Origin of the sequence: Caulobacter sp. DWP3-1-3b2 (genome assembly GCF_049896325.1) — a bacterium.
Classification (GTDB): Bacteria; Pseudomonadota; Alphaproteobacteria; order Caulobacterales; family Caulobacteraceae; genus Caulobacter.
The window spans coordinates 1-53,219 of record NZ_JAFCUB010000024.1 but is presented as its reverse complement, the minus strand read 5'-3'; the positions used below and the strand labels follow the sequence as shown (position 1 = coordinate 53,219).

The 53,219-nt window shown below is 66.1% G+C and carries 62 protein-coding genes (1 of these 62 running past the window's edge); 31 read left to right on the top strand and 31 right to left on the bottom strand.

What is annotated here, in order from left to right; translation table 11 throughout:
• The 3 genes from ACP7AG_RS14935 to ACP7AG_RS14925 form a co-directional block, all read left to right on the top strand.
• Positions 1-834 carry the 3' portion of an enoyl-CoA hydratase-related protein gene (locus ACP7AG_RS14935; protein ID WP_426012658.1) on the top strand. The gene continues 6 nt to the left of window position 1, outside the view, so the window shows 834 of its 840 coding nt (coding positions 7-840); its start codon lies off the left edge, out of view; the stop codon is at positions 832-834.
• Between the two features lie 48 nt (positions 835-882).
• Positions 883-2,856, top strand: a complete 1,974-nt coding sequence (locus ACP7AG_RS14930; RefSeq protein ID WP_426031757.1) for a biotin carboxylase N-terminal domain-containing protein — start codon at positions 883-885, stop codon at positions 2,854-2,856.
• A gap of 89 nt (positions 2,857-2,945) precedes the next feature.
• Positions 2,946-3,347, top strand: a complete 402-nt coding sequence (locus tag ACP7AG_RS14925; protein ID WP_426031755.1) for a DUF1489 family protein — start codon at positions 2,946-2,948, stop codon at positions 3,345-3,347.
• Between the two features lie 139 nt (positions 3,348-3,486).
• On the opposite strand, the gene panC is transcribed toward ACP7AG_RS14925, so the two are convergent.
• On the bottom strand, positions 3,487-4,347 hold the full coding sequence (panC, locus tag ACP7AG_RS14920) for a pantoate--beta-alanine ligase (protein ID WP_426031754.1): 861 nt from the start codon (positions 4,345-4,347) through the stop codon (positions 3,487-3,489).
• Positions 4,348-4,528: 181 nt separating this feature from the next.
• Here panC and ACP7AG_RS14915 point away from each other — a divergent pair, with 181 nt between their 5' ends.
• Positions 4,529-5,365 (top strand): division plane positioning ATPase MipZ, encoded by an 837-nt coding sequence (locus ACP7AG_RS14915; RefSeq protein ID WP_426012650.1) that lies wholly within the window; start codon positions 4,529-4,531, stop codon positions 5,363-5,365.
• 28 nt (positions 5,366-5,393) lie between these two features.
• Entirely contained in the window at positions 5,394-5,816 is a 423-nt protein-coding gene (locus ACP7AG_RS14910; protein ID WP_426012649.1) for a molecular chaperone DnaJ, read from the top strand.
• Between the two features lie 110 nt (positions 5,817-5,926).
• Here the strand turns inward: ACP7AG_RS14910 and ACP7AG_RS14905 are convergent, their stop codons facing one another.
• A complete protein-coding gene (locus ACP7AG_RS14905; RefSeq protein WP_426012647.1) occupies positions 5,927-7,240 on the bottom strand; it encodes a serine hydrolase in 1,314 nt (437 codons plus the stop codon).
• 296 nt (positions 7,241-7,536) lie between these two features.
• Here ACP7AG_RS14905 and ACP7AG_RS14900 point away from each other — a divergent pair, with 296 nt between their 5' ends.
• From ACP7AG_RS14900 to ACP7AG_RS14885, 4 genes are all read left to right on the top strand, one after another.
• Positions 7,537-7,971, top strand: coding sequence for a phasin family protein (locus ACP7AG_RS14900; protein WP_426031752.1), 435 nt, complete (start codon positions 7,537-7,539; stop codon positions 7,969-7,971).
• A gap of 125 nt (positions 7,972-8,096) precedes the next feature.
• Positions 8,097-8,555, top strand: a complete 459-nt coding sequence (locus ACP7AG_RS14895) for a RidA family protein (protein ID WP_426012643.1) — start codon at positions 8,097-8,099, stop codon at positions 8,553-8,555.
• Entirely contained in the window at positions 8,555-9,328 is a 774-nt protein-coding gene (locus tag ACP7AG_RS14890) for a glycerophosphodiester phosphodiesterase (RefSeq protein ID WP_426031750.1), read from the top strand. Before ACP7AG_RS14895 ends, ACP7AG_RS14890 begins: the two co-directional genes overlap by 1 nt.
• On the top strand, positions 9,325-10,485 hold the full coding sequence (locus ACP7AG_RS14885; RefSeq protein ID WP_426031748.1) for a GNAT family N-acetyltransferase: 1,161 nt from the start codon (positions 9,325-9,327) through the stop codon (positions 10,483-10,485). The genes ACP7AG_RS14890 and ACP7AG_RS14885 overlap by 4 nt, the downstream gene beginning before the upstream one ends.
• A gap of 99 nt (positions 10,486-10,584) precedes the next feature.
• Here the strand turns inward: ACP7AG_RS14885 and ACP7AG_RS14880 are convergent, their stop codons facing one another.
• Together ACP7AG_RS14880 and ACP7AG_RS14875 are read right to left on the bottom strand one after the other, a co-directional pair.
• On the bottom strand, positions 10,585-11,070 hold the full coding sequence (locus ACP7AG_RS14880) for a pyridoxamine 5'-phosphate oxidase family protein (RefSeq protein WP_426012638.1): 486 nt from the start codon (positions 11,068-11,070) through the stop codon (positions 10,585-10,587).
• Positions 11,071-11,128: 58 nt separating this feature from the next.
• Entirely contained in the window at positions 11,129-11,704 is a 576-nt protein-coding gene (locus tag ACP7AG_RS14875; RefSeq protein WP_426031746.1) for a DUF4287 domain-containing protein, read from the bottom strand.
• 60 nt (positions 11,705-11,764) lie between these two features.
• Here ACP7AG_RS14875 and ACP7AG_RS14870 point away from each other — a divergent pair, with 60 nt between their 5' ends.
• Entirely contained in the window at positions 11,765-12,196 is a 432-nt protein-coding gene (locus ACP7AG_RS14870) for an HIT family protein (protein ID WP_426031744.1), read from the top strand.
• A gap of 81 nt (positions 12,197-12,277) precedes the next feature.
• On the opposite strand, the gene ACP7AG_RS14865 is transcribed toward ACP7AG_RS14870, so the two are convergent.
• From ACP7AG_RS14865 to clpS, 3 genes are all read right to left on the bottom strand, one after another.
• Complete coding sequence (locus tag ACP7AG_RS14865; RefSeq protein WP_426031742.1) at positions 12,278-13,171, bottom strand: hypothetical protein; 894 nt, start codon at positions 13,169-13,171, stop codon at positions 12,278-12,280.
• Positions 13,172-13,292: 121 nt separating this feature from the next.
• Positions 13,293-15,617 carry an ATP-dependent Clp protease ATP-binding subunit ClpA gene (gene clpA, locus ACP7AG_RS14860; RefSeq protein WP_426031740.1) on the bottom strand — a complete coding sequence of 775 codons (2,325 nt, stop codon included), beginning with the start codon at positions 15,615-15,617 and terminating at the stop codon, positions 13,293-13,295.
• A gap of 12 nt (positions 15,618-15,629) precedes the next feature.
• Positions 15,630-15,959, bottom strand: a complete 330-nt coding sequence (clpS, locus tag ACP7AG_RS14855; RefSeq protein WP_426012631.1) for an ATP-dependent Clp protease adapter ClpS — start codon at positions 15,957-15,959, stop codon at positions 15,630-15,632.
• 310 nt (positions 15,960-16,269) lie between these two features.
• On the opposite strand from clpS, the gene ACP7AG_RS14850 reads away from it, so the two are divergent.
• The gene (locus ACP7AG_RS14850; RefSeq protein ID WP_426031738.1) at positions 16,270-16,824 is read left to right on the top strand and encodes a sugar O-acetyltransferase; all 555 of its coding nucleotides are present in this window, start codon (positions 16,270-16,272) and stop codon (positions 16,822-16,824) included.
• Between the two features lie 23 nt (positions 16,825-16,847).
• Positions 16,848-17,138, top strand: coding sequence for a DUF1330 domain-containing protein (locus ACP7AG_RS14845; protein WP_426031736.1), 291 nt, complete (start codon positions 16,848-16,850; stop codon positions 17,136-17,138).
• Positions 17,139-17,179: 41 nt separating this feature from the next.
• On the opposite strand, the gene ACP7AG_RS14840 is transcribed toward ACP7AG_RS14845, so the two are convergent.
• The 4 genes from ACP7AG_RS14840 to ACP7AG_RS14825 all read right to left on the bottom strand — a co-directional run bounded on the left by ACP7AG_RS14840 (position 17,180) and on the right by ACP7AG_RS14825 (position 20,923).
• Entirely contained in the window at positions 17,180-17,725 is a 546-nt protein-coding gene (locus ACP7AG_RS14840) for an MOSC domain-containing protein (protein ID WP_426012628.1), read from the bottom strand.
• Positions 17,726-17,749: 24 nt separating this feature from the next.
• A complete protein-coding gene (locus ACP7AG_RS14835; protein WP_426012627.1) occupies positions 17,750-20,167 on the bottom strand; it encodes an ATP-dependent helicase in 2,418 nt (805 codons plus the stop codon).
• 77 nt (positions 20,168-20,244) lie between these two features.
• Complete coding sequence (locus ACP7AG_RS14830) at positions 20,245-20,565, bottom strand: helix-turn-helix domain-containing protein (RefSeq protein WP_137803657.1); 321 nt, start codon at positions 20,563-20,565, stop codon at positions 20,245-20,247.
• Positions 20,566-20,683: 118 nt separating this feature from the next.
• Positions 20,684-20,923 (bottom strand): type II toxin-antitoxin system RelE/ParE family toxin, encoded by a 240-nt coding sequence (locus tag ACP7AG_RS14825; protein ID WP_426031733.1) that lies wholly within the window; start codon positions 20,921-20,923, stop codon positions 20,684-20,686.
• 135 nt (positions 20,924-21,058) lie between these two features.
• Here ACP7AG_RS14825 and ACP7AG_RS14820 point away from each other — a divergent pair, with 135 nt between their 5' ends.
• Together ACP7AG_RS14820 and ACP7AG_RS14815 are read left to right on the top strand one after the other, a co-directional pair.
• Positions 21,059-21,247, top strand: coding sequence for a hypothetical protein (locus tag ACP7AG_RS14820; protein ID WP_426031731.1), 189 nt, complete (start codon positions 21,059-21,061; stop codon positions 21,245-21,247).
• A gap of 9 nt (positions 21,248-21,256) precedes the next feature.
• The gene (locus ACP7AG_RS14815) at positions 21,257-21,505 is read left to right on the top strand and encodes a hypothetical protein (protein WP_426031729.1); all 249 of its coding nucleotides are present in this window, start codon (positions 21,257-21,259) and stop codon (positions 21,503-21,505) included.
• Between the two features lie 105 nt (positions 21,506-21,610).
• Here ACP7AG_RS14815 and ACP7AG_RS14810 read toward each other — a convergent pair whose 3' ends face one another.
• Entirely contained in the window at positions 21,611-21,823 is a 213-nt protein-coding gene (locus ACP7AG_RS14810) for a ribbon-helix-helix domain-containing protein (protein ID WP_426031727.1), read from the bottom strand.
• 109 nt (positions 21,824-21,932) lie between these two features.
• Here ACP7AG_RS14810 and ACP7AG_RS14805 point away from each other — a divergent pair, with 109 nt between their 5' ends.
• On the top strand, positions 21,933-22,712 hold the full coding sequence (locus ACP7AG_RS14805; RefSeq protein WP_426031725.1) for a Coq4 family protein: 780 nt from the start codon (positions 21,933-21,935) through the stop codon (positions 22,710-22,712).
• Positions 22,713-22,730: 18 nt separating this feature from the next.
• On the opposite strand, the gene ACP7AG_RS14800 is transcribed toward ACP7AG_RS14805, so the two are convergent.
• Positions 22,731-23,657 (bottom strand): LysR substrate-binding domain-containing protein, encoded by a 927-nt coding sequence (locus ACP7AG_RS14800; RefSeq protein WP_426031723.1) that lies wholly within the window; start codon positions 23,655-23,657, stop codon positions 22,731-22,733.
• A gap of 92 nt (positions 23,658-23,749) precedes the next feature.
• Here ACP7AG_RS14800 and ACP7AG_RS14795 point away from each other — a divergent pair, with 92 nt between their 5' ends.
• Positions 23,750-23,929: a hypothetical protein gene (locus tag ACP7AG_RS14795; protein ID WP_426031721.1), complete on the top strand. Its 180-nt coding sequence runs from the start codon at positions 23,750-23,752 to the stop codon at positions 23,927-23,929.
• A 48-nt stretch (positions 23,930-23,977) separates the two neighbouring features.
• Here the strand turns inward: ACP7AG_RS14795 and ACP7AG_RS14790 are convergent, their stop codons facing one another.
• Positions 23,978-24,166 carry a DUF4169 family protein gene (locus tag ACP7AG_RS14790; RefSeq protein WP_426031719.1) on the bottom strand — a complete coding sequence of 63 codons (189 nt, stop codon included), beginning with the start codon at positions 24,164-24,166 and terminating at the stop codon, positions 23,978-23,980.
• 3 nt (positions 24,167-24,169) lie between these two features.
• Positions 24,170-25,129 carry a DUF6807 family protein gene (locus ACP7AG_RS14785; RefSeq protein ID WP_426031717.1) on the bottom strand — a complete coding sequence of 320 codons (960 nt, stop codon included), beginning with the start codon at positions 25,127-25,129 and terminating at the stop codon, positions 24,170-24,172.
• A gap of 194 nt (positions 25,130-25,323) precedes the next feature.
• Here ACP7AG_RS14785 and ACP7AG_RS14780 point away from each other — a divergent pair, with 194 nt between their 5' ends.
• Together ACP7AG_RS14780 and ACP7AG_RS14775 are read left to right on the top strand one after the other, a co-directional pair.
• On the top strand, positions 25,324-25,560 hold the full coding sequence (locus ACP7AG_RS14780; RefSeq protein WP_426031715.1) for a DUF2171 domain-containing protein: 237 nt from the start codon (positions 25,324-25,326) through the stop codon (positions 25,558-25,560).
• A gap of 74 nt (positions 25,561-25,634) precedes the next feature.
• On the top strand, positions 25,635-26,288 hold the full coding sequence (locus tag ACP7AG_RS14775) for a glutathione S-transferase family protein (protein WP_426031713.1): 654 nt from the start codon (positions 25,635-25,637) through the stop codon (positions 26,286-26,288).
• 95 nt (positions 26,289-26,383) lie between these two features.
• Here ACP7AG_RS14775 and ACP7AG_RS14770 read toward each other — a convergent pair whose 3' ends face one another.
• From ACP7AG_RS14770 to ACP7AG_RS14760, 3 genes are all read right to left on the bottom strand, one after another.
• A complete protein-coding gene (locus ACP7AG_RS14770; protein WP_426012606.1) occupies positions 26,384-26,644 on the bottom strand; it encodes a hypothetical protein in 261 nt (86 codons plus the stop codon).
• A 27-nt stretch (positions 26,645-26,671) separates the two neighbouring features.
• Complete coding sequence (locus ACP7AG_RS14765; RefSeq protein WP_426012604.1) at positions 26,672-26,818, bottom strand: hypothetical protein; 147 nt, start codon at positions 26,816-26,818, stop codon at positions 26,672-26,674.
• A 175-nt stretch (positions 26,819-26,993) separates the two neighbouring features.
• The gene (locus tag ACP7AG_RS14760) at positions 26,994-28,196 is read right to left on the bottom strand and encodes a pyridoxal phosphate-dependent aminotransferase (protein ID WP_426012602.1); all 1,203 of its coding nucleotides are present in this window, start codon (positions 28,194-28,196) and stop codon (positions 26,994-26,996) included.
• Between the two features lie 257 nt (positions 28,197-28,453).
• On the opposite strand from ACP7AG_RS14760, the gene ACP7AG_RS14755 reads away from it, so the two are divergent.
• Positions 28,454-29,032 carry a hypothetical protein gene (locus tag ACP7AG_RS14755; protein WP_426012600.1) on the top strand — a complete coding sequence of 193 codons (579 nt, stop codon included), beginning with the start codon at positions 28,454-28,456 and terminating at the stop codon, positions 29,030-29,032.
• Between the two features lie 22 nt (positions 29,033-29,054).
• Here ACP7AG_RS14755 and ACP7AG_RS14750 read toward each other — a convergent pair whose 3' ends face one another.
• The 3 genes from ACP7AG_RS14750 to ACP7AG_RS14740 form a co-directional block, all read right to left on the bottom strand.
• Positions 29,055-29,324, bottom strand: coding sequence for an NADPH-dependent FMN reductase (locus tag ACP7AG_RS14750; RefSeq protein WP_426012599.1), 270 nt, complete (start codon positions 29,322-29,324; stop codon positions 29,055-29,057).
• Between the two features lie 160 nt (positions 29,325-29,484).
• A complete protein-coding gene (locus tag ACP7AG_RS14745) occupies positions 29,485-30,156 on the bottom strand; it encodes an AAA family ATPase (protein WP_426031711.1) in 672 nt (223 codons plus the stop codon).
• 171 nt (positions 30,157-30,327) lie between these two features.
• Positions 30,328-30,993: an AAA family ATPase gene (locus tag ACP7AG_RS14740; protein ID WP_426012597.1), complete on the bottom strand. Its 666-nt coding sequence runs from the start codon at positions 30,991-30,993 to the stop codon at positions 30,328-30,330.
• A 232-nt stretch (positions 30,994-31,225) separates the two neighbouring features.
• Here ACP7AG_RS14740 and ACP7AG_RS14735 point away from each other — a divergent pair, with 232 nt between their 5' ends.
• The gene (locus ACP7AG_RS14735; RefSeq protein WP_426012595.1) at positions 31,226-31,933 is read left to right on the top strand and encodes a TVP38/TMEM64 family protein; all 708 of its coding nucleotides are present in this window, start codon (positions 31,226-31,228) and stop codon (positions 31,931-31,933) included.
• 336 nt (positions 31,934-32,269) lie between these two features.
• The gene (locus tag ACP7AG_RS14730; RefSeq protein ID WP_426031709.1) at positions 32,270-33,859 is read left to right on the top strand and encodes a 2-isopropylmalate synthase; all 1,590 of its coding nucleotides are present in this window, start codon (positions 32,270-32,272) and stop codon (positions 33,857-33,859) included.
• Positions 33,860-33,912: 53 nt separating this feature from the next.
• On the opposite strand, the gene ACP7AG_RS14725 is transcribed toward ACP7AG_RS14730, so the two are convergent.
• Entirely contained in the window at positions 33,913-34,386 is a 474-nt protein-coding gene (locus ACP7AG_RS14725; RefSeq protein WP_426031707.1) for a hypothetical protein, read from the bottom strand.
• A 126-nt stretch (positions 34,387-34,512) separates the two neighbouring features.
• On the opposite strand from ACP7AG_RS14725, the gene ACP7AG_RS14720 reads away from it, so the two are divergent.
• The 7 genes from ACP7AG_RS14720 (at position 34,513) to rodA (ending at position 42,278) form a co-directional block, all read left to right on the top strand.
• Positions 34,513-35,094, top strand: a complete 582-nt coding sequence (locus ACP7AG_RS14720; protein WP_426012540.1) for an O-methyltransferase — start codon at positions 34,513-34,515, stop codon at positions 35,092-35,094.
• Positions 35,091-35,969: an EamA/RhaT family transporter gene (locus ACP7AG_RS14715; RefSeq protein WP_426031705.1), complete on the top strand. Its 879-nt coding sequence runs from the start codon at positions 35,091-35,093 to the stop codon at positions 35,967-35,969. Before ACP7AG_RS14720 ends, ACP7AG_RS14715 begins: the two co-directional genes overlap by 4 nt.
• A 379-nt stretch (positions 35,970-36,348) precedes the next feature.
• Positions 36,349-37,392 carry a rod shape-determining protein gene (locus tag ACP7AG_RS14710; RefSeq protein ID WP_004623009.1) on the top strand — a complete coding sequence of 348 codons (1,044 nt, stop codon included), beginning with the start codon at positions 36,349-36,351 and terminating at the stop codon, positions 37,390-37,392.
• A 48-nt stretch (positions 37,393-37,440) separates the two neighbouring features.
• Positions 37,441-38,583, top strand: a complete 1,143-nt coding sequence (gene mreC / locus ACP7AG_RS14705; protein ID WP_426031703.1) for a rod shape-determining protein MreC — start codon at positions 37,441-37,443, stop codon at positions 38,581-38,583.
• Complete coding sequence (locus ACP7AG_RS14700; protein ID WP_426012534.1) at positions 38,580-39,095, top strand: hypothetical protein; 516 nt, start codon at positions 38,580-38,582, stop codon at positions 39,093-39,095. The genes mreC and ACP7AG_RS14700 overlap by 4 nt, the downstream gene beginning before the upstream one ends.
• 4 nt (positions 39,096-39,099) lie before the next feature.
• Complete coding sequence (gene mrdA, locus ACP7AG_RS14695; RefSeq protein ID WP_426012532.1) at positions 39,100-41,124, top strand: penicillin-binding protein 2; 2,025 nt, start codon at positions 39,100-39,102, stop codon at positions 41,122-41,124.
• The gene (gene rodA, locus ACP7AG_RS14690) at positions 41,121-42,278 is read left to right on the top strand and encodes a rod shape-determining protein RodA (protein WP_426012530.1); all 1,158 of its coding nucleotides are present in this window, start codon (positions 41,121-41,123) and stop codon (positions 42,276-42,278) included. Before mrdA ends, rodA begins: the two co-directional genes overlap by 4 nt.
• A gap of 154 nt (positions 42,279-42,432) precedes the next feature.
• On the opposite strand, the gene ACP7AG_RS14685 is transcribed toward rodA, so the two are convergent.
• Both ACP7AG_RS14685 and ACP7AG_RS14680 read right to left on the bottom strand, forming a co-directional pair.
• Complete coding sequence (locus tag ACP7AG_RS14685; RefSeq protein ID WP_426012528.1) at positions 42,433-43,689, bottom strand: DNA polymerase IV; 1,257 nt, start codon at positions 43,687-43,689, stop codon at positions 42,433-42,435.
• A complete protein-coding gene (locus ACP7AG_RS14680; RefSeq protein WP_426012527.1) occupies positions 43,686-44,333 on the bottom strand; it encodes a hypothetical protein in 648 nt (215 codons plus the stop codon). The genes ACP7AG_RS14685 and ACP7AG_RS14680 overlap by 4 nt, the downstream gene beginning before the upstream one ends.
• 122 nt (positions 44,334-44,455) lie before the next feature.
• On the opposite strand from ACP7AG_RS14680, the gene ACP7AG_RS14675 reads away from it, so the two are divergent.
• Positions 44,456-44,824, top strand: a complete 369-nt coding sequence (locus ACP7AG_RS14675; protein ID WP_426012525.1) for a response regulator — start codon at positions 44,456-44,458, stop codon at positions 44,822-44,824.
• Between the two features lie 4 nt (positions 44,825-44,828).
• Entirely contained in the window at positions 44,829-46,196 is a 1,368-nt protein-coding gene (locus tag ACP7AG_RS14670) for a PleD family two-component system response regulator (RefSeq protein ID WP_426012524.1), read from the top strand.
• A 40-nt stretch (positions 46,197-46,236) separates the two neighbouring features.
• Here the strand turns inward: ACP7AG_RS14670 and ACP7AG_RS14665 are convergent, their stop codons facing one another.
• The 3 genes from ACP7AG_RS14665 to ACP7AG_RS14655 form a co-directional block, all read right to left on the bottom strand.
• Positions 46,237-47,010, bottom strand: coding sequence for a glutaminyl-peptide cyclotransferase (locus ACP7AG_RS14665; protein ID WP_426012522.1), 774 nt, complete (start codon positions 47,008-47,010; stop codon positions 46,237-46,239).
• Between the two features lie 117 nt (positions 47,011-47,127).
• Entirely contained in the window at positions 47,128-47,295 is a 168-nt protein-coding gene (rpmG, locus tag ACP7AG_RS14660; RefSeq protein ID WP_007673017.1) for a 50S ribosomal protein L33, read from the bottom strand.
• A gap of 243 nt (positions 47,296-47,538) precedes the next feature.
• Positions 47,539-48,267 (bottom strand): NUDIX hydrolase, encoded by a 729-nt coding sequence (locus ACP7AG_RS14655; protein ID WP_426012521.1) that lies wholly within the window; start codon positions 48,265-48,267, stop codon positions 47,539-47,541.
• Between the two features lie 166 nt (positions 48,268-48,433).
• On the opposite strand from ACP7AG_RS14655, the gene ACP7AG_RS14650 reads away from it, so the two are divergent.
• Entirely contained in the window at positions 48,434-49,729 is a 1,296-nt protein-coding gene (locus ACP7AG_RS14650) for an amidohydrolase (protein ID WP_426012591.1), read from the top strand.
• Positions 49,730-49,768: 39 nt separating this feature from the next.
• Here the strand turns inward: ACP7AG_RS14650 and rnr are convergent, their stop codons facing one another.
• From rnr to ACP7AG_RS14630, 4 genes are all read right to left on the bottom strand, one after another.
• Positions 49,769-52,096, bottom strand: coding sequence for a ribonuclease R (rnr, locus tag ACP7AG_RS14645; protein ID WP_426031701.1), 2,328 nt, complete (start codon positions 52,094-52,096; stop codon positions 49,769-49,771).
• A 143-nt stretch (positions 52,097-52,239) separates the two neighbouring features.
• Positions 52,240-52,572 carry a ribonuclease E inhibitor RraB gene (locus ACP7AG_RS14640; RefSeq protein WP_426031699.1) on the bottom strand — a complete coding sequence of 111 codons (333 nt, stop codon included), beginning with the start codon at positions 52,570-52,572 and terminating at the stop codon, positions 52,240-52,242.
• Between the two features lie 9 nt (positions 52,573-52,581).
• On the bottom strand, positions 52,582-52,776 hold the full coding sequence (locus ACP7AG_RS14635; RefSeq protein WP_426012515.1) for a hypothetical protein: 195 nt from the start codon (positions 52,774-52,776) through the stop codon (positions 52,582-52,584).
• Between the two features lie 9 nt (positions 52,777-52,785).
• Positions 52,786-53,028, bottom strand: coding sequence for a DUF6980 family protein (locus ACP7AG_RS14630; protein WP_426012589.1), 243 nt, complete (start codon positions 53,026-53,028; stop codon positions 52,786-52,788).
• Positions 53,029-53,219 lie beyond the last annotated feature (191 nt).

The window sequence follows — 53,219 nt, the reverse complement described above, 5'->3', positions numbered from 1 at the left end:
AATCCTATCGCCGATCCGATCGTCGAGGTTCTCGACACCGACACCATGAGCCCGCTGGTCCATCTGGACTCGACGGCGGGCGGGGCGGTGACCGTCTGGATCAATCGGCCGGCCAAGAAGAACGCCTTTGACGCGGCGACGATCGCCGCCCTGCGCGAGGCCTTCGAGACCCTTCACGGCGCCGAGGGGGTGCGGATCGTCTTCCTGCGCGGCGTGGGGGGAGCGTTCAGCGCCGGGGCCGACCTGGAATGGATGCGCGCCGCCGCGGAGTGGAGCGAGGACGACAACCGGGCCGACGCGCTGGAACTGGCGCACATGCTCAAGGCCCTGCACGACATCCCGGCCCTGACCGTGGCCCTGGTCGAGGGGCCTGCGTTCGGCGGCGGCGCGGGCTTGGTCGCCGCTTGCGATCACGCCCTGGCCACGGCCGACGCCCGCTTCGCCTTTTCCGAGGTCAAGTTGGGCCTGACCCCGGCCACCATCAGTCCCTATGTGATCGCCGCCCTGGGTCCGCGCACCGCCAAGCTGCTGTTCGCCACCGGCCGGGTATTCGACGCCGACGCCGCGTGGAGCTACGGTCTGGTCGACGAAGTGTTCGATGACGCCGCCGGATTGGAAGCCGCCCAGGAGGCCCTGATCGAAGAGGTCGCCGCCTGCGCGCCCGGCGCGATCGCCGACGCCAAGGCGCTGGTCAACGACCTTGTCGGCCAAAAGATCGACCGGGGCCTGATCGACGAGACGGCAAAACGCATCGCGCGGAGGCGTGTGTCCGACGAAGGTCAAGAAGGCGTGCGCGCGTTTCTGGAACGCCGTAAGCCCTCCTGGACCATCTAGTCCGAAACTTGTTCGACCCCTCCCTGGCGCAGATCTAGGATTTCACCGTTGATCTCTTCCGTTCTGATCGCCAACCGCGGCGAGATCGCCCGCCGCATCATCCGCACCGCCCGCGAGCTGGGCGTGCGGACCATCGCGGTCTATTCGGAAGCCGACGCCGAGGCGCCATTCGTAATGGAGGCCGACATGGCGATCCTGATCGGCCCAGCGCCGGCGCGAGAAAGCTATCTGGTCCCCGAAAAGATCCTGGCCGCCGCCCGGCAATCCGACGCCGAGGCCATCCACCCCGGCTATGGCTTCCTCTCCGAGAACGCCGACTTCGCCCAGGCGGTGATCGACGCGGGCCTGATCTGGATCGGCCCGCCGCCTAGCGCCATCCGCGCCATGGGCCTGAAGGACGCCGCCAAGAAGGTGATGATCGCGGCGGGCGTGCCGACCACGCCCGGCTATCTGGGCGAGGACCAGTCCGCCCCGCGTTTGGCGGAAGAGGCGGCCAAGATTGGCTTCCCGGTGCTGATCAAGGCCGTCGCCGGCGGGGGCGGCAAGGGCATGCGCAAGGTCGAACGCGCCGAGGACTTCGTCGCCCTGTTGGCCTCATGCCAACGCGAGGCGTCGGCCAGCTTCGGCGACGACCGTGTGTTACTGGAGAAATACGTCACCCGGCCCCGTCACATCGAGGTGCAGGTGTTCGGCGACAGCCACGGCAATGTCGTCCACCTGTTCGAGCGCGATTGTTCGCTGCAGCGCCGCCACCAGAAGGTCATCGAGGAGGCCCCGGCCCCCGGCATGGACGAGGCCACCCGCGCCGCCGTCTGCAACGCGGCGGTCAAGGCGGCCCAGGCCGTCGGCTATGTGGGAGCCGGCACGGTGGAGTTCATCGCCGACGCCTCGGATGGCCTGCGCGCCGACCGCATCTGGTTCATGGAGATGAACACCCGGCTCCAGGTCGAGCACCCGGTCACCGAGATGGTCACCGGTCAGGACCTGGTGGAATGGCAGCTTCTGGTAGCCTCGGGCGAGCCATTGCCGCTGGAGCAGCACGAGATCGTGCTCGACGGCTGGGCCATGGAGGCCCGCCTCTATGCCGAAAACCCGGCCACGGGCTTCTTACCCTCGACCGGTCCGCTGATCCATTTCCGCTTGCCGGAGGGTGACGTGCGGGTCGACAGCGCTGTGGAGGAGGGCGGCGAGGTAACGCCGTTCTACGACCCGATGATCGCCAAGCTGATCGCCCATGGTGTCGATCGCGAGGACGCCGCGGCGCGCCTGGCCGAGGCCTGCCGGCTGGTCGAGGTCTATCCGGTCAAGACCAACGCCGCCTTCCTGGCCAAGTGCGCCAGCCATCCCGACTTCATCGCGGGCGACGTCGATACCGGCTTCATCGAGGCCCGGCTGGAGGAACTGACGGCGCGAAACTTCTCCGACGCGCCGACCCTGGCGGCGATCGGCCAACGGCTGGAGGCCTTCATGGAGGCCGACACGCCCAAGGCCGACGTCTGGAACGGAGGGCCGTCGCGCCTATCGGGCTTTCGTATGAACGCGCCTCGGGCGGCCATGGACCTGCCGATGTCGGTGGACGGCAAGGTCGTGCCGCTGCGGGTGGCCCTCGCTGGTGGTGCGGGCGACGACTGGTCGTGGGACATCACGGTCGAGGACGGCCGGCCGCTCGACGACGTCGACGTTCTGCCTTCGGCGTTCGGCGATGACCCGCTCTATGTCTTTGAAGGCGGCGACGTTCGTGAGTTCGACTTCACGCCGAAGGTCGGGGCGGCTCACGTTTCGGCCTCGGACGGCGCGATCCTGTCGCCGATGCCGGGCAAGATCGTCTCGGTGGACGTCGAGGCCGGGCAGACGGTCACCAAGGGCCAGACCCTGCTGACCCTCGAGGCCATGAAGATGGAGCACGCCCTGGCCGCCCCGTTCGACGGGGTGGTGGCCGAACTGTCAGCCATCGCCGGCGGCCAGGTCAGCGAGGGCGTGGTGCTGGCGCGACTGGAGCCCGCGCTGGCCGTAGCGTCCTAGGAACAGACGAGGACATGCCCATGGGCATGTCCTCCATCGCATCCACGTCGGCTCTTTCCTCGGCGCGGCGCGCGCCCTAAGTACCCGCCATGCCTCTGCACATTATCAAGCTGGTCGTCGGTTGCGACACCATCGACGACCTCGTCGCCTGGCACGCCGACGCCGCCAGGCCCTGGATCATGCAAACCCGCATGACGCCCAAGCGGGTCGACGAGGTGCTGGAGGGCGGTTCGCTGTACCGGGTGATCAAGGGCCAGATCCTGTGCCGCCAGACGATCCTGGCCATCGACACGATCGGCGAAGGCCCGGCCTCGCGCTGCGAGGTCACCGTCGATCGCAACCTCGTGCGCGTCGCCCCGACCCCGCGACGGCCGTTCCAGGGCTGGCGCTACCTGCAGCACGCCGACATCCCGCCGGACCTGACTGAGGGCGAGGCAGCCGAGATGCCAGCCGACCTGGCGCGACAACTGCGCGAACTGGGCGCCTGGTAATTTTCAACCGCTCATCCCGGCGAATGCCGGGACCCAGATGGAATGGCTGAGAAGCGGGTTCTAAAAGCACTGCGCTCTTCCCGTCAACCCGAGCGCCTTGAGATCTGGGTCCCGGCATTCGCCGGGATGAGCGGATATTTTATATGCCCATGTTGTCAATCAGCCGGGTCTTGCCTAACCAGGCGGCGACCAGGATGCGGCCCTGGGCGTCGCCGATCGGGCCGGGACCCAGGCGCGACAGACCGCTGGCCTCACGGACGTCAAAATAGTCGATCTGGCGGAAGCCGGCGTTGATCAGCGCGGTCTTGCCAACGGCCTCGGCGTCGTCGATCCGGCCGCCGGCGGCGACAGCCTCGGCGGCGGCCTTGAGGGCGGTGGGAAGGGTGACGGCGGCGGCGCGTTCCTCGGGGCTGAGATAGGCGTTGCGCGAGGAGAGGGCCAGGCCGTCCGCAGCCCGCGCGGTCGGGGCGCCGATGATTTCGACGGGCAGGTCCAGGTCGCGCACCACCCGCTTGATGACCTGGAGTTGTTGGTAGTCCTTTTCGCCGAACAGGGCGATGTCGGCTTGGCTCTGGATCAGCAGCTTGGCGACGACCGTAGCCACGCCGCCGAAGAACTGAGGCCTCGCAGCGCCTTCAAGGGGTTCGGAGACGCCCGTCAGGTTGATCGTTGTCGAGAAGCCTGGGGCGTACATCTCGTCGACGCCGGGCGCAAACAGCAGGTCGCAGCCAGCGGCGGCCAGCAGTTCGGCGTCGCGAGCCTCGCCGCGCGGGTACGAGTCGAAGTCTTCGTGCGGCGCGAATTGCTTGGGATTGACGAAGACGCTGGCCACGGTCCGCTGGGCGTGTTGCTGGCCCAGCCTGATCAGCGACAAGTGGCCGTCATGAAGCGCACCCATGGTCGGGATCAGCGCCACGCGATCTCCGGCCGTCTTCCAGCCCCGCACCTCGGCACGAAGGTCGGCGACGGTGCGGACGATTTTCGGGGCCGGATCAGACACGGCGAACTCCTGGACGAACAGGCGTTGGCTTATGAAGGACAGGGCCTCAAGCGTCCACCTGCGACAATGGGTCCACAGGGAAGCGGGCCGTGGATTGACGTCCAACCCTCTCAGGGCGTCTCTTGCATGTTAATCTTTCGCTAAGAGTCGCCGAGTCGGGCGGAAAGAAGGACAGACAGCCATGGCCGAGCCGCGCGTCATCGTCGTCGGCAACGAGAAGGGCGGGGCGGGCAAGTCCACGATCGCCGTGCATCTGGCCACTGCCTTGCTGTATGGCGGCGCCAAGGTGGCGTTGATGGACCTGGACCTGCGCCAGTGCTCGACGATGCGGTTTTTCGAAAATCGCCAGGCCTGGGTCGCCGCCAATGGCGTGACCCTGCCCATGCCCATCCAGCAACGCCTGAGCGAGGATGACATCGCCCTGGCGGCCGGCCCGGAAACCGATCAGGTCGAGAAGTTCGAGGCCGCCTTCGTCGCCGCGCGCGACGCCGCCGACTTCGTGCTGATCGACACCCCAGGCGGCGACACCGCCATATCGCGCATGGCCCACGGCCTGGCCGACCTGATCGTCACCCCGATGAACGACAGTTTCGTCGATTTCGACATGCTGGGTCACATCGATCCGGTGACCATGGAACTGCAAAAGCCCAGCCTCTATTCGCTGACGGTGTGGGAAGCTCGCAAGGCTCGCGCCCTGTCGGGTCAGCGCCAGGCGCTGGACTGGGTGGTGCTGCGCAACCGCCTGGCCACCACCGAGGCTCGCAACCGCAAGCGCGTCGAGGATCGCCTGACCGCGCTCTCAAAGCGCGTCGGCTTCCGCATGGGTCCGGGTCTGCGCGACCGGGTGATCTATCGCGAACTGTTTCCGTTCGGCCTGACCATCGCCGACCTGTCGCCCCAGGTGCGTCCGGTGCCGGTGTCGTTGCAGCATCTGGCCGCGCGCCAGGAATTGCGGGCCCTGATGCATTCCCTTGGCCTGTCGGCCTTTTCCGGGGAAACTCTGCTCGCCGCCCAGTAAGTCGGGGCGGCGTCGGGACAGACGCTGAATGTTCTATCTGCTGCTAGGCGGCCTGCTGTTGCTGTTCATCCTGTCGGGTCGCGCCTCGCGCCTCTTGAAGGGGGATGGTTGGCGCGTGGGGGCAGGGGCCTTGGCCATCGTCTCATTCGCCGGCGCGGGTTATGCCGGCGTCCGCCAGGCCTGGGAAGTCTGCATCGTCCTTCTGGTGATCGGCATCTGGACGGCGACCACAGCCAGGCAGCGACCGATCATCCGCAAGGTCGTCGCGAAATCGGATGTCAGCCTGAGCGAGGCGCGCTCGATCCTCGGCGTAGGACCCCAGGCGTCCAAGGCGGAGGTCCAGGCGGCATATGCCCGCCTGATGCGCTTGGCCCATCCGGACAAGGGCGGCACGGCGGGTCTCGCCGCCCAGCTCAACGCCGCGCGAGATCGGTTGCTTGGCGGAAAATAGTCCGCCCTAGAGCATTTCCCGACCTGACTGCGTCAGGCCGTGAGCTCTAATCTTCTGTTTTGACGCATTTTTCTTCACGCGAACCGGAACCAGTTCGCTCGAAAAATGCTCTAGCGCGGCGACAGGACCATGCACGGCTGACGCTTGGCGGTGATCGCCTGACAGGCGCCGCGGGCGGCGTCCGCGCTCAGGCCCTGGAATTGAGCGCGGAACGCCCCGCCCGCCGCGCCCTCGACCGCGCCTTCGGCATCGGCGACGAACCTGGCGAAGCGCGAGCGAACCAGCGAGATCTGCTCGCGGGCCAAGGCCTTGGATTGGAAGGCTCCAACCTGCACGCCCCACCCGCCCTTGGTCTTGCTGGGGGCGGGTTTGGCGCTGGCCTGGGCCTGACGCAGGGTCGGCGAGACCTTCATCGGCGGCGCGGCGCGCGGATTGTCGGTGAGCACGATCTTCAGGCCGGCCTGGTCGCCGTCGCCCTCTTCGGAGGAGGGACGCATGATCGGGCCGGTCGGCTCGTCTTCGTACAGGTTGGCGGCGATGGTCGTGCGTTCGCCGCGCGAACGACGCTTCATCACGTCGAAGCCCGTGGTCAACAGGTCTTCCATGTTGTTGTCGCGCCAGGCGGTCGAGGATCCGCCCAGGACCACGGCGATCAGTCGCCGTCCATCCTTCACGGCCGACCCGGCGAGGTTGTAACCAGAAGCGTTCGTGTAGCCGGTCTTCAGGCCGTCGAAGCCAGGCATGCTGGTCAGCAGACGGTTGTGGCCGCGGATGTAGTTCCCCCGGAAATTGAAGCCGGTGATGCTGAAGTAGGAATAGTACTGCGGGAAGTCGCGCATCGTGGCCCGGGCCAGGATCGCCAAGTCACGGGCGGTGCTGATCTGGCGGCTGTCGGGAAGGCCCGAGGCGTTGACGAACCGGCTGTTGCGCATTCCCAATTCCTGACCACGCAAGGTCATCAGAGCGGCGAAGCGGCCTTCGCTGCCGCCGATTCGTTCGGACATGGCGACGGCGACGTCGTTGGCCGACTTCACGGCCATGGCGCGAATCGCTTCGTCCACGCTGACACTGTCGCCGACGGGCAGACCCAGTTTGGTCGGCGCCTGAGCGGCGGCGTGCGAGGAGATTGGCACTCGGTCGGTGAGCTTCAGGCGGCCTTCGCTAAGCGCCTCGAAGGTGAGGTAAAGCGTCATCACCTTGGTGACCGACGCGGGGTAGCGGGGGCTGTCAGCCCTTTTATCATAAAGCATTTCGCCGGAATTGGCGTCGATCACGATCGCCGCGTATTTTGGCTCGGCGGTGTTGAGTTGCAGATACGGGATCTGGGCCGCAGCCGTGTTCGGGGCGACCAGACCGCACAGCAGCGCACTGGCAAGGCCAGCGGCGGCGAGAACAGAACGGGCGGACTTAAGCTTGGCGAACATGATCAATGCGTCCGTCTGAACTGAGCGGTTCCGCACCGCCACACGCGTACCCTAACATGCGCGTTGCCGCCTTACGCCAAAGTAAACAACTGGTGAGCGATTTCGCCGCGGACATGGATCTTTTCAAGGCGTTGCAGCGAAGCTTCAGCCCGCTGGCGATTGTTTCCGTTACGTAATGGTGCGCTGCACAAAAATCTTGACTGCTGCACTGCAACATGAGACACCGGCGTTGTCCCAAATGCATGGGCGGGATCGTCGGTCCTGATCGTGCCCCGCCCTTTGCCAGGAGCTCCCCCATGGCCGCCGCCGAAACCTTGAAGAACACCGCTGAGCAATTCAGCACCGCCTCGAACCAAGCGTTCAAGGATGGCGTGGAAAAGTCCCTGGCCGCCCTGGCCGACGCCAACACCCAGTCGAAGAAAAACCTGGAAGCTGTCGTCGCCTCGGTAACCGCCGCCACCAAGGGCGCTGAAGCCCTCGGCGCCCAAGCCTTCGCCTATTCGAAGAAGGCCGCCGAAGATCAAGTGGCCGCCGCAAAGTCGCTGGCCGGCGCCAAGAGCGTCCAAGAAGCCGTCGAGCTGCAAACCGCTTGGGCCAAGTCGGCCCTGGAAGCCTACATCGCCCAGATGAGCAAGGCTTCGGAGATCGTCTCGGCCTCGATCAAGGACTCGGTCAAGCCGCTGAATGAACGCGTCACCGCCACAGTCGAAAAGCTGCAAGCCGCGCGCTAAACCTTCTGGCCTTCGGGTCATTAAAAACGCAGTTCAAGAGGCCCGGACCGGGAACGGTTCGGGCCTTTTTTCTTGTCCTGTCAGCGTGCGGCGCTAAGCATGGGCTCCAGTCTTTGGAGCGTATGATGTCGAAGGTCGAAGAGCGTCTGACGGAGCTGGGAATCGTGCTGCCGCAACCGGTCGCTCCGGTGGCCAACTATGTTCCGTTCGTCCAGACCGGGAACCTGATCCACATCTCCGGCCAGATCTCGCTCGACGCCAATGGCGGCCTCAAGGGCACGGTGGGGACCGACGTCGATCTCGAAACGGCCCAGCAAGGCGCGCGGCTTTGCGGTATCAATCTGCTGGCCCAGATGAAGCTCGCCACCGGTGATCTGGACCGAGTGAAGCGAGTGGTCAAGCTGGGCGGCTTCGTCCAGGTCAGCCAGGACTTCACCGACATCCCCAAGGTCATCAACGGCTGCTCGGACCTTATGGTCGAGGTGTTTGGCGACGCCGGACGCCACGCTCGCTCGGCGGTGGGGGTCTACAGGTTGCCGCTGGGCTTCTCGGTCGAGGTTGACGCCGTGGTCGAGGTGTTCTGATGCGCGCCCGGCCAAGACCCGAAGCCCAGACGTTCGGCGAGGCCTGGGAGCGGCTGTTCGAACCGGCCATCGCGCATCGGGGCCTGTGGACGCCGGGCGGCTCGCCGGAAAATTCGCTAGCCGCCTTTCAGGCCGCCTGCGCCGGCGGCTACGCCATCGAGCTGGACGTGCAACTGACCGCCGACAATCACGTGGTGGTCTTTCATGACGACCACCTGGAGCGACTGACAGGCGCGGTGGGCAAGCTGCGGGATCATACCGCTGCTGACCTGGAACGACTGACGCTGTCGGGCACGGATGAGACCATTCCCAGCCTGGCGGACGCCCTGACGGTGATAGGCCACCGGGCCATGGTCTATATCGAGCTCAAGACCCCGTTCGGTGAGGTAGGCGAGCTCGAAAAGCGGGTCTCCGACATCCTGCTCGACCACAACGGCCCGACAGCCGTGATCGGCTTCAATCCCTATTCCCATGCCTGGTTCGCCGAGCACCAGCCGCAGATCCTGCGGGGCTTGGACAGCTACGGCTGGGCCGACGAGAGCGCCCGCAGGCTGGCCCCGGAAATGCGCAAGTCGCTCGCGGCGCTGGAGCATGTCGAGATCGCCCGGCCCGACTTCCTGGCCTTAGGCATGGACATGTTGCCCAGTCCACGCGCCGATCTGCTGCGGGCCAAGGGCATGCCGATCATTGCCTGGACCGTGCGCTCGGCTGAGCAGTGGGACAGCGTCAGCGACCATTGCGACAACATGATCTTCGAGGGTTTCGCCGCGTGACAGCCGTCAAGGCGGAGGTGCGCATCCATCGGCGCATCGTCGAGATCGGCCGCGAGGCCTGGGACGCCTGCGCCGGGCCGTGCGGCGATCCGTTTGTCAGCTTCGATTTCCTCCACGCCCTGGAAGAGAGCGGCTGCGCCGTCGATCGCACCGGCTGGGCGCCGCATCATCTCAGCGTGCTGGACGAGGACGGCCGTGTCGCGGCGGTCATGCCGCTCTATCTGAAGTCCCACAGCCAAGGCGAATATGTCTTCGACCACAGCTGGGCCGACGCCTACGAGCGGGCCGGGGGGCGCTACTACCCCAAACTGCAGTGTTCGGCGCCGTTCTCGCCGGTCACCGGGCCGCGGCTGATCGTCCGGCCGGATATCGATATAGACGATGGCCGCTCGGCCCTGCTGGGCGGGGCCCTGACCCTATGCGACCGGCTCGAGGCGTCGTCCCTGCACGTGACGTTTCCGAAGGCCGATGAGTGGGCCTGGATGGGCCAGCGCGGCATGCTGCTGCGGCAGGACCAGCAATATCACTGGTACAACAACGGCTATGCCACCTTCGACGACTTCCTGGCGGCATTGTCGTCCAATCGCCGCAAGACCATTCGCCGCGAACGGCGTGACGCCCAGGCCGGCCTGGAGATTGTCGCTCTGACCGGAGACGCGCTGACCGAGGATCACTGGGACGCATTCTTCGGCTTCTACATGGACACCGGCGGCCGCAAGTGGGGCCGGCCCTATCTGAACCGGGCCTTCTATTCGCTGCTGGGCGAACGAATGGCCGACAAGGTCTTACTGATCATGGCGCGCCGTCCCGGCGGTCCGTGGATCGCCGGCGCCTTAAACCTGATCGGCGGCGATTGCCTCTACGGCCGCCACTGGGGCTGCGCCGAGGACGTGCCGTTCCTGCATTTCGAGCTGTGCTACTACCAGGCCATCGAGCACGGCATTCGCCTGGGCCTGCCGCGCGTCGAGGCCGGCGCCCAGGGGCAGCACAAGATCGCGCGGGGCTATCTGCCCAGCCCGGTCTATTCCGCCCACTGGATCGCCGACCCCGCCCTGCGCGAGCCGGTGGCGCGCTATCTGGAGCGGGAGCGCGAGGCGGTCAGCGCCGAGATCGAGATGCTGACCGAAGAATTCTCGCCGTTCCGCGAAGAACGCTAGAGCATTTCCCGACCTGACTGCGTCAGGCCTTGAGCTCTAATCTTTTGTTTTGACGCATTTTCTTCACGCGAACCGGAACCACTTCGCTCGAAAAATGCGCTAGCCCAGATTGGTCGCGGCGACCTTGTCCTTATAGTCGGCCTTCGGGTCGCGCCCGAGCAGCATCTTGACGCCCGCGAACAGGCTATGCTCGTTCAACCAGATCTGACCTTGACCGGCGTCGAAGCGTAGCAGGCGGATCTTGGGATCGTCCTGGCCCTCGAACCAGGCGGCGACGAAAGGATTCCACAGTCGGTCGATGGTGGCGCGATCGGTGTCGATCTCCAGGTCGCCCTCGACCGAGGCGAACAGGTCGTGGCCCTTGGACACGAAATGCAGATCGGCCCGGCTCTTGGTCGTCAGGGCCGAGACGAGGTCGGTCTCCGACGAGCTGAAGAACCAGATCGGACCGCCCTCGTCACTTTCGGTTTGCGCGGTCATGGGCTGAGCCCGGCCGCCTTCGACCCCCATCAGGCCGACCATGGCCGTCCTGTCGGACTTCAGCGACTTCCAAAACTTGGTGACGATTTCAGCTTCATTGGACATGGACGTTCCTCCGTTCGCTAGCCAACGAAGGGGCGCGGCGACCGTTCCTCGAAAGGCTTCAGGAATTTTCCCAGGCGGCCTTCAGCAGCCCCTTAAGATCCTCATCGACCTCGGACGGCGCGGCGAGGACGAGCTTGGCCTTTAACCGTTCGGACCAGCCTTCGTTCTTGGGTGGGATGAGGCGAGGTGAAACATCCGGCGCTGCGGCCGGGCCCAGCATCACCACGCCGCCCCTGGCCAGCTTGGCCGCGGCGAACTGGAAGCCGCGCGACCAGACGGTGAAGGCCTTGCGCTGGCCCGTGATCAGGCCTGGCAAGTCGGCGACGACCTTTTCCAGGGCTTCGAGGATCGCGGCGGAGGCGGGATCGGTCCATAGAGCCGCGCGCTGCGCGCCGACGTCCTCGCCGATCCTGTTGGCCTCTGGAAAGGCTTCGGACATCACAAAGCTGGCCCGGTTCTGGCCCAGGCCGTGGTGGTGCTTCATCCATGCCAGGCGGGCGCGGGGGCTGGTCTCCGGGCAGATCCTGGCGACCGCCACCCAGTCGGCAAGACTCTTGCCGGTGTCGCGCGCCAGGCCTTCCTTGACCGAGGCGAACCACTTCTTCTGGCGCTCGGCGAGGGTCTCGGTGCTCATGCCCATGCTTGCGCCTCCCCCGGGGTTTGCTACGACCTGCACTTGAGACAGGAGACCGCCATGAGCCTTCACGGAAGCTACGACACAGACAACATTTTCGCCAAGATCGTTCGGGGCGAGATCCCGGCGGTCAAGGTGTTCGAGGACGACCAGGTCCTGGCCTTCATGGACGTCTTTCCGCAGTCGCGCGGCCATGTGCTGGTGATTTCCAAGACCAGCCAGGCCCGCAACATCCTCGAGGCCGAGACCAAGACCCTGGGCCGGTTGATCGGCGCGGTGCAGAAGGTGACCCAGGCCGTGACCACGGCCCTGAAGCCCGACGGTGTGGTGGTCACCCAGTTCAACGGCGCGTCGGCCGGCCAGACCGTCTTCCACCTGCATTTCCACATCATTCCGCGCTACGACGGCGAGGCCCTGGGCCGGCACGGCGAGGGCATGGCCGATGTGGAGGACCTGAAGGCCGTGGCCGAGAGGATTTCGGCGGCGCTTTAGCTTAAACACCGCCGCGGGCGGGTGTAAAGTGATCCGAGGCCGGGACGACAAGGTCGGTAGAGAGACGTGGAGCGACGAAAGCTATTTGTTTCGGGTCATGCCAATGAGGGCGCCGAGCGCGTCGGGCAGGCCGTCGCGCACCTTCTCCTGCCGCACGGTCCAAAGGGCCCGATCGCTGTATTTCGTTGGACTAGCGGGGTCGATCGGGACCGAAACCGTCGTGCCGGGGTAGCCCGGATGAGGCCCCGTGGTCGTGCCTTTTTCACGGTGGGACTCCAAGGCGTCGCCCAGATCGTCGAGGCCGCCACGACAGAGGTCCGGATCGGCGTCGCGCACAGGGGCCAGTTCCTGTTCCTGGCGAACGGCCGCCATCAGGACCGTGACGCGCTCCTCATGGGAAAGCTGGTTGACCGAAAGCCGCAGTTCGTCGGTGAACCCGGCGATCTGATCACGGTGAGCCTGCGGCGCCGTCAGATCGGCGCAGCGTACGCCGTCCACGGCCACCACGGCGTATGTGTAGAGCAGTTGAGTGAGAGCCCCCATGCGTAGGCCGCGCGCTGTCTGGGCGAAGCTGGGGTCCTTGGTGGCGGCCTTATCGTAGGAATTGGCCGCCATGGCCAGCGTGGTGACATACATGTAGGTGACGCCATAGCCGCCGCCACGATAGGTCTGATAGCGTTCCCAGTTGAGCAGGCGCATCATGTTTTCGGCGCTGCCGGGGTCTCGTACGACCGAGGTCAGATAGGCCCAGTCCCGCCGCGCCATGGCGGCGTCGAGGGCTTTGTGATTGTCGGGGAGCACGACACCGGGGGCGTCGAGCACCGATCGGCCCAGCTTGTCGCGCAGCGCGTCGGCTTGGGGATCGGCGGCCGGCATGGCGATGACCTTCACAGGCTTGGCCGGGGCGGCGTCGCAAGCGCCGGCGCAAACTAAGGGGATGGCCACCACGGCCAGCGAACGAAAAAGTTGATGCATGAAGGCCCCCGAAGACGCCTTGAGCGTAAGTGGCTCTCGCGGCGCGATCAACCTTGCGTTTCAAGGGGGGGCGAAAAGCAAAGAGGCCCGGATCGCTCCGGGCCTCTCGCTGTCGTTTTGCCTATTCGGCCAGGGCCGGTTCGGCCTCGTCGGCGACCTTGGAGCCCTTGGCGGGTTTCTCCGGATTGCTCTCGATCTCGAAGTCGATCTTGCTGTCCTTGAGCACCACCTTAACATGGCCCCCTCGGACCAGACGCCCGAACAGGATGTCGTCGGCCAGCGGCTTCTTGATGTGCTCCTGGATGACCCGGCCCAGGGGGCGGGCGCCGTAGAGCTCGTCGAAGCCGTTCTTGGCCAGCCAGTCGGCCGCGTCGTCGCTCAGCGAGATCGTCACGTTCCGGTCGGCCAGTTGGGCCTCCATCTGCATGACGAACTTCTGCACGACCATCCGGATGATCTCGGGCGTCAGCGGCTTGAAGGCCACCACGGCGTCGAGGCGGTTGCGGAATTCCGGGGTGAACAGGCGCTTGAGAGCGGCCTCTTCCTCGCCTTGCACCTTGTCGCGGCCGAAACCGATCGATTGGCGCTGAGCATCCGAAGCGCCGGCATTGGTGGTCATGATCAGGATGACGTTCCTGAAATCGACTTTCTTGCCGTTGCTGTCGGTCAGCACCCCGTGGTCCATGACCTGAAGCAGGATGTTGTAGACGTCCTGGTGCGCCTTCTCGATCTCATCCAGCAGCACCACGGCGTGCGGGTGCTGGTCAACGGCGTCGGTCAGCTGACCGCCCTGATCGTAGCCGACATAGCCGGGGGGAGCCCCGATCAGCCGACTGACGGTGTGGCGTTCCATATATTCCGACATGTCGAAGCGGATCATCTCGATCCCGAGCGTCTGGGCGAGCTGCTTGGCCGCTTCGGTCTTGCCGACGCCGGTCGGGCCACTGAACAGATAGCTGCCGATCGGCTTTTCGGGATCGCGCAGACCCGCTCGAGCCAGTTTCATGGCCGACGACAGCTGCTTGATGGCCTCGTCCTGGCCGAACACGGTGCGCTTCAGGTCGGTTTCCAGCTCGCGCAGCGACTCGGTGTCGGACTTGGACACCGATTTCGGCGGGATGCGGGCGATCTTGGCCACGACGGCCTCGATCTCCTTGACGCCCAGGACCTTCTTGCGACGGCCCTCCGGCAGCAGCATCTGGCCGGCGCCCGCCTCGTCGATCACGTCGATCGCCTTGTCGGGTAGCTTGCGGTCGGTGATATACTTGGCCGACAGCTCCACCGCGACCTTCAGGGCCTCGTTGGTGTATTTCAGCTTGTGGAAGTCCTCGTAGTAGATCTTCAGGCCCTTGAGGATCTTGATGGTGTCTTCCACCGTCGGCTCGTTGACGTCGATCTTCTGGAAGCGGCGAACCAGAGCCCGATCCTTCTCGAAGTGCTGGCGGAACTCCTTGTAGGTGGTCGAGCCCATGCAGCGCAGCGAGCCGGAGGCGAGGGCGGGCTTGAGCAGGTTGGAGGCGTCCATGGCCCCGCCCGAAGTAGCGCCCGCGCCGATCACCGTGTGGATCTCGTCGATGAACAGCACCGCGTTGGGATGGTTCTCCAGTTCCTTGACCACCTGCTTGACGCGTTCCTCGAAGTCGCCGCGATAGCGTGTGCCGGCCAGCAGCGCGCCCATGTCGAGCGAGAAGATGGTGGCGCCCGCCAGGACTTCCGGAACCTGCCCCGTGATGATCTTTCGGGCCAGGCCCTCGGCGATGGCGGTCTTACCGACGCCAGGTTCGCCCACCAGCAGCGGGTTGTTCTTGGTGCGCCGGCAGAGGATCTGGATCGCGCGTTCGACTTCACTGGCGCGGCCGATCAGCGGATCGACCTTGCCTTGGCGGGCCTTTTCGTTGAGGTCGACACAATAGGCTTCGAGGGCCTCGCCGCCGGTCTTGGCGTTGGGCTTCTCGACGTCTTCCTCGACCGTTGCGCCCTTGGCCGTCTTCGGCTCGGACGACCCGGCCTTCTTGGCGATGCCGTGGGCGATGAAGTTCACCGCGTCGTAGCGGGTCATGTCCTGCTCTTGCAGGAAGTAGGCGGCGTGGCTCTCGCGTTCCGAGAAGATCGCCACCAGCACATTGGCGCCGGTGACTTCCTCGCGACCGGAGGACTGGACGTGGATCACCGCGCGTTGGATCACGCGCTGGAAACCCGCGGTGGGCTTTGCATCGTCCTCGTCGTCGACGACCAGAGAGGCCAATTCGACATCGAGATAGTTGACGAGGCTCTTCTTCAGAGCATTGAGGTCGACATCGCAGGCTCGCATGACCCCGGCCGCGTCGTCGTCGTCGGTGAGCGACAGCAGCAGGTGTTCAAGCGTTGCGTACTCGTGCTTGCGCTGGTTGGCGTAAGCGACGGCGCGATGCAGGGATTCTTCGAGTGGGCGCGAAAAAGAGGGCAAGGGGAGGGCTCCTCAGTCCTTTTCCATGGTGCACTGCAGTGGGTGCTGATGCCTGCTTGCCGAGTCGATCACCTGGGCGACCTTGGTCTCGGCAACTTCGTAAGTGAAAACGCCGCAAACGCCGACGCCATGCTGATGAACATGCAGCATGATCCGGGTCGCATCTTCGCGCGACTTATTGAAAAAACGTTCAAGTACGTAAACGACGAACTCCATAGGTGTGTAGTCGTCGTTCAAGATCAATACGCGATACAGCGAAGGCTTCTGCGTCTTCGGCTTCACTTCCGTGATTACCGAAGAACCCGCGCCGTTGTTCTGTCCGCCTTGCTTTCGCTCGGCCATCGACCGCTTTCTCCCGGCGAGCCGAACCACCCGCCTTACATGGATTAGATATGGAAACGCGGCAGCATTGGAAGGGGCTGCCGCGCGGCTGCGCCGCTTTAACACAGGGGCGCCGCGCAAAACGGCTTCTCAGTTGGGATAGTGGCGACCCCGGCCGAAGGTCGCCGGTCGCGAGGAGCCGAAATGGGGGCGGGGTTTGGGGTGCGCAAGGGGCGAGAAGGCCGACTCAGTGAAGCTCGAAGGCCAAACGTGAAGGTTTGCGATCGCCGCATCGTCTGGCATGGAGAATTGAAGTCAGGAGTTCCCTAGCGTGACCGATCTTCGTACTCAGAAGCAGCGGATGCTGGCCGGCGATCTCTACAGTCCGATGGACCCGGAGATCATGGCCGACCACGAAACGGCGGTGGCCTGGATGGGGCGATACAACGCTCTGGACCTGCCGGTCGGTCGACGCCACGCCCTGTTGCGCGAACTGTTCGCCCATGTCGGCGACCACTGCAGCATCCGCCCACCGTTCCACTGCGACTACGGCTGCAACATCAGCATCGGCGAAGGCGCGTTCCTCAATTTCAACTGCGTGATCCTCGACGTGACCACCGTGACGATCGGGGCCAGGACAACGATCGGGCCGAACGTCCAGATCTACACCGCCGAGCACCCCCGCGATCCGGTGGAGCGTCTTACGGGCATCGAGTACTCAAAACCCGTGGTGATCGGCCAAAACGTCTGGATCGGGGGCGGGGCGATCATCCTGCCGGGGGTGACCATCGGCGACGACGCCATCATTGGCGCCGGCAGCGTGGTCACCCGCGACGTTTCGACCGGCGCGACGGTGGTGGGTAACCCGGCGCGGGTTCGCGGGTAGGGCGGCGCGGCGGGAGGGACACGATGAAGGCCTATCTGGTGCTCGACTTTTCCATTCGCGACGTCGCGGCGTTCATGCCCTACGTCGCCGCGATCCCAGCGTTCATTGACAAGCACGGCGGCCGATACGTCGTGCAGGGCGCCGAACCGACGGTCGTCGAAGGTGACTGGAGGCCCGAGCGAATGGTCATCCTCGAATTCCCTTCACGCGAGGCGGCCCAGGCCTTTCTCGACGACCCCGATGCCAAGTCGCTCTTTGCCTTGCGCCACGGCGCCACCGATGGCCGGCTGGTGCTGGTCGATGGGTGTGACTGAGGTCTCGGCTTCCTACACCTCGGCTTCGCCGGATGCGTGGATTACGGGGCGGCGTCGAACAGAGGCAGCGGCGTTTCCACTACCCTCACGGGGTCACCCAGCCGCACCAGGCCGCCGGTGATCACCCGCGCGGTGATTCCACCGTGTCCACGCACCGCGTTGTAGCCTCCGGGGCCGAGGATCTCTTCCATGCGGCTGCAGGGATGGCAGTCGCCGGTGTCTTCCAGCACGACCTCGCCAACCTGGAAACGCCGGTTCTTCAGGGCGCGCAGGTTGATCCCCTCAACCACGATGTTGCGCCGCAGATGCTGGGGGGTGACGTCGCGATCCAGATAGCTGGCGATGGCCGCCAGGTCCTCGGCCTGGATCAGGGTGACTTGGCGCTTACCGCCCTTGCCGTCGGTGTTCGGTCGGCCGTTGTAGTGATCGCCGACCAACCCTGTCTCGCGGGTGATCTCCGCCGCGTCCAACGCGACCAACGGCGCGTGGCGCGCCGGTCGCGCGCCGAGCCACATCACGTGACCGGGCCGGATCGCGCCGGCCATCAGGCGGGCGAGGGGAGAGGCGGGGTTGAGGCCGCCGCTCACGCCCCGGTCCTCACGGCCCGGTCCTCACGCCTTCTCCACGAAGCTGTCGATCACCTTCTTGTCGCCGGCCTTGTCGAACGACACGCTGAGCTTGTTGCCCTCGACCGCAGTCACCTTGCCGTAGCCGAACTTGACGTGGAACACCCGGTCTCCCCGCTTGTGGTCGCTGGCCGCCGAACTGGCCGAGACCGCCACAAGCCGGCCCTCGCCCTCGATGGGCGCCGAGCGGGCGGCCGAGCCGCCGGCCCGCCAGGTCGGCGTGTTCTTCTCGCCGAAGCCCGACGTGCGCTCCTGCGCCCGCTTCCAGCCGGGGCTGTCATAGCTTCCGGCGCTGAAGGTGTTGGAGGGTTCGTCCCAGCGCGAGGCCACGGTCTGCTGCATGCCTGGGCCGCCGCCGTAATAGCCGGTCTCGGACGCGGCATCGACGTGGGCCAGGGGCAGTTCGTCGACAAAGCGCGACGGCAGTTGGCTGGTCCAGCGGCCATAGACCTGGCGGTTGGCCACGAAGCTGATCCGCGCCTCCTCGCGGGCCCGGGTGATGCCCACATAGGCCAGGCGGCGCTCTTCCTCGAGGCCCTTCTCGCCCTTGTCGTCCATGCTGCGTTGGCTGGGGAAAACGCCTTCCTCCCAGCCGGGCAGGAAGACCAGCGGGAACTCCAGCCCCTTGGCCGAGTGCAGAGTCATGATCCAGACCGCGTCGTCGCCAGCGCCCTTGTCCAGGTCCATGACCAGCGACACGTGCTCAAGATAGGCCTCCAGCGTGTCGAAGGCGCTCATCGACTGGACAAGCTCCTTGAGGTTCTCCAGCCGCGTCTGGCTGGTCGGACCCTTGTCCAGCCGCAGGGCGTCGGTATAGCCGCTCTCCTCCAGCACGGCCTCCAGCACCCGCTGGTGCGGCGTGGTGCTGGCCAGGGCGCGCCAACGGTCCAGGTCGCGCAGGAAATTGCTCAGGGCCGTGCGGGTGCGGGCCGGCAGGTCGTCGCTGCCGATGATGACCCGAGCGGCGTCAACCGTCGAAATGCCCTCCCGCCGGGCGATCTGCAGCAGCTTGGTCACCGAGGTGTCGCCGATGCCGCGCTTGGGGGTGTTGACGATTCGCTCGAAGGCCAGGTCGTCGTCGGGAGACTGGATCAGGCGCAGATAGGCGTGGGCGTCGCGAATCTCGGCCCGTTCGAAGAACCGCGGGCCGCCGACCACCTTGTAAGGGATCTGCAGCATCACGAAGCGCTCTTCGAAGGCCCGCATCTGGAACGAGGCGCGCACGAGGATGGCCATCTGGGCGTATTTTCGGCCCGCCTTCTTCGCGGTCTCGATCGCATCGGCGACCATCCGGCTCTCGGCCTCGCCGTCCCAGACGCCGCTGACCTTGACCTTTTCGCCGCCCTGGATCTCGGTCCACAGCGTCTTGCCCAGCCGGCTCTTGTTGGTGTTGATCAGGCCGGCCGCCGCCGCCAGGATGTGTTCGGTGGAGCGGTAGTTGCGCTCCAGCTTGACCACCTTGGCGCCCGGGAAGTCGCGCTCGAAGCGCAGGATGTTGTCGACCTCGGCCCCGCGCCAGCCATAGATCGACTGGTCGTCATCGCCCACGCAGCAGACGTTCTGTCGGCCCTGGGCCAGCAGCCGCAGCCACAGATACTGGGCGACATTGGTGTCCTGGTATTCGTCGACCATCACGTACTGGAAGCGGCGTTGGAAATCGGCCAGCACGTCGGGATGGCTAGTGAAGATGGTGATGTTGTGCAGCAGCAGGTCGCCGAAGTCGCAGGCGTTCAGGATGCGCAGCCGCTCCTGGTATTGCCGGTACAGCGCGATACCCTTGCCGTTGGCGAACTCGCCGGCCTCGCTGGCCGGCACGCGGTCCGGGGTCCAGCCGCGGTTCTTCCACTGGTCGATCAGTCCGGCCAGGATGCGCGGCGTCCAGCGCTTGGCGTCGATATTGTCGGCCTCGATCAGCTGCTTGAGCAGCCGTTCCTGGTCGTCATTGTCGATGATCGTGTAGCTGGACTTCATGCCCACCAGCTCGGCGTGGCGGCGCAGGATCTGGGCGGCCACCGAGTGGAAAGTGCCCAGCCAACGCAGCCCCTCGGCCTCGTCGCCGATGATGTGGGTGATCCGCTCGCGCATCTCCTTCGCCGCCTTGTTGGTGAAGGTGACGACCAGCAGCTCCCAAGGCCGCGCCCGGCCCGTCGCCAGGATGTGAGCCAGGCGGGTGGTCAGAACCCGGGTCTTGCCGGTGCCTGCGCCCGCGAGCACCAGGACGGGACCCTCGGTCGCCTCGACGGCGGCCCGCTGTTCGGGGTTCAGCCCTTCGAAATAGTTCGCGACCGGGCGCTCCGGTCCGCGCGGGCGGGCCAGGTCGGAGATGCGCGGGGCGGGCAGGTCGCCGGGGAAGTCGTCGGCGGACGGGGGGGCGGGTGGGTACGAGTCGAAGACGGAAGACATGGAACATATGTAGCACAAACTTCGCCCGGCTTAAGCCCTCGGGCCGGAGATGTCGCAGGGGTCACCAAGTCTGCCGGTTAGGCCAAAATCTGCAGCCCGTGCTTTTGCACAATCGCCAGCAACTTGAGCGCCGCGCCGCTGGGCTTCTTGGCGCCGGCCTCCCACTTCTCAACCGTGCTTTCGCTGGTATTGAGATAGCGGGCGAAGACCGGCTGGCTGACATGGTTGCTTTCGCGAAGCTGCTTGATCTGCGCGGGCTCGATCATCGGCGGCACGGTGAGGCACGTGGCGTCGAAGTCGCGCATCGTGGCCTTGTCGATTGTGCCGGCCCGATACATCCCGGCGACGTTGTCATGGATCGCCTCGAAGGCGTCGCTCTTAAACTTGCGCTTGGTCATGACAGATCTCCACAATCACCTTGGCCTCTAGCTCCCTGTCGATCTCCACGTCGGTCTTTTCGGCGTAGAGGTCGGCCAGCTTGCGAAAGGCCCTCAATTCGTCGTCGTCGATATTGGCTCAGTCCTTCTTGGCGAACAGATAGGCGTAAACCCAATACCTTCGACCTTTGGTCAGGATGATGCTGCGGCTACGGTTCTTGTCGAGGCGCTTCTTGAACACCCCGCCGCCCAGATCATCGGCTTGGCCCGCCTCGGCCGCTGACACGCAAAGCTCGTCGTCCTTGATCAGCGCCTTTTTGGCCGCCCCGGTGAACCAAGCCGTCTTGAAGACCCGCCTGACTTCATTGGTCTCAGTCATCACGAAAATATAGCACTAAGTGCTACCTGTTGGAAGCGAGACCAAAACGGGAATCCTTCGGTGCGCGCCACGTGTCGGAACCACGACTGGCGCCTGCCGTTTGTTCGGCGGGACGACAATTCACGGAGAGATCAAGTGGCTGAAGGTAATACGAGCGGGGGCGGCAACGCCGGCATGGCGTTCATCATCGGCGCCTTGGTGGTCGTGGTGGCGGTGATCGCCTATTTCGTCTTCACGGGCGGCGTGAGCCACAAGAAGAGCGTCGATATCAACGTTTCCGCGCCGCAGCTGGACGCGCCCAAGGTTCCGGACGCGCCGAAGTAGAAGCAGGCCATGGCGCGTCATCGCAACGGCCAGCCACTCCAGCTGATCGGATGGGCAGGACTGGCCTTGGTGGTCGTCCTGCTTTTCGTCGTCGCCCTGGTGTGGAGCAGCTGGCGCACGGGTTTGCTGGCAATTCGATCGAACGACATCGTGCTGCGAATGCCCGCCGCGCCCGGTTTGCCACGCCTGCCGCGTATACCGATGCCCGATCCGCAGCCTTCCCCGTTGCCGAGGCCTGGGCCCAAGGCGGAGACCTAGAGCACTTCCCGACCTGACTGCGTCAGGCCGTGAGCTCTAATCTTTCGTTTTGACGCATTTTTCTTCACGCGAACCGGAACCACTTGGCTCGAAAAATGCCCTGGCCTAGTGGGCCTGCCCATACTGCAAGGCATAGACCCGGCAGGCCGAAGCCAGGGGCCGCTCGCCGCGTCCGGCGTCGATGCGCTGGATCAGGCCGGCGATACTGACCGCGTTGGCCGCCGCGGCGCTCTGCAGCACGGCCCAGAACTCCGGTTCCAGCGCCAGCGAGGTGGCGTGACCGGCCAGGTTGATCGAACGCTTTTTCAGACTGCCCATCTCGCCCGTCCCATCTCGCCGTTAATATTCGCGTGGCGGGGATCTCCGAACCCCCTTGATTAAAAATGACGCAATGTCATCTTTATGGGGTTCAGCCGGAGCATGCCTCATGATCACCGCCACGCAAGCCCTCGATGATCAAAACACTCGGCAGCCGGTTCGGCGCCAACGCGACACCTTCCAGATGCAGCCTTTGCGGGCGCTCAGGGCCGTACGGCGCCTGATCGCCGACAAGGAAGACACCGCCCAGGTGTTCGAGATCATGCGCGCCCTCTCCGGCACGTCGGTGGTCGAGGGCTATCGGCGCCTTATGCGCACGGCGCAGGGAGGCCGCATCGCCTATGAACGTGAAGAGTTCGCCGAACGCCTGTCGGACAAGAGCTGGCTCGCGCAGTTCGGGCCCGGCACGGTGGGCGCGGGCTATCGCGACTTCATCGCGCCGCGCGGCTTGACCGCCGAGGGCTTGGCCAATGAGAGCCGCAAGGTCGTCGATGGCGACATCGACGCTCCGCACCCCCTGGCCTGGTACGGCCGGCGCATGCGCGACGTGCACGACGTCTGGCATGTGCTGACCGGCTACGGCACCGACTCGCTGGGCGAGGTCTGCGTGGTGGCCTTCTCCTACGCCCAGACCCGCAATCTGGGCTTCGCCCTCATCGCCCTGGCCGGCGCACGCCAGTTCACCAAGCAGAAGACCGGTCAGCCCTATCGCAAGGCCGTGCGCGAGGCCTGGCGTAACGGCCGCGCAGCGGCGTGGCTGCCGGAAGTGGACTATCCGGCTCTTTTCGCCATGCCGCTCGACGAGGCCCGCAAGCTGCTGAAGGTCGGGCCAAACACGGTCTATCAAGGCGTCCCGGCGCACTATCGCGATCGCTTCACGCCGCAATAAGCGACGGGCAGGGCGCGCTCAGGCGCCGCCCAGATGTCGATACCGCGCGATCAATGGGTCCCCAGTCGCCTGGGCCAGGATCCAGTCGCGGAAGGCGGCGATCTTGCGCACCCGGCGGCGTTCGGCGGGATAGGTGATCCAATAGCCGCCGCCATACTGCGCGACGACATCGAAGGGCGCGACGAGGCGGCCCTGGGCGATGTCCTGGGCGTAGAAGATCGGCGAGCCTAGGGCCACGCCTTGCTCGGCCAGAGCCGAGGCCACTTCCAGCGCCTGGGCGTCGGCCATCAGGCGCGGCGCGACGCGCGTGTCGCAGGGGGCCACGCCCGCCGCGTCGAACCAGGTCGCCCACTCGGCCGCCGAGCCGATGCGCGGGGCGTCGACGAGGTCGGCCGGCGTGGCCAGGCCGCCGATCCGCGCCAGGAAGGTGGGTGTGCACAGGGCGGTCTGGATCGATGGCGCCAGGAAGTGGCTCTCCAGGCCAGGCCACTGACCCCATCCGCCGCGAAGGGCCAGATCGACACTCTCGCGCTGCAGATCCACGACGCGGCTGGAGGTCTCCAGCCGTACGGCCAGCTTGGCGTGGGCCACCTGGAAGCCGCCCAGGCGTGGGGCGAGCCATTGGGCGCCCAGGCTCTGGACGGTGGTGATCGACAGCACGCCCTCGCCCGTATCGATCAGGTCCGACAGCGCCATGCGCAGGATCGCCATGGCCTCGGTCGCGGCCCGCGACAGTCGCTCGCCGGCGGGGGTCAGCAAGACCTCGCGGGGTAGGCGGGTGAACAGCAACTGATCCAGGCGCTGCTCCAGCGCCTTGACCTGCCAGCTGACGGCGGCCTGGCTGACGCCCAACTCGTCGGCGGCCTTGGTGAAGCTCTTCAGGCGCGCGGCCGCTTCGAAGATCCGGATCGCGCTGAGCGGCAAGGTGGCGAGGATGTCTGACATAAGTAAGGCTTATGTTTACCCAAGGAGGCCCCGTTTGTCATCCAATGGCAAAAACGCGATTTTCCGGTCATCGCAGCGCAGGGAAGGCGACGATGATGGACGAAGCGATCAAGACCCATAAGGAAACCAGCTTTGGTTGGGTGCTGGCGCTGCAGCATCTAGCGGCGGCATTTCGGCGAGCCAGGACGTCGCGGCGGATGGCCGGCGCCGCAGAAAGCGCCGTTCAAAACCCGACGCCGCCCAAGCCCAAGCGGTATCTGGCTCCTCGCTAAGGAACTGGTCCCTGAGACGGCTCACTTCCCCGTCTCCCCGGCGCCCCCTCAGTCCTCGTCTTGGCCGTCCCGCTTGGCCCCGTCCAAATGACGCCTGAGCTTCTCGGCTAGCGCCGCCTCGGCGACCTTTTCGCCCTTGGTGCGGCCGAACTTGGCGCGGTTCTCGACGGCCTGGGTCTTGGCGTTTGTCTTGGCCCTGACCTTGCGGGCCTGATTAAGGTTGAGGATCTCGGCCAAGGCTCAGCCCTTCTTCTTGGGAGGCGTCGCTGGCCGCAGGATGAGGGTAGATTGCAGGCGCAAGGTCTGGCCCTGCTTGAGGACGAAGGGCGCGCGACCGGGGAAGACGCAGTTCTGCATCGACAGCTCCTTGCGAAGGATCCAGCGGGTGATCGGCGCGCCGTTGGCTTTGCAGGCCAGGCCCACGGTCCAGGCCGGAGCCCCGCCGCCCGGCGTCCAGGCGAAGCCCATGGCCTTGCCGGCCTCGACGGGCCCGACCGCCGGCGCCACGGCCTTGCCGTTCGAGCCGAAGGCCAAGCGGTCGGGCTTGACCAACCGGATCGAGAACCCGCCATAGCCCTTGTCGTCGTCGCTGCCGCCCAAGGCCAGGGTTTTGGACCGCGCGGTGATCACCGTGTCGAAATCGATGCGCCGAGCGCCGCTCTTCAGCGGATACACCCGTACCTTGGTGGTCTCGCGCGCCACATAGGCCACCTCGGGTCCGGAACTGACGATCCAGTCGGCATTGACCAGCAGCGTCCCGCCACCCGCGCTGTCGCCCTTGAAACGCTTTTCGCGGACATTGAAGGTCAGCCCTTTCATGAACCAGCCGTCGGCGACATTCTTGCCGTCGACGATGACCTGATGCCAACTCCAGAAGGCGCCGCGCTGGTGCAAGTGGTCGGCGGGCCGATCCTCCGTCAGCACGGCTCCGTCGGGCGCCCAGATCGGGTGGACATAGTTCAAGCGGCCCGACTCGTGCGGATCGGCGGGCGCGGTGCGGTAGAACAGCACGCTCTTGCCGCCGTCCGTCAGGGTGACGCCGTCGGGGGCGAACACCGCGTCGACTCGGGGCAGGGGCGCGACCGACGCAGCGGCGACGGGGGCAGGAGCGCTCGCGACGGCCTCCGACGCCGTCTGGGCCGAGGCAGTCGCCGCGCCAGTCAGTATCAGCAGCAACGCGGCGGCGAGCGGTCTGATCATCTGTCATTCCTCATCGGACGGGTGACGACTGATAGCCAAGGATGGCGAAGGTCGCAAAGCTTCACGCTGAACAGCCAACCTCACCCTTGAGCAGAACATGTAAAGAACGTTCGCGCCTCGCAAGAGCTTCGTGAAACCCCGTGGCCCGTTGGCCCGTTGGCTCTCCGAACGTTTTCATCCATCGGAGAACCACCATGATCGACATCTCGCAAATCCGCGAACATCTGGAAGTCGTCGCCTCGGACGGCGGGCATGTCGGTCGCGTGGACCATGTGCTCGGCGACGAGATCGAGCTGGCTAAGCTGGATCTTGGCGGCGGGTTCAAGCACCACCTGATCCCGATCAGCTGGATCGACCATATCGACGAAGACGCCGTGCATCTTTCGCTGACCCAGGACGACGCCAAGGCCCAGTGGCGCGAGAAGCACTGACATTCATCGCACGGCGATTGACAGCTCGGCTGCTCTGAACGATCCCTCGCCCGTCTCGGGTGAGGGATTTTCGCATGTATCGGCTCTACTACTGTCCCAGCACGGCCAGCTTGGCGGCGCACTGGATGCTGATCGAGATGGCCGTGTCGTTTGAGCTGACGCTGATCGACACGGCCACGGGCGTGCAGAAAAGCCCCGACTATTTGAAGCTCAATCCCAGCGGCGTGGTGCCGACCCTGATCGTCGATGGCGCGCCGGTCTGCGAGGTGGCGGCGATCCTGATGCTCCTGGCCGAGCGTCATCCCGATCGGGGCCTGGCCCCGGCAGTGGGCGCGCCAGGGCGCGCGGCCTGGCTGCAGTGGATGGTGTATCTGGCCAATATCGCGATGCCGGGCTTCCGGGCCTGGTTCTATCCGCATGAGCCGGCGGGAGAGGCTGCGACGGAAGCGGTGACGGCCAATGCCGCAGCGCGACTGGCGGCGATCTGGGACCGCATCGACGCCCACCTGGCGGCCCAGCCAGGCCCCTACATGTTGGGCGAGCGGCTATCGACCGTCGACTTCCTGGCGACCATGCTGATGCGCTGGTCGCGCAACATGCCCAGGCCCGCGACCATGTGGCCCAACATCGCCCGCTACCTGGCGGGGATGCGCGCCATGCCGTCCCTGCGCGAGGTGCACGCGCGTGAAGGACTGACGGACTGGATCGACGATGAGCCTAGGGAATAACCGTCGGCCTTGGCTTTGCGGACCTGTCGACAAGAAAGGGCGGCCCCGCTGGACCGCCCCTGGCATTCAGGTCCTCCAAGAACAAGCGGCGGTGATCAGCGTCCGCCGCCGGTGATGTCCTTGATCATCGCCTGCACCGGGGCCTTGCCGCCGGCGTTCCAGACGGCCTTGAGGTGCGCCAGGGTATGTTCGGCCGCGCCCTCGAACTTCCACTCGCAGTCCACGATCTTGCAGTTGTCGAACACCGGGGCCTTGCCGCCAGCGAAGGTCAGACGGCAGTCGCGGAATTCGCAGTCGCTGAAGTGCTCGCCGTCGAGGACGACGGTTTCATGGTTGAACGCGGTAGAACTGGGCATAGGCCGTCTTTCACTGGTCGTCGGACATTAGTCGTCAGTCGGGGTCCGAGGGGACTCGTCGGGATTTTGCGCGGCCTTCTCGGCGGCCTTCTGAGCGGCCTTTTCGGCGGCCTTCTTGGCCTTCAGGCGCTCGCGCTCTTGACGTTCGAAAGAATAGTTAGGCGTACGGGCCATGCGGCGACCTCCTTTGTCACAGACGTGCGACGCGGACCGTTAGCGCGGTTCGCGAGCAAAGGGTTGCGATTTTTACGCGATGACGTGGAACAGGCGGGGATGCACGCTCATAACAAGGCGTTTAGCCGACCGCTTGCGCAGCGCGGTGGGTGTGCATCCCCAAATCGCCTGGAGCCTATTTCAGATTGCCGCAGAAGCGCTGGATGCGCGTGCAGGCGTCTTCCAGAACGTCGTTGGCGGTGGCGTAGCTGATGCGGAAAAACGGCGACAGGCCGAACGCCGCGCCGTGGACCACGGCCACGCCTTCGGTCTCCAGCAGTTCGACGGCGAAGTCCTCGTCGCTCTCGATAACCTTGCCGTTGGGCGCGGTCTTGCCGATCAGGCCGGCGCAGGACGGATAGACGTAGAACGCGCCTTCCGGGGTCGGGCAGTGCAAACCGGCCGCCTGGTTCAGCATCGACACCACCAGGTCGCGACGTTCCTGGAACAGCTTGGCGTGCGGCTTGATGAAGTCCTGCGTGCCGTTCAGGGCCTCCAGCGCCGCCCATTGCGATATGGACGAGGGGTTCGAGGTCGTCTGGCTGATCATCTTGGCCATGGCCTTGATCAACGGCTCGGGACCGGCCGCATAGCCGATCCGCCAACCGGTCATGGCATAGGCCTTGGACACACCGTTCATCGTCAGGGTGCGGTCATAGAGCCTGGGCTCAACCTGGGCGATGGTGGTGAATTCGAAGTCGTCGAACACCAGGTGCTCGTACATGTCGTCGGTCAGCACCCAGACCTGCGGATGGCGCAGCAGTACGTCGGCGATGGCCTGCAGCTCGGCGCGAGTATAGGCGCCGCCCGAGGGGTTGGACGGGCTGTTGATGATCAGCCACTTGGAGCGGGGCGTGATCGCCGCTTCCAGGGCGGACGGCGTGATCTTGAAGCCGCTCTCGGCGGTAGTCTCCACGGCCACCGGCGTGCCGCCGGCCAGCAGGGTCATGTCGGGATAAGACACCCAGTAGGGGGCGGGGATGATCACCTCGTCGCCCGGGTCCAGAGTGGCGACCAGGGCGTTGTAGATCACCGGCTTGCCACCCGGCGCGACGTGAACCTGGCTTGGCTTGTAGTCCAGGCCGTTCTCGCGCTTGAACTTGGCGCAGATCGCGGCCTTCAGCTCGGGCATGCCGTCGGGGTCGGTGTACTTGGTTTTGCCGGCGCGGATCGCCGCGATTCCGGCTTCCTTGATGTTATCGGGGGTGTCGAAGTCCGGCTCGCCCGCCGATAGGGCGATGATGTCGCGACCGGCGGCCTTCAGGGCGCGCGCCTTGGCGCTGATGGCGATGGTGGCCGAAGGGGCGATGCGCCGCAGGGCGGCGGACTCGAGCGACATAGTTCAGGACTCCCCTGGGAGGACGTGGACTCGAAAGACCGGTTTCAGGATTGCGGCGGTCTTTACGCCCCCGCTTGCCGCGGCGCAACGCGGCATGACGCCGAAAACCGGGGTTCTTGCGTCGGCAGGACACTAGCGGTACCGCTATCATCATAACGAGGCCGTCGCGCATGGCGGGCGGCCCGGGGGAGCAAACGACCTATCGCCCGACCACGGGCGGCCACGCGGCGCATGACGTCGCAGAAGGGGGAAACACCATGAGCAAGATCGTACTGCTGGCCGCCGTCGCGGCCCTGGGCCTGGCGACCGTCCGGCCGGCCTCGTCGGCCGAAGACATCATGAAATACGCGATCAACAAGCCATCGACGTCCTGGACCCTTTACGGTCCGGGCCAGACGAACAGCTACGTCAAGGACAAGGCCGTGGCGGGCGGCGGCGGCCTGCGGGTGCAGGTGGCCACGGCAGCGCCGGACAAGCCCTGGACCATCGGGGCTAGCCAGGCGGTGCAGGGCAAGATCACCAAGGGTGACGTGCTGATGGTGGCCTTCTACGCCAAGGCCGAACCTGTCGATGGCGGCCCGGCCTCGGGCACGGTCAGCGCGGTGCGGATCCAGCAGGCGGCCGAGCCCTGGGGCGGCATCGTCGAGGGCACGCCGATCGCCATCACCGGCTCCGAATGGAAGATCTACACCTCGCGCGGCCGAGCGACGATCGACGCCGACAAGGGCCAGGCCAGCGTCTCGCTACAGCTGGCCGGCGCCAGACAGACCCTGGTGCTGGGGCCGCTGTTCGTGCTGGACTTCGGGGCCGACTACGACCCGAAGAAGTTTGAGTAAAGCCACCCACATTCCGCACACGCTACACGAACGCCGCCAGGCGCCGGCCGAGATAGGCGGTGGTATTCTCGTCCATAAGTACGGCGGCCTCAATCTTGGTGTGGGCTTGGCCGACCAGCATCTCGCTGAGCGGCCAGCATTGGGCCGAGACCATGCGCAGCGACTGGCGCAGGGCGTCCTGGGCGCGGACTGTGCCGGTGACACCGGGCGAGGCGCCGATGATGCAGGCGAGCTTGCCGTCCAAGGCCGAGGGAGGGCCGCGCGAGGCCCAGTCGATGGCGTCCTTCAGCACTCAACTGAACAGGCGGCGACCGCTAGAGCATTTCCCGACCTGACTGCGTCAGGCCGTGAGCTCTAATCTTTGGTTTTGACGCATTTTTCTTCACGCGAACCGGAACCACTTCGCTCGAAAAATGCTCTAGCCAGCGATCGGTCGATCGTGAAAGGCGAGATCAACTGGCCAATGCGGTCCTGGCCGGCTGTGCGCGGCTGGCGACCATGTGCGCTTCGACAAAGGCCCAAAGCCGTTCCAGGTCGCGGGCGGCCGGGCCAGCGCCCTCGCACTCGGGCACGCAGCGGCCGTTCGCCATGGCCGTCTGGAAGACGTCGCGCGCCCGCAGGCCGTACGGCGCCAAGGGCAGGCCGCAGAAGCGCAGGGCCTCGAGGATGTCCGGATAGGCGACCGGCGCCACCTCGGCCTTTCTGGTGTGGGCCTGGTTAAGCACAACGAAGCCGCTCTTGCCGAGCCGCCGCACGGCCTCGGCCGAGCGCACGATCGGGGCCAGGTCCAGGAACGAGGGACGTCCAACCACCAGGCAGAGGTCCGAGAGGTTCACCGCCTGGGCGACATCGGTCTCGGGCGAGGCGGGGGTGTCGATGAAGAGGTAGTCGTAGTCCTCGCGCATGGCGGTGGACCGGGCGTGGAACAGCTTGCCCGCTACGCCGTCGACCAAAGTAGGGCCAGGCTCGACGCGACGTCGCAGGGACTCGGAGGCCGAACGCTGGGCATCGATGTCGGCCAGCATGACCTTGCGCCCGGCCAGAAAGGCCATCAGGGCCAGGTTCACGGCCAGTGTCGTCTTGCCCGACCCGCCCTTGCGAGAAAGCACTGTAATCGTCTTCATGATCTGGTGTCTCCGCCCCATAAGCGCGGCCTCTTGTCAGCGCCGCAAGATCACCGATTGCGACAACTGTTATGGTTCAGGTGTGAACAGAACTTCAACTTGCGGAATATCTTGCAAGCAGGTTTAGCGCCAGCCTCAAGAGCTTGTTTTTCCTGGGAATCCTTGTCGAGCTTAAACCGCGCGGGCGCCGCGCGCCTGCTGGTCCAGGGTCAATTGCGCGGCCAGATGGTCCCAGAGACGCGAAATCTCCTGGGCGGCGGGGCTGGCCGAATCCCACTCGCCGACCGAGCGGCCATGGGCGATCGACTGCTGGTAGATGGCCCGCGAGCGCAGCCCGACCGGCGCGACCGGCAGGCCGCAGAAGCGCAAGGCCTCGACCGCCTTTTGCACGGCCACCGGTTCCAGCGCGCCACGCTTGGGCGGAGCCTGGCTGAGCACGATGACCGCGGCCTTGCCCAGCCGGCGGACCATCTCGGCCGAGCGCGCCACCGAGGCGATGTCCAGGAAGGTAGGCCGGCACACCAGCACGCAGAGATCGGCGGAGTTCACGGCCACGGCCACGTCGGAGTCCGGGGCGGCCGGGGTGTCGATCAGCATCACGTCATAGGCGTCGTGGATCGCGTGAGACCGGGTCTGAAAAAGTTTGCCGGCGTTGATTTCGGCCAGGGTGGGGCCCGGCTCGGTGCGGGCGCGCATGACGTCCGACGCCGAACGCTGCGGATCGATGTCGGCGAGCATGGTTCGCCAGCCACCGAGGTGGGAGGCCAGGGCGAGGTTAATCGACAGGGTGGTCTTACCCGCCCCGCCCTTGCGGGAAATCACAGCCAGGGTCTTCACGTCCGACGCACTCCCCAAGAACGCTCGCTTTCCGCAGCGGCGCCTGTGGATAACTTAGCCGCGCGATGAGACAGCTTCGCAACGGAATTGTCGTGACGCGGGAATCTTAACCTTACCACGACGAGACGGCGCGGAAGCGTGACAATAAAGTGGGCGATCGGCGGACGTTTTGCACCCATGTCGCGCGTGAGGTGGGGCTTGACCCAACGGAGGCCATGGGCGAGGCAGGGACGTGATAGCCCGGCTGATCGAATTCTTCACCAATATGGACCGCCGCGCCTGGCGCACGGTGGCGGTGTCGTTCGTGCTGTTCGGCGGGGTAGGGGTCGTCTTCCTGTTCGGAGCCCAGATGCTGGGCTTGAATGGCGAGGCTGCGGTGGAGCACTGGCTGAGCGCGGCGCACGGACCCTGGGCACTTCCCGTGGCGGTGGCGGCCTTCGCGGCGCTAGCCTTCATCGGCGTTCCGCAGTTCGTGCTGATCGCCGCGGCGGTGGTGGCCTTCGGGCCCTGGACAGGTTTCGCCTACAGCTGGATCGGCACCCTGGTCTCGTCCCTGGTCGGGTTCTGGGTGGGGCGCGCGTTCGGCGGGCGACTGCTCAAGGACCTGGCCGGCGACGGCGTGGCCAAGTTCATGAAACTGATCGGCAAGAACGGCTTCCTGGCCAGCTTGATCGTCCGCCTGGTGCCCTCGGCGCCATTCATCGTCGTCAACATGGCCGCCGGCGTCACGCCGATGAAGATCCGCGACTTCACCGCTGGCACAGCCATCGGCATCATCCCGAAGATCGCCCTGACCGCCTTCGCCGGCAATTCCATCGTCCAGGCGCTGGAGGGCGGGGGGCAGCGGCACATTGTCATGCTGGTGATCGCGGTGGCGGTGTGGATCGTCTGCGGCTTGGTGGCCCGCGCCTGGCTCAAGAAGCGCGAGACGGCTGAGTAGCCAAGGCCAGTGAAGGCAGATCGCCTCTCGATGCCGCCGCTAGCGAGGCGGTTTTGACGTCTTTCTTCCCTATTTGCCAATCGTCAAGCCACGATTAGCCAGGAGGAGGGATGGAACTTGCTCCGTATGCGGCAAAATCAGCCTTTGGCGCAAAATGCTTGCTCGAATTTAGGCCGCTGTGTAGAAAGTCTGCATGAACGTCGCGCGCCAACTGCTTCGCCTTCGGCTTATCACCCCCTGGGCGCTCTAGGGGCCGCGCATCGTCGTGGCCGGGCGCGCAGGGGATAACCGACCCGCCGCCGCCCCGCACGCAGACACCTTCCGACGAGTAGATCCATGACACCCCCGATTTCTCCTGGCGTAGCCGCCGGCGCTTTTGACAAGCGCGACAACGTCGTCATCTTCGACACCACCATGCGCGACGGCGAGCAATCGCCCGGCGCCTCGATGTCGCATGACGAAAAGCTTGAACTGGCCAAGATCCTCGAGGAGATGGGGGTCGATGTCATTGAGGCCGGCTTCCCGATCGCCTCGAACGGTGACTTCGAGGCGGTCCGTGAGGTCGCCAAGATCGTCAAGAACAGCACCATCGCCGGCCTGTGCCGCGCCCACCAGGTCGATATTGATAGATGTGCGGAGGCCCTGAAGGGCACCCAGCGTGGCCGCATCCATGTGGTCATCGCCACCAGCGACCTGCACATGAAGCACAAGCTGCAGATGGAGCCCGAGGCGGTGATCGACGTGATCGCCCGGTCGGTCGCTCACGCGCGTAATCTGCGCGACGATGTCGAGTGGTCGGCCGAGGACGCCACCCGCAGCGACCGCCAGTTCCTGCGCCGCGCCATCGAGACGGCCATCAAGGCGGGGGCGACGACAATCAATCTGCCCGACACGGTGGGCTACACCTATCCGTCGGAATATGCCGACCTGTTCAGTTGGATGACCCAGAACGTCGAGGGCGCCGACCGAGTGATCTTCTCGACCCACTGCCACAACGACCTGGGTCTGGGCGTCGCCAACAGCCTCGCGGGCGTGCAGGGCGGGGCGCGCCAGATCGAGTGCGCGATCAACGGCCTGGGCGAGCGGGCCGGCAACGCGGCGCTAGAAGAGATCGTCATGGCCCTGAAGGTGCGCGCCGACAAGCTGCCCTACGAGACCAAGATCGACACCACCCATATCACCCGCGCTAGCCGCTACGTTTCGGCCATCACCGGTTTCCCGGTGCAGTACAACAAGGCTATCGTCGGCAAGAACGCCTTCGCGCATGAGAGCGGCATCCATCAGGACGGGATGCTGAAGAACCGCGAGACCTATGAAATCATGACCCCGGAATCGGTTGGCCAAGCGCCGTCCAGCCTGGTCATGGGCAAGCATTCGGGCAGCCACGCCTTCCGCGCCAAGCTGAAGGACCTGGGTTACGAGTTGGGCCAGAACGCCCTGAAGGAGGCCTTCGGCCGCTTCAAGGATCTCGCCGACCGCAAGAAGCACGTCTATGACGACGACATCATCGCCCTGGTCGACGACGCCCTGGCGCGCGGCTCCGAACGGATCCGCGTCCAGCGCCTGCGGGTGGTGGCCGGCACCGACGGACAGTCGGCCGAGCTGACCCTCGAAGTCGACGGCGAGGTCAAGACCTCGGAAGCCTCCGGCGACGGTCCGGTGGACGCGGTGTTCAACGCCATCCAGCAGATTGTGCCGCACGACGCCGCCCTGCGCCTGTTCCAGGTCCACGCGGTCACCGAGGGCACCGACGCCCAGGCCCAGGTCTCGGTCCGGCTCGAAGAGGACGGTCGCATCGCAACCGGCCAGGCCGCCGATACCGACACCCTGACCGCCTCGGCCAAGGCCTATGTCAACGCCCTGAACAACCTCATGGCGCGTAAGGAAAAGAGCCGGCCAGACACGGCGATCGCCAGCGGGTTCTAGCTTAGCGGCGTTGGGGACAGGCCCATGGGCCTCTCCCCAACTTCAACTCGCCCCTAGGCCGCCGCGCGCTTCGAAAACGGTCGCGTCGCCAGCAGTTCTGGCGACAGGTGGGCCTGCGCGTCGACCTCCAGGCCCAAGGCCCGCAGATCCTCGCACAGCGCCTTGCGCCGTTCCTGGTCCAGGAACGCGCCGGCGTCGATGACCAGCACCCCGCCGGGGCGCAGCATGGTCATGGTCGAGGCTGCGGCGGCCCGGGCATCGGCGAGCGTGGAACAGCCGACCACCAGCAGCACGTCGCTCTGTTCGTCGGCGGCGCGACAGGTGGCGCGGCGAGCGGCCTCCACCCGGTCGTAGCCCTTGCGCCAAAGCACGCTCATCGCCTCGCCCGCCTCGGGTCCGGTCACCGCCACGAAACACAGCGGCGTGGCCTGGGCGAGGGTGAGCATGCGCCCTAGCGTGTGGTGGATGCCACCGGTCGGAACGCCCAGCAGGAACTGCGCGGCCTGACGAAATGGGTGGGACGACATGTCGAAACCTCTGGGCTGGTCGGATGCATCACCAGACGCGCCGACCGCCGCAAACTGCGCCAAGGGGACCTAAGGCCTCCATTCCGAAACCCGCCGTCCGCATAAGGGCGGCATAAGGATCAGCCGATGTTCGACGACAACGCCGCCGCCGCGCCGCCCGTCTGGCGACAGATCGACCGCCGTTCCCGCGCCCTGGGCTTCGACATGCCGTCGGAGCCCGACACCGGAGCCATGCTACGCTTCCTCGCGGCTTCAAAGCCGGGCGGCAGGCTTCTGGAGTTGGGAACCGGCACGGGCCTCGCGACCGCTTGGCTGCTGGCCGGGATGGGGCAGGGGGCGTCGCTGGTCTCCGTGGACAGTGATCCAGCGGTCCAGACCGTGGCCCGCGATGTGTTGGGCGGCGACCCACGCGTGACGTTTGCGATTGGCGACGGGCTGGACTATGTGCGCGCTCATCCCCCGGCCGCGTTCGATCTGATCTTCGCCGACGCGTGGCCGGGCAAGTACGAGGGGCTGGACGAGACGCTGGCGCTGCTAAGGCCCGGCGGGTTCTATGTGATCGACGACATGAGCCGCCAACCCAACTGGCCGCCAGGCCATCAGCCTCGCGTTGACGCCCTGGCGGCGCGGCTGAAATCCCATCCCGACTTGGCGACCGTGGCCCTGGGCTGGGCGTCGGGCCTGGTCATCGCGGCGAGACGGCCATGATCTGGATTCCCATCACCATCGCCGCCGCTGGCTTCCAGGTGGCCCGCAATGCGGCCCAGCGCTCGCTCATGGGCGGGGCGGGGCCCTGGGGCGCGACGCTGGTGCGGTTCCTGTTCGGCCTGCCCTTCGCAACGCTATTCGCAGCCATTGCTTGGGCCGTAACGCCGGGAGCCAGCGCCCACGCCACGGCATGGTTCTGGCTGGCTTGCGTGGCCGGGGCGGCCCTGCAGATCGGCGCCACCGCAGCGCTGCTGACCGCCATGCACCGCTCGTCCTTCGCCTTGGGCACAGCCTTGCAGCAGAGCGGCCTGCCGTTCGCTCTCGTCTGGGGCGCTCTACTGTTCGGCGACAAGATCTCGGCCGTGACCTGGATCGGCGGGCTGATCGCCACCGTCGGCCTCGCCGCCTTGACCTGGCCGCGCGGCGGACCGCCGATGCGACGCGGCGCGGTGCTGGCGGGACTGGCCTCCGGCGCGGCCTTCGCCTTGTGCGCCAACTGTTTCCGCCAGGCCGCTCTGGCCTTCGATCCGGCCCATCCGCCGGTCTCGGCCCTGGTGACGGTGATGATCGTCCAAGCCATCCAGACCGTCGCCCTGACGGCCTTCCTGGCGGTTCGCAATCCCGACGCTCTGGTCGCGGTGGTCAAGGCCTGGCGGCGGTCGCTGGGGGCGGGGTTTTGCGGCGCGGTCGCCTCGGGCCTGTGGTTCACCGCCATGGCGCTGAGCCCCGTGGGACCCGTACGAGCGGTCGGGGTGGTCGAAATGCCGATGGCCGCCTTGGCCGGACGCCGGCTGTTCGCCGAGCGGCTGAGCCCCGCTCAGATGGTCTTCGGACTGATCGCGGCGGTCGGCGTGGTCATGGCGGCGCTCGGCTAGAAAACGCCATGTTTCTGGGTTGAACCTCCCGGCGTCGCCGTTCTGCGAAATGAGGTGAGCCAAGCGTTTTAATAGACCTTGAAATCAACGCTTTCGCAGGGCAAACGGGCATCGTCGATACGCTTTACGGCAGTTGGACGACGGCGCGGCAGAGGCTCGCGCTCCCGTCGCGCGGCGAGCGGTCATCACTGGGACGAAAGCCCGCAAATGCGGGAATCATGTTGTCCTCGGGGGGAATTGAAGTAGGAGCCATCTTTTCCCTTCGCCTTCGTCGTCAATACGCCGCAAATGGCTCCGCTTCGCCTACCGATCTCGCCCGCCCCGTCCTACCTGTCCGTCGTACCGCTTCGCCCCCCTATCCCCTCAGTCAGGGCTTTCAATGTTTTCTTCCCTCTTCGGCGTCATTTCCAACGATATCGCCATCGACCTGGGCACCGCCAACACGCTCATCTACATGAAGGGCAAGGGCATCGTGCTGAACGAACCGTCCGTCGTGGCGTTGCGCAATGTCGGCGGCCGAAAGATCGTTCACGCCGTGGGTATCGAGGCCAAGCAAATGCTGGGCCGCACGCCGGGCCACATGGAAGCCATCCGCCCCATGCGTGACGGGGTCATCGCCGACTTCGAAGTCGCCGAGGAGATGATCAAATACTTCATCCGCAAGGTTCACAACCGCAAGGGCTTCGTGAACCCCAAGGTCATCGTCTGCGTGCCGTCGGGCGCCACCGCCGTCGAACGCCGGGCGATCAATGACAGCTGCCTCAATGCGTCCGCCCGTCGCGTGGGCCTGATCGACGAGCCGATGGCCGCCGCGATCGGCGCCGGCCTGCCCATTCACGAGCCGACTGGCTCGATGGTCGTCGACATCGGTGGCGGCACCACCGAGGTGGCCGTGCTGTCGCTGTCGGGCATCGTCTATTCGCGTTCGGTCCGCGTCGGCGGTGACAAGATGGACGAGGCGATCATCAGCTACATGCGCCGTCACCATAACCTGCTGATCGGCGAGACCACCGCCGAGCGCATCAAGAAGGAAATCGGCACCGCCCGCGCCCCGGCCGACGGCGAAGGCCTGTCGATCGACGTCAAGGGCCGCGACCTGATGCAGGGCGTGCCGCGCGAGGTGCGCATTAGCGAAAAGCAGGCCGCCGACGCCCTGGCCGAGCCGGTCGGGCAGATCGTCGAGGCCGTGAAGGTGGCTCTGGAAGCCACCCCGCCGGAACTGGCCAGCGACATCGCCGACAAGGGCATCATGCTGACCGGCGGCGGCGCGCTGCTGCGCGGCCTGGACGCCGAGATCCGCGACCACACCGGCTTGCCGGTCACCGTGGCCGACGATCCGTTGTCGTGCGTGGCCCTGGGCTGCGGCAAGGTGCTCGAACATCCCAAGTGGATGAAGGGCGTTCTTGAATCGACTCTCGCCTAGGCGTCAATTTAATCTGGACGCCGCGGGGGGCGTCGGGAGAACTCGTACGTGCCCTTTCGCGAAGGTCCGCTCGGTGACCTGAAAGTGCCGCTGACCTGGACCGCGGCCGTGGCGTTGATCGTCGCCGTCGTGATCGCGGTGGCGTTCCTGCTGGCCGACCGGCGGGAGAGCCTTCAGCAGCAGGCCTATGGCGTGACCCGCCAGACCATGGACACCGTGTCCAAGCCGGTCAGCGGCGCCATCGCCGCCCCAGGGCGCTGGACCGGCCTGGGCGTCGATTTCGTCAGCAGCTACTTCTTCACGGCGTCCGAAAACCGCCGACTGAAGGCCGAGCTCAAGGACATGCGCGGCTATCGCGACCAGTATCTGGCCGAAGTCGACAAGAACGACCGCTATCGCTCGCTGCTGGGCCTGCGCACAGATCCGCCGATCCCGATGGTCGCCGCCCGCGTGGTCATCGACACCCGCGGCCCTTTCGCCAACACTCGCCTGGCCGACGCCGGCGCCGAGCGCGGCGTGGTTGTGGGCAATCCAGTCATGAACGAGCGCGGCCTGGTCGGCCGTGTGGTGGGCGTGGCCAATGGCGCCAGCCGGGTGCTGCTGCTGACCGATATCGCCTCGCGGACGCCGGTGATGATCGACCGCACCAACGCCCGCGCCATCCTGACCGGCGACGGCGGTCCCAATCCCAAGCTGGACTATCTGCGCGGCGCCGATCCGATCAAGGAGGGCGACCGTGTCGTCACCTCGGGCGATGGCGGCGTGGTGCCGCGCGGCTTGCCGGTAGGCGCGGCGGTCAAGGGCCTGGACGGCCGCTGGCGCGTGGTGCTGTTCGCCGACGACACCGCCATCGACTATGTCCGTATCCTGTTGTTCACGGACTTCTCGCAGCTGGCCGACCAGAAAGCGCTACTGACCCGCAGCCTGCCGCCGGTGACGACGGAAGACCCCAACGTCTCGATCCTCGGCCCGGCCATGGCGCCCAAGCCAGCGACGACCACGCCAGCGACGACCGCGCCAGTGACCTCGCCCAAGCCGGCCACCGCTGCCTCAGCCAAGCCGCCGGCGACGACCTCGGCCGCACCCAAGCCCTCAACCGTGCCGCCGAAGCCTGCGGTTTCAAAGCCGGCCGCGCCCAAGCCGCCGGCCACGGCTCCCACGGCGGCCCAGCCGCCAGGCGGCGCGCTATGAGCATGGGCGGCGCGCGGCCTCTGCATCCCGCGCGCTGGCTGGGCGTGCCGCTGCTGCTGTCGATCTTGGCGACCGTCGTCTTCGCCGCGCCGATCCGCCTCTATGGCCTGCAACTTCCGGAGCCCGTGTTCGCCATGGTCCCCGCCTTTGCCTGGGCCCTGATCCGCCCGTCGATCCTGGCGCCCTTCGCCCTGCTGGTTCTGGGCCTGTTCCTGGATGTGTTCTGGGGCGGGCCTTCGGGCCTGTGGGCGCTGTCGCTGCTGGTGGCCTACGCCACCGCCCTGGCCGGCCGCAACATGATGACCGGCCAGAGCCGGCCAATCATGTGGGCCTGGTTTTCCGGGGTCACTGCCGTGGCGATGATCGGCGGTTTCCTGTTCACCATGCTAGACAGTCTGGCCATGCCCAGTCTGCTGGCCGTGTTCTGGCAATTCCTGGTGACCGCCTTGCTGTTTCCGTTCGCCCACCGGCTGATCGACCGGTTCGAGGACGCGGACGTTCGGTTCCGGTGACGCCATGAGCGAACCGTCCATCTTCTTCTTCGAGGTCAATGAGCGGCAGGGGGTCTTCCACCGCCGGGCGTTTCTGATGGGCGGCCTGGCTGGCGGCGGGTTGCTTGCCCTGGGCGGACGGCTGGCGCAGCTGCAGTTGGTCGAGGCCCAGCGCTATCAGAAGCTTTCGGCCGGCAACCAGTTCAACTACCGCCTGGTGCCGCCGCCCCGCGGCCTGATCCTCGACCGCAACGGCGTGGCCCTGGCCTCGAACCGGCCCAATTTCCGGCTGCTGATCACCAAGGACTCCAAGGATTTCGACGTCGAGGCCTCCCTCGACGACCTGGCCACTCTGGTGCCGATCGACGGTACGCGCCGGTCGCGCCTGATCAAGGACATCGCCCGCGCGCCCAAGAAGGCTCCGGTGGCGGTGATGGAAGACATGACCTGGGAGGAGTTCTCCCGCGTCAACATCCGCGCCCCTGAGCTGCCGGGCGTCACCGCCGACATGGGCGAGGTGCGGGTCTATCCGTTCGGCGGGGCCTTCGCCCACGTGATCGGCTATGTGGCCAAGGTCTCGGATCGCGACCTGGAAAAGGCCAAGGACGAGCCCGACCAGGACCTGCTGCACCATCCGGGGTTCCGGATCGGCAAGGCGGGGATCGAAAAGGCCCTCGACCGCGACCTGCGCGGCCGTCCGGGCGCGACCAAGGCCGAGGTCGACGCCCAGGGCCGCGTCGTGCGTCTGGATCCCGAGGGCGACATCCTGCCGACCGCCGGCAAGGAAGTGCGGCTAACGCTGGACGCCGACATCCAGAACCGCGCGCTGGAAGTGATGGGTGAGGAAAGCGGCGCGATCGTCGTGATCGATATCCGCAACGGCGACCTGCTGGCCATGGTCTCGGCCCCCAGCTTCGACGCCAACCGCTTCGTCAAGGGCCTGTCGGGTCCCGAATATCGCGCCTTGGCCGAATATGAGCGCAAGCCGCTGCTGGACAAGGTGCTGAACGGCACCTTCCCGCCCGGCTCGACCTTCAAGCCCACCGTTGGTCTGGCCGCTCTGACTGCGGGCGTGGACCCCGAGGCGCGGGTCAATTGCGGCGGCAGCTGGTACTATGGCAACCGCACCTGGCGGTGCTGGGAGAAGCGCGGGCACGGCTCGCAGAACATGCACGAGGCCATCAAGAACTCCTGCGACATCTATTTCTACCAGACGGCGCTGAAGGTCGGCCCCGACGCCATCGCGACGACCGCCCGGGCCATGGGCTTTGGCCAGACCTTCGATATCGGCATTCCCGGCCAGAAGAAGGGGCTGGTGCCTGATCGCGCCTGGAAGAAGCGGGCAAACGTCAAAAATCCCCCGAACCAGACCTGGTTTCCGGGCGAGACTCCCAGCTATGGGATCGGGCAGGGGGCTTTGAACGTCAATGCCCTGCAGCTGGCGGTGATGACCGCGCGTCTGGCCAACGGTCGCAAGGCGCTGAACCCGCGGCTTATCAAGTCAGTCGGCGGCGTCGAGCAGCCCAGCGGCGCGGCCGTGCCCGACCTGCCGTTCACGATGGAGCACCTGGCCTATGTGCGCGGCGGCATGGAGGCGGTCGCCAATGACGTGCGCGGCACGGCCTATCGCCAGAGCCAGCTGGGTCTGGGCGACGTCAAGATGGCCGGCAAGACCGGCACCGCCCAGGTCCGCAGCTATGACAAGGTCGCCAACCGCAAGAGCGACAGCGTCGCCTGGAAGCTCAAGGACCACAACCTGTTCGTGGCCTTCGCGCCCTATGATGACCCGCGCTACGCCGTCGCCGTGATCATCGAGCATGGCGGCATGGGCGGCGCCACCGCCGGCGCCCCGCGGGCCCGCGAGGTGATGCGCGTAGCGCTGTTGAAGGATCCCGAAATCCGCGCCCGCATCGAACGCCCCGCGCCGCTGCCTGACGCGCCGGTCGAGGCCGCCGACGGCGCGGTCGAAGGCGCGGCGCCCGAAGATCCCACCGAGGGCGCGCCTCCGCCGCCTCCCGTTCCCGCCCCCGTTCCTGGAACACCCCGATGACCCTCAGCGGCGGCCTCAGCCGGCCCGGCGAACGCGACCGGCCGATCATCAAGTTCATGGAGATCGACTGGACCCTGTGCTTGGTCCTTTGCCTGATCGCAGGCACCGGCGCGCTGATGTTGTTCTCAATCGCAGGCGGCTCGTGGGAGCCCTGGGCCGACAAGCACCTGCTGCGCTTCGGGATCTATTTCGTGTTCATGATCGGCCTGGCCATGCTGGACCTGCGGGTCTGGTTCAGCCTGGCCTATCCCATCTATACTGCGGGCCTGATCCTGCTGGTGCTGGTCGAACTGATCGGCGACGTCTCGTTGGGAGCCCAGCGTTGGCTGCAGCTAGGCCCCCTGAGGTTTCAGCCGTCCGAGGTGATGAAGATCGGCGTCGTCCTGGCCCTGGCTCGCTATTATCACGGCCTTTCGGCCGACAGCGCCCGGCTGTCGTGGAAGCTGCTGGTGCCGGTGGTGTTGATCGGTCTGCCCACCTTGCTCGTCGCTCACCAACCCGACCTGGGGACCGCTGTGCTGATCGCCCTGCCGGGCCTGGCGGTGATGGTGCTGGCCGGCCTGTCGCTGCGCCTGATCATCGGCGGGATCGTGCTGGGGCTCGCGGCCCTGCCGCCGTTCATCTTCTTCGTGCTGCACGACTATCAGCGCAACCGCATCCTGACCTTCCTGCACCCGGAAAACGACCCGTCGGGCAACGGCTATCACATCATGCAGTCGAAGATCGCCCTGGGTTCCGGCGGGCTGATGGGCAAGGGCTTTGGCCTGGGCTCGCAGAGCCAGCTCAACTTCCTGCCCGAGAAACAGACCGACTTCATCTTCGCCACCCTGGCCGAGGAATTCGGCTTCATCGGCTGTTTCAGCGTGCTGTTCCTGTACGGCGTGGCGATCTTCATGGCCCTGCGCATCGCCTCGATCAGCCACAGCCACTTCGGCCGGCTGTCGGCGGCGGGCGTCACCGCGACCTTCGCGCTCTATGTGCTGATCAACGGAGCCATGGTGATGGGCATGGCCCCGGTGGTGGGCGTGCCGATGCCGATGCTGTCGTACGGCGGCACGGTCATGCTGACGGTGATGGTCGGGTTTGGGCTGGTCCAGGCCGTGCGGGTGCACCGCTATACCGAGGTGACCAGCGGCAAGGGTTCGTTGATGTAGGATCTAGGGGGCGATCACTTGCCCCCTACGGATCGCTTCGCGATCGTCTTCCCCCAGAGGGGGAAGAGCTCAGGCGCCGGCGCTGGCGCGAAGCTCCGCCCCCTCGCCGCGACAGACGGCGAAGCCGTCAGGTGGGGGCAAGTGGGTGAGCCACCTACTTCCCCTTCAACGCCCGCCCGGTCATCACCGCCCCCGCCCCGTACTTCCCGCGCAGCCCGTCGATCACCGTCTCGCTTTTCAACGCCTTGCGCTCGTCTCCCGCGAAGAAGTCGTCGGCGGCCCCCTCGGCCGGCACGAAGTCCGTCAGCCCCGCGCCGATCAGGCGATAGTGCAAGCCACCCGGCTCGGCGGCCAACAGCTCACGCGCCACCTGAAACAACGTCCGGGCCGTCTGGATCGGCACCGGCAGAGTGCGGCGACGGGTGCGGATCTTGAAGTCCGGCGTGCGCAGCTTGAGGGTAATGACCCGGCCGGCCACCCCGCCGGCCCGGGCCTGGCGGGCGACCTTCTCGCATAGCGGCCACAGCTCGTCCTCGAGGTCGTCGCGCTTGTAGAGGTCGTCATTGAAGGTGGTCTCGGCGCTGATCGTCTTGCGTTCTTGCTCGGGATCGACCGACCGCACGTCGCGGCCATGGGCCAGGTGATGCAGCCGCAGGCCGCTGGAGCCCAGCACCTTGACCAGCCACTTCAGGTCGGCCGCCGCGATGTCGCCGACCGTGCGCAGGCCCTCCGAGGCAAGGCTGGTGACCGTGACGGGACCCACGCCGGGCAGGATCGACACCGGACGCGACGCCAGGAAGGCCTCGACTCCTACGGCGCCGATCACCGAAAAGCCGCGCGGCTTGTCGAGCTCCGAAGCGATCTTGGCCAGAAACTTGTTGGGCGCCAGGCCGATCGAGACGGTGATCCCCACCTCGGCCTCGATCTCCCGCTGAACCTTGGCCAGCATCACCGCCGGCGGGGCGCCGTGCAGGCGCTCGGTGCCTGACAGGTCGATCCAGGCCTCGTCCAGCGACAGGGGCTGAACCAGGGGCGTCAGGGCCTCCAGCTTGGCCATGATCCGCGCGCTCTCGTGCTTGTACTTGGCGAAGTTGGGCTTGATGACCACGGCGTCGGGGCACAGCTTCAACGCCTTGTACATCGGCATGGCCGAGCGCGGTCCGCTCATCCGGGCGATGTAGCAGGCGGTGGTCACCACGCCGCGCTTGCCGCCGCCGACGATCACCGGCTTGTCGCGCAGGCTGGGATCGTCGCGCTTCTCAACCGAGGCATAGAAGGCGTCGCAGTCCAGGTGGGCCATCGACAGCTGGCCCAGCTCCTCGTGAAAGATCACCCGCGGCGACTGGCAGGACGGACAGCGCGAGACCTTGGCCTCGCCCGTCGCCAGGCAGTCGCGGCACAGGGCTTTCACAAGAAAAGCTTTAGCTCGATGGCCGTCTTGAGGTCCGGCCAGAGATCGATGCGGGTGTGGCGCTCCGGATCGGCAGGGGCGAGGGGGCGCAGGCGTTCGTCGGCCACCATCTGAAAACGGGTGATGGCCGGCGCGCTGGTCGCAACCGAGTCGAGCTGCGGCAGCAGATCGTCGATGAATACCGACGGGCCGCTGGTGCGACTGGCCAGGTCGGCCGCCGACGGTCCCTTGGGGCCGCTGTTGATCACCAGCGGATAGTCGAACCCGTGGGTCTTCAGCCAGCGGGCTCGGGACTGACGGCCGTGCTCAGGGGCGTTGGTTAGAATCACCACGTCGGCCCTGCCCGACAGGTCGGCCAAGGCGTCGGCCGCGCCGATCGCCGGCAGCAGATCGCCAGATCCATCGCGGAAGAAATCATCGAACAGCATCCGCCCGGCGATCAGGTCCAGATGCTCGGTCTCGCCGGGCCGGTAGATGTTCTGGAACAGGGCGTAGCGGTCGAACCGCAGTTCGAAGCCGTGCCGGGCGATGAAGGTCCCGAAGCCGTGCATGAACCGGGCGAGCACCTCATCGACATCGACGATGACGAGCGGCGCATCCGCGCGAACCTTGCAGGTCTGGAGGTCGGTAGAACTGGGTTCCATGATCCAAGGTCGATGTTGGTGAACGCGATTAGCGCGGGCTTAAGGATATTCGTGGCATCTGGAACCCAGAAGCGACGCAAATCCCTCATGCGCCGCCACGGACCGGAATGGTCGGGGTCAGGATGACGAAGAAGGTCCTCATCGTGGAGGATAATGAGCTGAACATGAAGCTGTTTCATGATCTGCTCGAAGCCCAGGGTTACGAGATCTTGCAAACCCGCGAGGGCCTGCAGGCTCTGTCGATCGCCCGTGAGCACCGTCCCGACCTGATCCTGATGGATATCCAGCTGCCGGAGATCTCGGGTCTTGAAGTCACCAAGTGGCTCAAGGAGGACGACGATCTGTCACACATCCCCGTCGTCGCCGTTACGGCATTTGCCATGAAGGGCGACGAGGAGCGCATTCGCGAGGGCGGTTGCGAGGCCTATATCTCCAAGCCCATCTCGGTGTCGCACTTCCTCGACACGATCCGCCGGTTGCTGGAGAGGTAGGCCCGTGAGCGCGCGCATTCTCGTCGTCGACGATATCGACGCCAATGTGCGGCTGCTCGAGGCTAAGCTTTCGGCTGAATATTATCAGGTTTCGACCGCCAGCGACGGCACCACGGCCCTGGCCATGGCGGCGGCCGAGCTGCCCGACGTCATTCTGCTGGATGTGATGATGCCCGGCATGGACGGCTTCACTGTCTGTAAGCGGCTCAAGGAAGACCCGATCACCCGGCACATCCCCGTGGTGCTGGTCACGGCGCTGGATGGCCGCGCCGACCGTATCCAGGGCCTTGAGGCGGGCGCCTCGGACTTTCTGACCAAGCCCATCGACGACGTCATGCTTTTCGCTCGCGTGCGCAGCCTGACCCGCTTCAAGCTGGTGATCGACGAACTTCGCCAGCGCGAGGCTTCGGGCCGCCGCATGGGCGTGATCGCCGGCGCCGCCTCTCGCCTCGACGGCCTGGGCGGCCGGGTGCTGATCGTCGATGACAATGAACGCCAGGCCCAGCGCGTCGCCAACGAGCTGTCGATCGAGCACCGCCCGGTGATCGAGATCGATCCGGCCAAGGCTCAGATCAGCGCCGGCGGGCCGGTCGACCTCGTCATCATCAACGCCGCCGCCAAGAGCTTCGACGGCCTGCGCTTTGCCGCCGGCCTGCGGTCGGACGAGCGCACCCGCCACCTGCCGATCCTGGCCATGGTCGATCCCGATGAGCGGACGCGCCTGGTCAAGGCGCTGGAGATCGGCATCAACGACATCCTGCCGCGGCCAATCGACCCGCAGGAACTGTCGGCCCGGGTCAAGACCCAGATCCAGCGCAAGCGCTACACCGACTATCTGCGCCAGAACCTCGACCACAGCCTTGAACTGGCGGTCACCGACCAGCTGACCGGCCTGCACAACCGCCGCTACATGGCCGGTCAGCTCGATTCGCTGGTCAAGCGCGCGGCCCTGGGCGGCGACCCGGTCGCGGCCCTGCTGATCGACATCGACCATTTCAAGAAGATCAATGACGGCTTCGGCCACGACGTCGGCGACGAGGTGCTGCGCGAGTTCGCCCTGCGCCTGGCCTCCAATGTCCGCGCCATCGACCTGCCTTGCCGCTACGGCGGCGAGGAGTTCACGGTGATCATGCCTGACACCCAGCTGGAAGACGCCCTGCGCATCGCCGAGCGGATTCGCATGCACGTGGCCGGCTCGCCCTTCCGCGTAGCCCACGGGACAGAGTTACTGACGGTGACCATCTCGATCGGTGTTTCGGTCAGCTTTGGCCCCAACGACACGCCCGAGACCCTGCTCAAGCGCGCCGACGAGGCGGTGTACGAAGCGAAAGCCTCCGGACGCAACGCCGTGGTGGGCAAGGCGGCGGCTTAACAGTCGGGGACACGCCCGAGGGCATGTCCCCGACCTTGGATTAAGGCTTCGCCACCAGCCTGATCTCATACAGCCGCGGCCAGAATTTCCCTGTCACGATCAACCGGTCCGTCTCGGCGTCATAGGCGATGCCGTTGAGCACATCGACACCGGCCTGATCCGCGACCGGCAACAGCCCGGTCAGGTCGATCCAGCCCTTCACCTCGCCCGTCAGGGGGTCGATGCGGGCGATGCGGTCGGTCTGCCAGATATTGGCGTAAATCTCGCCCTTGACCCATTCCAGCTCGTTGAGCTGGTCCACCGGCTGACCCTCGTCGGTGACGGTGACGCCGCCGGTTTCCCTGAGTGTCTCGGGATCCAGGAACCGCAGGCGGGAGGTGCCGTCGCTCATGTAGATCTGGTGATCGTCGCGGGTCAGGGCCCAGCCCTCGCCGGGATAGCTGAATTCACCGCGCGTCTCAAAATCGTCGAGACCGTAGACGAAGCCGACCTGGTTCTTCCAGGTCAGCGAGATCAGCCGATCCTTCCAGTCGATGATGCCCTCACCGAAGAATTGGCTGGCGATCGACCGCTCCAGCTGAACCTGGCCGGTTTCGAGGTCGAGCTTGCGGATCGACGAGGCGCCTTCCAGGCCGGTGCTCTCATATAGAAAGCCATTGCGCAGGAAGAGGCCCTCTGTGAAGGCGTGGGGGTCGTGTGGATAGGTGCGCACGACCGCGTAGCCATAGACTGGAGTCGCGGCGCGCGCCTGCGGCGAACAGGCGCTCAGCAGGGTGGCGACAAGCCAGACGGCGAGAAGCGGGAGTTGGCGCATGGCCCAGCTAGGCCTTCCTCAGGCGGCGAAAACAAGACGGGTCGCGAAAGAGAGGGGCAAAGAAAAACGCCCGACCTTGCGGCCGGGCGTCTATCCTATCGAAAAGGGTGGCAAGACCTACTTGATCTTGCCTTCCTTGAATTCGACGTGCTTGCGGATGACCGGATCGTACTTCTTCAGCACCATCTTTTCGGTCTTGGTGCGGGCGTTCTTCTTGGTCACGTAGAAGAAGCCGGTGTCCGCCGTCGAGTTCAGGCGGATCTTGATGGAAGCCGGTTTGGCCATGGTCGAATCCCTGCGATGGTCGCGCAGGTCCCTACGCGGTCGAAATAAGAGGCGCGGAACATACTCACCGGCGGCGCAAAGTCAATTGCCGTGAGCGGGCAATTCCTCCCCCTGTGGGGCAGGTTTCGGCGAAGCCGACGGAGTGGGGCGTGATCGGACGATGGCCAGCTTACGGATCTTCGATCCCGAAACTCCCCCCGCCGGTCGCTGCGCGACCACCTCCCCCACGGGGGAGGGGCTTGATCACAGATAGGTCAGCTGCCGCGCCCCGCGCAGAAACCGCATGAACGGGGCCGGGCGGCCAGAATCCACTAGGCGCTGCTCCACTTCATGAACGACGAAACGGGTGATGTTGGGGAGATCCAGGGCCCGGGCCTCGTCGAAGTCGAACCAGCCGATCTCGTCCAACTCGCCGCAGTCGGGCTGGCGCTCCAGGCTCAGCAGGGCCGAGGCCGGGGCCATGAAGAACCGTGCGTCGAAACGCCGCGTGCGATAGGGCGGGGTGATGGCGCGGGCCACGAAGGCCAGGGAGGCTAGGTCAGGAAGGGCGCCCTGCGCCAGGAACGGCCGCCAGGCGCCGGCGCCTGGGCGCGCGGGCGCGGCCTTGGCCAGCAGCAGGCCCGTCTCCTCGAAGGTCTCGCGCACCGCCGCCAGGGCCAAGGCGCGGGCCAGGCGGGCCGGCGAGGGGTGGCGCGGCTCCAGGGTCAGACGGGCGGCGGCCTCCGGCGCCAGTTCGGTCGCCGAGGGCGCGGCGTAGTCGCCGCGATCGACCCGACCCCCGGGGAACACCCACTTGTCGGCCATGAAGGCCAGGCCGCGATTGCGCCGGCCCATCAGCAGCTGGGGCTTGGGGCCCTCATCGCGGACAATGATCAGGGTCGCGGCGTGGCGCGGCTTCAGCGGTCCGGCGTTCGCGTCGCGCACGTCGCCGTCGTTGCGGGTGTCGAATTTGGCCTCGATCGGCTCATCCATGATGGGGAGCTTAGTCTCGATGCCGCGCGGCGCCAGCCGTCCGTAGCGGCAAGGGTTCGGATTGGGGACATGCCCGTGGGCGTTTCCCTACCAACATCTCCCGCGCTTGACCCTCATCCCCCGTCCGCTCAATCTCGCGCCGCAATCGAGGAGTCGGGGGATGGCCATGTTCGCACGTGTTTCGGGACTGGCGCTGGTCGTCACCCTCTCGACGGGATCGGCCTTCGCCGCCCCCTCCACCGCCCAGGTCGCCGCCGCCGCCAAGGCCGTCCAGCCGAAGGTCGTGGCTTGGCGACGCGACATCCACGAACACCCCGAACTGGGTAACCAGGAGGTCCGCACCGCCGCCCTGGTGGCCAAGGAACTGAAGGCCCTGGGCTTCGAGGTCCGCGAGGGCGTCGGCCGCACCGGCGTGGTCGGCGTGCTGAAAGGCGGCAAGCCCGGCAAGGTGGTGGCCCTGCGCGCCGACATGGACGCCCTGCCGGTCCAGGAAAAGACCGGCCTGCCGTTCGCCTCCAAGGTCACGGCCCAGTGGGAAGGCAAGACCCTGCCTGTCATGCACGCCTGCGGCCACGACACCCATGTGGCCATGCTGCTTGGCGCGGCGACCGTGCTGGCCGGCATGAAGGCCGAGATCCCTGGGACCGTGGTGCTGATCTTCCAGCCCGCCGAGGAAGGTTCGCAAGCCGGCGAAGAGGGCGGCGCCCTGCTGATGATCCGCGACGGGGCGCTGGACCATCCCAAGGTGGACGCCATCTTCGGCCTGCACATCGGTCCCGCCGACGCCAACCTGCTGAACTACCGGGCCGGCGGGTTCTATGCCGGGTCCGAGCGGATGACCATCACCGTCAAGGGCAAGCAGACCCACGGCGCGCGGCCCTGGGCCGGCGTCGACATGGCCAGCGTCGCGGCCGACATCATCCAGGCCTTCAACCAGCTGTCGGCCCGCCAGATCGACGTCGCCGCCTCGCCCACCGTCCTGACGGTCGCCACCATCAACATGGGGGTGCGCAATAACATCATCCCCGAAGACCTGGTGATGACCGGCACCCTGCGGACCTTCAACCCGCAACGCCGCGCCGACGTCATCGACAAGGTCCAGAAGACCGTGGCCGCAATCGGCGAGCGCTATGGCGCCAAAGCCCAGGCCGTGTTCACCCAGCCCTATCCGGTCACCTATAACGACCCGGCCCTGTCGGCCTTCATCAAGGCCAGCCTGGAAAAGGCCTCGCCGGGCAAGGTCGACGACCAGGCGGCCCTGGTCACCGGGGCCGAAGACTTCTCCCGCTATGGCGAGAAGATCCCGGCGGTGTTCGTCCAACTGGGCGGTCGGCCGGCGTCTGTGCCGGCGGCGACGGCGCCGGCCAACCACTCGCCCTATTTCGATGTGGACGAAGCGGTGTTCGAGACGGGCGTGAAGGCCGAGGTGCTGATGGCGCTGGATTATCTGGGACGCAAATAATGGCAATCCTTCTCCCGCAAGGGGGAGAAGGAAGAAGAGCTACCGCCGCGTGCCCCGTCGAACCCCCTTGGGCAGTCCCCCGCGCGGCTTGACCGGCGGGCGCGATCGCACGCCAAGCCTGGGCTTTGGAGCCTTGGGATCGTTCGGCAGGGCGTCGGTCAACATCTCGAACAACAGGCCGCCGGTCACTGGCGTGGCCTCGCGCAGCTTGACCTCGACGCGCAGTCCCAGCGGGAAGCGCTTCCCGGTGCGCTCGCCGACCAGGGCGTGCATGCGGTCGTCGTGGACGAAATATTCTTCCCCCAGCGTCGAGACCGGCACCAGGCCGTCGGCCCCCGTCTCGTCCAGCTTCACGAACAGGCCAAAGCGGGTGACGCCGGTGATCCGTCCACTGAAGGTCGCGCCCACCCGGTCAGACAGGAAGGCCGCGATGTAGCGGTCGGTGGCGTCGCGCTCGGCGGCCATGGCCCGGCGCTCGGCGTGGGTGATGACCTCGGCGGTGTCCTTGATCTGCGAGATGTCCTGGTCGGTCAGGCCGTCGTCGCCCAGCTTCAGGGCGCGGATCAGCGCTCTATGGACGATCAGGTCGGCGTAGCGGCGGATCGGGCTGGTGAAGTGGGCGTAGCGCGCCAGGTTCAGGCCGAAATGGCCCAGATTGTCGCTGGAATAGTGCGCCTGCATCTGGGTGCGCAGGACAACCTCGTTGATGATCGCCGCGTGCGGGCTCTCGCGCGTGTCGTCCAGCAGCTTGTTGAAGCGCGCCGTGGTTGGGGCCTCGCCCTTCGACCACTTGACCTCCAGGGTCTGCAGGAACTCCACCAGGCTCATGACCTTTTCCTGGCTCGGCGTATCGTGCACCCGGTAGATCAGTGGCGTGCGCTTGGCTTCCAGGCTCTCGGCGGCGCAGACATTGGCCTGGATCATCATTTCCTCGATCAGCTTGTGGGCCTCGAGGCTGGGACGGCGGGTGATCGAGGCGATCTCGCCCTCTTTCGTGATGATGATCTTGCGCTCGTCGCTCTCGATGCCCAGCGGCGAGCGCTGCTCGCGGCCCACGCCCATCAGGCGGAAGGCGGCCCACAGCGGCGCCAGGATCGGATCCAGCAGGGGCGGGCCCTTGTCCGGGTCCTGGCCCTCCGGCGGGGCCACGCCGTCGATGGCGGCCTGAGCCTGCTCGTAGGAGAGTTTGGCGGCCGAGCGCATCAGGCCGCGCACGAAGCGGTGGCTCTTCTTGCGGCCTTGGTTGTCGAACACCATCCGCACGGCCAGCGTGGCGCGGTTCTCGCCCTCGCGCAGGCTGCACAGGCCGTTGGACAGCACCTCGGGCAGCATCGGCTCCACCCGATCGGGGAAATAGACGCTGTTGCCCTTCTCGCGGGCCTCGCGGTCGAGGGTGGTGCCCGGGCGCACATAGGCGGCGACGTCGGCGATGGCCACCCAGACGATCCAGCCGCCCAGATTGCCGGCGTCCGGATCGGGATGGGCATAGACGGCGTCGTCGTGGTCTCGGGCGTCGCTGGGGTCGATGGTGATGAACGGCAGGTCGCGCAAATCATCGCGGCCTTCTAGGGTCGGCGGCTTGGCGGCGGCGGCTTCGGCCTCGGCTTCCTCGCTGAAACCGGTCGGAATGCCGTGGCTGTAGATGGCGATCAAGGAGGCGGCGCGGGGGTGATCCTCGCGGCCGACCACCTCCAGCACCTTGCCGAACTTGGGACCGTAGCGGCCAGACGCCGTGCCCACCTGGGCAAGAACGAGATCGCCATCCTTGAGGTCCTTGGCCTCCTGCTCGTTGAGCAGCAGGCTTTCCTTGGACTTGCGGTCGACGGGCTCGACACGGGTCTCGCGGCGATGCCTGCGGATGACCCCCAGAATCTTGTGGGCGCTCTGGCCCAGGCGCTTGATCAGCCGGGCCTCGGTCTCGCCGTTCTCAAGCACCTCGAAGCGGACCAGCAGGCGATCGCCCATGCCCGGCGCGCCGCCGGCGTTGCTGTCGCCCTTGCCGGGCGCCAGGCGCACCAGCGGCAGGTCCTCGCCGCCCTTGGTCAGGCGGACGAACAGGTCGCCGTCGGTGTCGGTCTCGACCACGTCGGCCACACCAACGGGGGGCAGCGCCCCCGCTTCCGCGAAACCACGTCTCCCGCGCTTGCCCAGGGCGCCCTGGCTTTCCAGCTCGCGCAGCATCTCGCGCAGGGCCCGGCGGTCGGCGCCCTTGAGGCCAAAATGCCGGGCGATGTCGGCCTTGGCGCTCTCGCCGGCGTCCCGCAGGAAGGCGATCAGCGTCTCGCGATCAGGCAGTCCGGCGGGCGGTTTGACCACCTTGCCGGCGGCGGGGAACTTGGACGACTTGGGCGAGCGCGGTTTGGGCATGAGGGAGGTTTAGCGCGTCGGGGCGGGGATGTCGTTATTCCTGGGTTGGGTCCGCGTCGACGACTGGCGTTTTGCCTACGGTGGGGATGCGGTGTCCGAAATCGGCTGTTGGATTGGCGGACGCTTTCGGCCTTAGTCGGACTCTAATCGGGCTTAAGGCAGCCCCTTCCGTCCATTCTCCCATTCAGCTCTTTAGCGATAATGTCAAGGCTAACTTCCGCATCGGTTATCCCGTCTAGCGAGGGTATCATTTTGCGACTAGCGACGCTGTCCCATGGACGGCTAGCGACAGCTTGGCTCAGTTCGATATCGATCGTGTAGCCTAGGGCTTGAACCCTTTGGGCGAAGGTCAAGGCGGACGCCTCGTCAACGAACACGGCGGTGTAATCAACTACCCGCGCTTTGCTGAGGTCGTCGCCGCGAGCAGCCATGCCTTGAAGCACGATCTCGTTTTCAACTTTCAGAGTGGTGCTCATTGAGGTTGCCTATCCGATCAATGACCCGAGGTCGTCAAGGAGCTGCCGCACTTCCTGCCGCTGTCCGCCCAAGCGTGTCGCGAACTCTGCGTCATCGATATCTATACCGTTGCAAACTTCGTTCAGCGCATTGCTGATGAGGGCAAGCTCGTCGCTGGAGAAGCGTACGTCAGCAAACTTGTCGCTTTGGCCAAGCTTGATCATCCGAGCACCTTAGTCTTCATCTGAAGTTAGTTGCGATAGGTCGGTCTGTGCGATCGGGGCCAATGCCGTTCCGCACCACGGACAGAAGCCGATCTCGATGACACTTGAACCGTAACCGTTCTCGCCCGTCCGAACATATAGGCCGTAACCACCACGAACCTCGGCGATCATGGCGTTCGGGCACGCTGCACGATCGCGGTGCAACGCACACACTTGGTTGAGGTCGAAAGCCATTCGGTCACAGCAAGACATGGCCTCCAAGACCGCCAAAACGATCCGGCGTCAATGACCGCAACCAACCCTAGCTGACCTTCAGAACGTCCGCTTCCCAACAAAGCCCGCATCCGCCCCGGATGCGGCCACGCCTTAAAGCCTTGGTGGATCGGAGCTCTGGCGGGGGGGGGGGGGGAAAGACGGCGCCGGCGGGGGCGCCGGGCGCGCGC

Bases quoted from the DNA above. Each gene is read 5' to 3' on its own strand.
- ACP7AG_RS14925 (WP_426031755.1), top strand. From the start codon at position 2,946: ATGCCTCTGCACATTATCAAGCTGGTCGTCGGTTGCGACACCATCGAC.
- ACP7AG_RS14915 (WP_426012650.1), top strand. From the start codon at position 4,529: ATGGCCGAGCCGCGCGTCATCGTCGTCGGCAACGAGAAGGGCGGGGCG.
- ACP7AG_RS14910 (WP_426012649.1), top strand. From the start codon at position 5,394: ATGTTCTATCTGCTGCTAGGCGGCCTGCTGTTGCTGTTCATCCTGTCG.
- ACP7AG_RS14905 (WP_426012647.1), bottom strand. From the start codon at position 7,240: ATGTTCGCCAAGCTTAAGTCCGCCCGTTCTGTTCTCGCCGCCGCTGGC.
- ACP7AG_RS14900 (WP_426031752.1), top strand. From the start codon at position 7,537: ATGGCCGCCGCCGAAACCTTGAAGAACACCGCTGAGCAATTCAGCACC.
- ACP7AG_RS14895 (WP_426012643.1), top strand. From the start codon at position 8,097: ATGTCGAAGGTCGAAGAGCGTCTGACGGAGCTGGGAATCGTGCTGCCG.
- ACP7AG_RS14890 (WP_426031750.1), top strand. From the start codon at position 8,555: ATGCGCGCCCGGCCAAGACCCGAAGCCCAGACGTTCGGCGAGGCCTGG.
- ACP7AG_RS14880 (WP_426012638.1), bottom strand. From the start codon at position 11,070: ATGTCCAATGAAGCTGAAATCGTCACCAAGTTTTGGAAGTCGCTGAAG.
- ACP7AG_RS14875 (WP_426031746.1), bottom strand. From the start codon at position 11,704: ATGAGCACCGAGACCCTCGCCGAGCGCCAGAAGAAGTGGTTCGCCTCG.
- ACP7AG_RS14870 (WP_426031744.1), top strand. From the start codon at position 11,765: ATGAGCCTTCACGGAAGCTACGACACAGACAACATTTTCGCCAAGATC.
- ACP7AG_RS14865 (WP_426031742.1), bottom strand. From the start codon at position 13,171: ATGCATCAACTTTTTCGTTCGCTGGCCGTGGTGGCCATCCCCTTAGTT.
- clpS (WP_426012631.1), bottom strand. From the start codon at position 15,959: ATGGCCGAGCGAAAGCAAGGCGGACAGAACAACGGCGCGGGTTCTTCG.
- ACP7AG_RS14845 (WP_426031736.1), top strand. From the start codon at position 16,848: ATGAAGGCCTATCTGGTGCTCGACTTTTCCATTCGCGACGTCGCGGCG.
- ACP7AG_RS14835 (WP_426012627.1), bottom strand. From the start codon at position 20,167: ATGTCTTCCGTCTTCGACTCGTACCCACCCGCCCCCCCGTCCGCCGAC.
- ACP7AG_RS14830 (WP_137803657.1), bottom strand. From the start codon at position 20,565: ATGACCAAGCGCAAGTTTAAGAGCGACGCCTTCGAGGCGATCCATGAC.
- ACP7AG_RS14825 (WP_426031733.1), bottom strand. From the start codon at position 20,923: ATGACTGAGACCAATGAAGTCAGGCGGGTCTTCAAGACGGCTTGGTTC.
- ACP7AG_RS14815 (WP_426031729.1), top strand. From the start codon at position 21,257: ATGGCGCGTCATCGCAACGGCCAGCCACTCCAGCTGATCGGATGGGCA.
- ACP7AG_RS14810 (WP_426031727.1), bottom strand. From the start codon at position 21,823: ATGGGCAGTCTGAAAAAGCGTTCGATCAACCTGGCCGGTCACGCCACC.
- ACP7AG_RS14805 (WP_426031725.1), top strand. From the start codon at position 21,933: ATGATCACCGCCACGCAAGCCCTCGATGATCAAAACACTCGGCAGCCG.
- ACP7AG_RS14800 (WP_426031723.1), bottom strand. From the start codon at position 23,657: ATGTCAGACATCCTCGCCACCTTGCCGCTCAGCGCGATCCGGATCTTC.
- ACP7AG_RS14795 (WP_426031721.1), top strand. From the start codon at position 23,750: ATGATGGACGAAGCGATCAAGACCCATAAGGAAACCAGCTTTGGTTGG.
- ACP7AG_RS14785 (WP_426031717.1), bottom strand. From the start codon at position 25,129: ATGATCAGACCGCTCGCCGCCGCGTTGCTGCTGATACTGACTGGCGCG.
- ACP7AG_RS14780 (WP_426031715.1), top strand. From the start codon at position 25,324: ATGATCGACATCTCGCAAATCCGCGAACATCTGGAAGTCGTCGCCTCG.
- ACP7AG_RS14775 (WP_426031713.1), top strand. From the start codon at position 25,635: ATGTATCGGCTCTACTACTGTCCCAGCACGGCCAGCTTGGCGGCGCAC.
- ACP7AG_RS14770 (WP_426012606.1), bottom strand. From the start codon at position 26,644: ATGCCCAGTTCTACCGCGTTCAACCATGAAACCGTCGTCCTCGACGGC.
- ACP7AG_RS14765 (WP_426012604.1), bottom strand. From the start codon at position 26,818: ATGGCCCGTACGCCTAACTATTCTTTCGAACGTCAAGAGCGCGAGCGC.
- ACP7AG_RS14760 (WP_426012602.1), bottom strand. From the start codon at position 28,196: ATGTCGCTCGAGTCCGCCGCCCTGCGGCGCATCGCCCCTTCGGCCACC.
- ACP7AG_RS14755 (WP_426012600.1), top strand. From the start codon at position 28,454: ATGAGCAAGATCGTACTGCTGGCCGCCGTCGCGGCCCTGGGCCTGGCG.
- ACP7AG_RS14745 (WP_426031711.1), bottom strand. From the start codon at position 30,156: ATGAAGACGATTACAGTGCTTTCTCGCAAGGGCGGGTCGGGCAAGACG.
- ACP7AG_RS14730 (WP_426031709.1), top strand. From the start codon at position 32,270: ATGACACCCCCGATTTCTCCTGGCGTAGCCGCCGGCGCTTTTGACAAG.
- ACP7AG_RS14725 (WP_426031707.1), bottom strand. From the start codon at position 34,386: ATGTCGTCCCACCCATTTCGTCAGGCCGCGCAGTTCCTGCTGGGCGTT.
- ACP7AG_RS14720 (WP_426012540.1), top strand. From the start codon at position 34,513: ATGTTCGACGACAACGCCGCCGCCGCGCCGCCCGTCTGGCGACAGATC.
- ACP7AG_RS14715 (WP_426031705.1), top strand. From the start codon at position 35,091: ATGATCTGGATTCCCATCACCATCGCCGCCGCTGGCTTCCAGGTGGCC.
- ACP7AG_RS14710 (WP_004623009.1), top strand. From the start codon at position 36,349: ATGTTTTCTTCCCTCTTCGGCGTCATTTCCAACGATATCGCCATCGAC.
- ACP7AG_RS14700 (WP_426012534.1), top strand. From the start codon at position 38,580: ATGAGCATGGGCGGCGCGCGGCCTCTGCATCCCGCGCGCTGGCTGGGC.
- mrdA (WP_426012532.1), top strand. From the start codon at position 39,100: ATGAGCGAACCGTCCATCTTCTTCTTCGAGGTCAATGAGCGGCAGGGG.
- rodA (WP_426012530.1), top strand. From the start codon at position 41,121: ATGACCCTCAGCGGCGGCCTCAGCCGGCCCGGCGAACGCGACCGGCCG.
- ACP7AG_RS14680 (WP_426012527.1), bottom strand. From the start codon at position 44,333: ATGGAACCCAGTTCTACCGACCTCCAGACCTGCAAGGTTCGCGCGGAT.
- ACP7AG_RS14675 (WP_426012525.1), top strand. From the start codon at position 44,456: ATGACGAAGAAGGTCCTCATCGTGGAGGATAATGAGCTGAACATGAAG.
- ACP7AG_RS14665 (WP_426012522.1), bottom strand. From the start codon at position 47,010: ATGCGCCAACTCCCGCTTCTCGCCGTCTGGCTTGTCGCCACCCTGCTG.
- rpmG (WP_007673017.1), bottom strand. From the start codon at position 47,295: ATGGCCAAACCGGCTTCCATCAAGATCCGCCTGAACTCGACGGCGGAC.
- ACP7AG_RS14655 (WP_426012521.1), bottom strand. From the start codon at position 48,267: ATGGATGAGCCGATCGAGGCCAAATTCGACACCCGCAACGACGGCGAC.
- ACP7AG_RS14650 (WP_426012591.1), top strand. From the start codon at position 48,434: ATGTTCGCACGTGTTTCGGGACTGGCGCTGGTCGTCACCCTCTCGACG.
- rnr (WP_426031701.1), bottom strand. From the start codon at position 52,096: ATGCCCAAACCGCGCTCGCCCAAGTCGTCCAAGTTCCCCGCCGCCGGC.
- ACP7AG_RS14640 (WP_426031699.1), bottom strand. From the start codon at position 52,572: ATGAGCACCACTCTGAAAGTTGAAAACGAGATCGTGCTTCAAGGCATG.
- ACP7AG_RS14635 (WP_426012515.1), bottom strand. From the start codon at position 52,776: ATGATCAAGCTTGGCCAAAGCGACAAGTTTGCTGACGTACGCTTCTCC.
- ACP7AG_RS14630 (WP_426012589.1), bottom strand. From the start codon at position 53,028: ATGTCTTGCTGTGACCGAATGGCTTTCGACCTCAACCAAGTGTGTGCG.